The 56,617-nt window shown below is 43.8% G+C and carries 51 protein-coding genes, 2 pseudogenes and 1 riboswitch (1 of these 54 running past the window's edge); of the genes and pseudogenes, 52 read left to right on the top strand and 1 reads right to left on the bottom strand.

Going from position 1 to position 56,617, the window contains the following annotated elements; genetic code table 11:
- Positions 1–236 precede the first annotated feature (236 nt).
- The 30 genes and pseudogenes from DXA18_RS09700 to DXA18_RS09560 all read left to right on the top strand — a co-directional run bounded on the left by DXA18_RS09700 (position 237) and on the right by DXA18_RS09560 (position 29,474).
- Positions 237–632, top strand: coding sequence for a DUF6591 domain-containing protein (locus tag DXA18_RS09700; RefSeq protein ID WP_118383773.1), 396 nt, complete (start codon positions 237–239; stop codon positions 630–632).
- A 237-nt stretch (positions 633–869) separates the two neighbouring features.
- Entirely contained in the window at positions 870–2,354 is a 1,485-nt protein-coding gene (locus DXA18_RS09695; protein WP_118383772.1) for an AAA family ATPase, read from the top strand.
- Positions 2,355–2,506: 152 nt separating this feature from the next.
- The gene (locus DXA18_RS09690; RefSeq protein ID WP_118383771.1) at positions 2,507–3,274 is read left to right on the top strand and encodes a hypothetical protein; all 768 of its coding nucleotides are present in this window, start codon (positions 2,507–2,509) and stop codon (positions 3,272–3,274) included.
- Positions 3,275–3,297: 23 nt separating this feature from the next.
- On the top strand, positions 3,298–4,017 hold the full coding sequence (locus DXA18_RS09685; RefSeq protein ID WP_118383770.1) for an ABC transporter ATP-binding protein: 720 nt from the start codon (positions 3,298–3,300) through the stop codon (positions 4,015–4,017).
- A complete protein-coding gene (locus DXA18_RS09680; RefSeq protein ID WP_118383769.1) occupies positions 4,017–6,395 on the top strand; it encodes an ABC transporter permease in 2,379 nt (792 codons plus the stop codon). The genes DXA18_RS09685 and DXA18_RS09680 overlap by 1 nt, the downstream gene beginning before the upstream one ends.
- Before the next feature lie 98 nt (positions 6,396–6,493).
- Positions 6,494–6,585, top strand: a riboswitch (NiCo riboswitch).
- 107 nt (positions 6,586–6,692) lie between these two features.
- Entirely contained in the window at positions 6,693–7,571 is an 879-nt protein-coding gene (locus DXA18_RS09675) for a cation diffusion facilitator family transporter (protein ID WP_118383768.1), read from the top strand.
- A 221-nt stretch (positions 7,572–7,792) separates the two neighbouring features.
- Entirely contained in the window at positions 7,793–8,086 is a 294-nt protein-coding gene (locus DXA18_RS09670) for a hypothetical protein (protein WP_118383767.1), read from the top strand.
- A 3-nt stretch (positions 8,087–8,089) separates the two neighbouring features.
- Entirely contained in the window at positions 8,090–8,677 is a 588-nt protein-coding gene (locus tag DXA18_RS09665) for a 2'-5' RNA ligase family protein (protein WP_118383766.1), read from the top strand.
- On the top strand, positions 8,668–9,006 hold the full coding sequence (locus DXA18_RS09660) for a DUF3592 domain-containing protein (protein ID WP_243007085.1): 339 nt from the start codon (positions 8,668–8,670) through the stop codon (positions 9,004–9,006). The genes DXA18_RS09665 and DXA18_RS09660 overlap by 10 nt, the downstream gene beginning before the upstream one ends.
- A 214-nt stretch (positions 9,007–9,220) precedes the next feature.
- The gene (locus DXA18_RS17615; protein WP_243007086.1) at positions 9,221–9,388 is read left to right on the top strand and encodes a hypothetical protein; all 168 of its coding nucleotides are present in this window, start codon (positions 9,221–9,223) and stop codon (positions 9,386–9,388) included.
- A 38-nt stretch (positions 9,389–9,426) separates the two neighbouring features.
- The gene (locus DXA18_RS09650) at positions 9,427–10,074 is read left to right on the top strand and encodes a TetR/AcrR family transcriptional regulator (protein WP_118383765.1); all 648 of its coding nucleotides are present in this window, start codon (positions 9,427–9,429) and stop codon (positions 10,072–10,074) included.
- 92 nt (positions 10,075–10,166) lie between these two features.
- On the top strand, positions 10,167–10,955 hold the full coding sequence (locus DXA18_RS09645) for a class I SAM-dependent methyltransferase (protein WP_118383764.1): 789 nt from the start codon (positions 10,167–10,169) through the stop codon (positions 10,953–10,955).
- A 114-nt stretch (positions 10,956–11,069) separates the two neighbouring features.
- Positions 11,070–12,131 (top strand): helix-turn-helix domain-containing protein, encoded by a 1,062-nt coding sequence (locus DXA18_RS09640; protein ID WP_118383763.1) that lies wholly within the window; start codon positions 11,070–11,072, stop codon positions 12,129–12,131.
- Between the two features lie 82 nt (positions 12,132–12,213).
- A complete protein-coding gene (locus DXA18_RS16130; protein WP_243007084.1) occupies positions 12,214–12,753 on the top strand; it encodes an MATE family efflux transporter in 540 nt (179 codons plus the stop codon).
- Positions 12,690–13,136, top strand: coding sequence for an MATE family efflux transporter (locus DXA18_RS16125; RefSeq protein ID WP_243007083.1), 447 nt, complete (start codon positions 12,690–12,692; stop codon positions 13,134–13,136). Before DXA18_RS16130 ends, DXA18_RS16125 begins: the two co-directional genes overlap by 64 nt.
- Before the next feature lie 234 nt (positions 13,137–13,370).
- Positions 13,371–14,660, top strand: coding sequence for a phosphopyruvate hydratase (eno, locus tag DXA18_RS09630; RefSeq protein ID WP_118383778.1), 1,290 nt, complete (start codon positions 13,371–13,373; stop codon positions 14,658–14,660).
- 222 nt (positions 14,661–14,882) lie between these two features.
- Entirely contained in the window at positions 14,883–16,010 is a 1,128-nt protein-coding gene (locus DXA18_RS09625) for an aldo/keto reductase (protein WP_118383762.1), read from the top strand.
- A 3-nt stretch (positions 16,011–16,013) separates the two neighbouring features.
- A complete protein-coding gene (locus DXA18_RS09620) occupies positions 16,014–17,816 on the top strand; it encodes an ABC-F family ATP-binding cassette domain-containing protein (RefSeq protein WP_118383761.1) in 1,803 nt (600 codons plus the stop codon).
- 119 nt (positions 17,817–17,935) lie between these two features.
- Positions 17,936–18,433: an acetolactate synthase small subunit gene (ilvN, locus tag DXA18_RS09615; RefSeq protein WP_118383760.1), complete on the top strand. Its 498-nt coding sequence runs from the start codon at positions 17,936–17,938 to the stop codon at positions 18,431–18,433.
- A 95-nt stretch (positions 18,434–18,528) separates the two neighbouring features.
- The gene (gene ilvC / locus DXA18_RS09610; RefSeq protein ID WP_118383759.1) at positions 18,529–19,548 is read left to right on the top strand and encodes a ketol-acid reductoisomerase; all 1,020 of its coding nucleotides are present in this window, start codon (positions 18,529–18,531) and stop codon (positions 19,546–19,548) included.
- Positions 19,549–19,647: 99 nt separating this feature from the next.
- Positions 19,648–22,713, top strand: a pseudogene (locus tag DXA18_RS09605) (glycoside hydrolase family 2 TIM barrel-domain containing protein).
- Positions 22,714–22,726: 13 nt separating this feature from the next.
- Entirely contained in the window at positions 22,727–23,440 is a 714-nt protein-coding gene (locus DXA18_RS09600; RefSeq protein WP_118383758.1) for a response regulator transcription factor, read from the top strand.
- Positions 23,424–24,578, top strand: coding sequence for a sensor histidine kinase (locus DXA18_RS09595; RefSeq protein WP_118383757.1), 1,155 nt, complete (start codon positions 23,424–23,426; stop codon positions 24,576–24,578). The genes DXA18_RS09600 and DXA18_RS09595 overlap by 17 nt, the downstream gene beginning before the upstream one ends.
- Before the next feature lie 75 nt (positions 24,579–24,653).
- Positions 24,654–25,319, top strand: coding sequence for an ABC transporter ATP-binding protein (locus DXA18_RS09590; RefSeq protein WP_118383756.1), 666 nt, complete (start codon positions 24,654–24,656; stop codon positions 25,317–25,319).
- Positions 25,316–26,917, top strand: coding sequence for an FtsX-like permease family protein (locus tag DXA18_RS09585; RefSeq protein ID WP_118383755.1), 1,602 nt, complete (start codon positions 25,316–25,318; stop codon positions 26,915–26,917). The genes DXA18_RS09590 and DXA18_RS09585 overlap by 4 nt, the downstream gene beginning before the upstream one ends.
- Entirely contained in the window at positions 26,914–27,717 is an 804-nt protein-coding gene (locus DXA18_RS15655; protein WP_118383754.1) for a hypothetical protein, read from the top strand. The genes DXA18_RS09585 and DXA18_RS15655 overlap by 4 nt, the downstream gene beginning before the upstream one ends.
- A 9-nt stretch (positions 27,718–27,726) precedes the next feature.
- Positions 27,727–28,326, top strand: coding sequence for a hypothetical protein (locus DXA18_RS09575; RefSeq protein ID WP_147345592.1), 600 nt, complete (start codon positions 27,727–27,729; stop codon positions 28,324–28,326).
- Positions 28,323–28,523, top strand: coding sequence for a hypothetical protein (locus tag DXA18_RS09570; protein WP_118383752.1), 201 nt, complete (start codon positions 28,323–28,325; stop codon positions 28,521–28,523). Before DXA18_RS09575 ends, DXA18_RS09570 begins: the two co-directional genes overlap by 4 nt.
- Before the next feature lie 17 nt (positions 28,524–28,540).
- Entirely contained in the window at positions 28,541–28,837 is a 297-nt protein-coding gene (locus DXA18_RS09565; RefSeq protein WP_118383751.1) for a hypothetical protein, read from the top strand.
- An 88-nt stretch (positions 28,838–28,925) separates the two neighbouring features.
- Positions 28,926–29,474 carry a hypothetical protein gene (locus DXA18_RS09560; protein ID WP_118383750.1) on the top strand — a complete coding sequence of 183 codons (549 nt, stop codon included), beginning with the start codon at positions 28,926–28,928 and terminating at the stop codon, positions 29,472–29,474.
- A gap of 65 nt (positions 29,475–29,539) precedes the next feature.
- Here the strand turns inward: DXA18_RS09560 and rpsT are convergent, their stop codons facing one another.
- Positions 29,540–29,803 (bottom strand): 30S ribosomal protein S20, encoded by a 264-nt coding sequence (rpsT, locus tag DXA18_RS09555; protein ID WP_118383749.1) that lies wholly within the window; start codon positions 29,801–29,803, stop codon positions 29,540–29,542.
- A gap of 181 nt (positions 29,804–29,984) precedes the next feature.
- On the opposite strand from rpsT, the gene gpr reads away from it, so the two are divergent.
- The 22 genes and pseudogenes from gpr to DXA18_RS09440 form a co-directional block, all read left to right on the top strand.
- Positions 29,985–30,950 (top strand): GPR endopeptidase, encoded by a 966-nt coding sequence (gpr, locus tag DXA18_RS09550; protein WP_118383748.1) that lies wholly within the window; start codon positions 29,985–29,987, stop codon positions 30,948–30,950.
- Positions 30,951–31,030: 80 nt separating this feature from the next.
- A complete protein-coding gene (locus tag DXA18_RS09545; protein WP_243007082.1) occupies positions 31,031–32,209 on the top strand; it encodes a stage II sporulation protein P in 1,179 nt (392 codons plus the stop codon).
- Positions 32,210–32,312: 103 nt separating this feature from the next.
- Positions 32,313–34,235, top strand: coding sequence for a DNA gyrase/topoisomerase IV subunit B (locus DXA18_RS09540; protein WP_118383747.1), 1,923 nt, complete (start codon positions 32,313–32,315; stop codon positions 34,233–34,235).
- A 17-nt stretch (positions 34,236–34,252) separates the two neighbouring features.
- Positions 34,253–36,493: a DNA gyrase/topoisomerase IV subunit A gene (locus tag DXA18_RS09535; protein WP_118383746.1), complete on the top strand. Its 2,241-nt coding sequence runs from the start codon at positions 34,253–34,255 to the stop codon at positions 36,491–36,493.
- A gap of 239 nt (positions 36,494–36,732) precedes the next feature.
- Complete coding sequence (gene rimP / locus DXA18_RS09530; protein ID WP_118383745.1) at positions 36,733–37,200, top strand: ribosome maturation factor RimP; 468 nt, start codon at positions 36,733–36,735, stop codon at positions 37,198–37,200.
- 24 nt (positions 37,201–37,224) lie between these two features.
- The gene (gene nusA, locus DXA18_RS09525; RefSeq protein WP_118383744.1) at positions 37,225–38,433 is read left to right on the top strand and encodes a transcription termination factor NusA; all 1,209 of its coding nucleotides are present in this window, start codon (positions 37,225–37,227) and stop codon (positions 38,431–38,433) included.
- Between the two features lie 39 nt (positions 38,434–38,472).
- Positions 38,473–38,733 carry an RNase P modulator RnpM gene (gene rnpM, locus DXA18_RS09520; RefSeq protein ID WP_118383743.1) on the top strand — a complete coding sequence of 87 codons (261 nt, stop codon included), beginning with the start codon at positions 38,473–38,475 and terminating at the stop codon, positions 38,731–38,733.
- Positions 38,720–39,031: a YlxQ family RNA-binding protein gene (locus DXA18_RS09515; protein ID WP_118383742.1), complete on the top strand. Its 312-nt coding sequence runs from the start codon at positions 38,720–38,722 to the stop codon at positions 39,029–39,031. The genes rnpM and DXA18_RS09515 overlap by 14 nt, the downstream gene beginning before the upstream one ends.
- Before the next feature lie 29 nt (positions 39,032–39,060).
- Positions 39,061–41,976 (top strand): translation initiation factor IF-2, encoded by a 2,916-nt coding sequence (gene infB, locus DXA18_RS09510; RefSeq protein ID WP_118383741.1) that lies wholly within the window; start codon positions 39,061–39,063, stop codon positions 41,974–41,976.
- Entirely contained in the window at positions 41,957–42,340 is a 384-nt protein-coding gene (rbfA, locus tag DXA18_RS09505) for a 30S ribosome-binding factor RbfA (RefSeq protein ID WP_118383740.1), read from the top strand. The genes infB and rbfA overlap by 20 nt, the downstream gene beginning before the upstream one ends.
- The gene (locus DXA18_RS09500; protein ID WP_118383739.1) at positions 42,330–43,280 is read left to right on the top strand and encodes a DHH family phosphoesterase; all 951 of its coding nucleotides are present in this window, start codon (positions 42,330–42,332) and stop codon (positions 43,278–43,280) included. The genes rbfA and DXA18_RS09500 overlap by 11 nt, the downstream gene beginning before the upstream one ends.
- A 3-nt stretch (positions 43,281–43,283) precedes the next feature.
- Positions 43,284–44,183, top strand: a complete 900-nt coding sequence (truB, locus tag DXA18_RS09495) for a tRNA pseudouridine(55) synthase TruB (RefSeq protein WP_118383738.1) — start codon at positions 43,284–43,286, stop codon at positions 44,181–44,183.
- A gap of 15 nt (positions 44,184–44,198) precedes the next feature.
- Positions 44,199–45,131: a bifunctional riboflavin kinase/FAD synthetase gene (locus tag DXA18_RS09490; protein WP_118383737.1), complete on the top strand. Its 933-nt coding sequence runs from the start codon at positions 44,199–44,201 to the stop codon at positions 45,129–45,131.
- Between the two features lie 105 nt (positions 45,132–45,236).
- Entirely contained in the window at positions 45,237–46,145 is a 909-nt protein-coding gene (rbsK, locus tag DXA18_RS09485) for a ribokinase (RefSeq protein WP_118383736.1), read from the top strand.
- Complete coding sequence (locus DXA18_RS09480) at positions 46,142–47,122, top strand: LacI family DNA-binding transcriptional regulator (RefSeq protein ID WP_243007081.1); 981 nt, start codon at positions 46,142–46,144, stop codon at positions 47,120–47,122. The genes rbsK and DXA18_RS09480 overlap by 4 nt, the downstream gene beginning before the upstream one ends.
- Positions 47,123–47,286: 164 nt before the next feature.
- Positions 47,287–48,276: a Gfo/Idh/MocA family protein gene (locus tag DXA18_RS09475; RefSeq protein ID WP_158567116.1), complete on the top strand. Its 990-nt coding sequence runs from the start codon at positions 47,287–47,289 to the stop codon at positions 48,274–48,276.
- Between the two features lie 37 nt (positions 48,277–48,313).
- Positions 48,314–49,309 (top strand): VOC family protein, encoded by a 996-nt coding sequence (locus tag DXA18_RS09470; protein ID WP_118383734.1) that lies wholly within the window; start codon positions 48,314–48,316, stop codon positions 49,307–49,309.
- Between the two features lie 198 nt (positions 49,310–49,507).
- Entirely contained in the window at positions 49,508–50,512 is a 1,005-nt protein-coding gene (locus DXA18_RS09465; protein WP_118383733.1) for a LacI family DNA-binding transcriptional regulator, read from the top strand.
- A 152-nt stretch (positions 50,513–50,664) separates the two neighbouring features.
- A pseudogene (locus DXA18_RS09460) lies at positions 50,665–53,135 on the top strand (glycyl radical protein).
- 45 nt (positions 53,136–53,180) lie between these two features.
- The gene (locus tag DXA18_RS09450) at positions 53,181–54,119 is read left to right on the top strand and encodes a glycyl-radical enzyme activating protein (protein WP_158567114.1); all 939 of its coding nucleotides are present in this window, start codon (positions 53,181–53,183) and stop codon (positions 54,117–54,119) included.
- A 143-nt stretch (positions 54,120–54,262) separates the two neighbouring features.
- A complete protein-coding gene (locus DXA18_RS09445; protein ID WP_243007080.1) occupies positions 54,263–55,327 on the top strand; it encodes an autoinducer 2 ABC transporter substrate-binding protein in 1,065 nt (354 codons plus the stop codon).
- A gap of 113 nt (positions 55,328–55,440) precedes the next feature.
- Positions 55,441–56,617, top strand: the 5' portion of a protein-coding gene (locus tag DXA18_RS09440) for a sugar ABC transporter ATP-binding protein (RefSeq protein WP_118383729.1). The gene runs 317 nt beyond the window's last position; 1,177 of the gene's 1,494 nt are visible here — the first part of the coding sequence; it begins with the start codon at positions 55,441–55,443; its stop codon lies beyond the right edge, outside the window.

Genomic DNA, 56,617 nt, shown 5'->3' with positions numbered 1-56,617 from the left:
ATGAGGTGCGGTTGGGGACCTTATTTTCGTAGGACCTTTGAGGTCCAAGCCGGTAATAGTCCCTTACAGGGACAGAGCAAACCACCAGCTAAGCTGGTGGTGCTGATTGTTAAAAAATACCCAAACTGATATAAAAATGAAAATTTTTCTGTTTCCTTTGCTAATTGTTGTTGAATGTAGGATGTTATATAATGCAAACATCGATAGGAAAAGAGTTCTAATGGAGGAATGGAAATATGAAAAAGAAATTATTAGTAACATTAGCAGTGGTTTTGGTACTTGGTGGATTTGCAGTTGGACAGGGAAGAGCAGAGGAGACAAATAATCTCACGGCAGATCCCTCCGGATATACGGAAATGAGCTGGCCGGATACAGACATGGCACATTCAGTTCCAACACCGGTATCATCTACAGGAAGCATGTATGCAACTGAAAAAACAGTTGTTGCAGATGTTGCTAACACATCAGAAGATTCTTACAACGCATATGTAGAGAAATGCAAAAATGCTGGATATGATAACAATGCTGTAACAGAGGATGGAATGTATGCAGCAGATAACGGAGTATATACATTAGTGTTATCTATGGCTGATGATAATGTAATGAACATTTCAATGAATGTAGTTGAATAAACAGAGTATAGATAAATATTAGGAAAGCCTGGGTCATAACAATGATCTGGGCTTTTTTGATATCAGACTATAAGCTACAATGCAGAGATTGATAAAAAATAATATAAAAATAGAGACGAATTAGAAGTGAAATATATAGCCTGTTACGAAGGAATGATGTATAATAACTGAGAATGTTTTTTGAAATGTATGATTGAACAATGCTTTAAATAAATATATTGCATAAGGAGTAGAAGAATGCCAGTATTTGATTTTAATAATACACCGGATACAAAAGAACCGGTGAAGTGTACCTATACAACATTTGCATCAGATGCGGATCATGCATCAGCGGAGCAGCCGATTCTGATTCTGGATAACAGCAAGAAGGAATGGAAGCATCATTCCTGCGGTGTGTTTGCTAATCAGAATAAGCAGACTGCATTTGAATTTGATGAGGAAGGCGGAAAAGTAAGTGCAGATATTCTCCGCGTGGATTCACGGTTTGTGAGTTTGTTGAAATGGCTGGGTGAGAATCGGATCAATGTACGTCTGTCCGGAGTAAATAATTCAGAAGGTTACTGTGTATACCGCATTCGCGAGATTGCGTTTGGCGGCGGTACAAAGCTTTCAGCAGAAGACGGATTCCTGCAGTTTATGATTGAAAGATTATTTGCAAGTGATGCGCCGGAAGAAGAGATAGATGATGAAGATCAGGAAGAGTCTGGTGACGATATGAAACTTACCAGTATTCAGAGTATCACAGATTTCCTGAACTGTGCGGGACGGACATTACCGGATAATATCCGACTCTGGGCGAGAAGAAACCTTGCGGTAGCACGTTCGCATGAAGTGTCTCCGGAGGAACGCCGCCATGCGCAGAGAGCACTGTCTATGATGTTAAACATCCAGTGGAAAAAAGATTATTTTGAAGCAATCGATCCAGCAGAAGCAAGACGTATTCTGGATGAAGAATTATATGGCATGGAGCGTGTAAAGCAGAGAATCATTGAGACGATCATTCAGATTAACCGTACTCATACATTGCCTGCATATGGACTGTTGTTGATCGGTCCGGCAGGTACAGGTAAGTCACAGATTGCATATGCGGTGGCTCGTATTTTGAAGCTTCCTTGGAGTACGTTGGATATGAGTTCGATCAATGACCCGGAACAGCTTACCGGAAGTTCCAGAATCTATTCTAATGCAAAGCCAGGTATTATCATGGAAGCCTTTGGCATGGCAGAGTCTTCTAATCTGGTATTTATTATTAATGAGTTGGATAAAGCAGCATCAGGAAAAGGGAATGGTAACCCGGCAGATGTACTGCTGACACTCCTTGATAATCTTGGATTTACAGATAACTATATGGAATGTATGATTCCTACATCTGGTGTATATCCGATTGCAACAGCCAATGACAGAGATCAGATCAGTGCACCGTTGATGTCACGTTTTGCAGTCATTGATATTCCGGATTATACGGCTGAAGAAAAGAAAGTAATCTTTTCCAAATTTGCATTGCCTAAGATTCTGAAGAGAATCGGTCTGTCTGCGGATGAATGCATTATGACGGATGAAGCCTTGGATACAGTTATTGAACTGTATTCTAATACCAGCGGTATCCGTGATCTGGAACAGGCTGCAGAGCATCTTGCAGCACATGCGTTGTATAAGATAGAAGTAGAGCATGTAAAAGAAGTGGTATACGATGCGGAAAGCGTAAGAGAATTACTGAGTTAGAGTGTCATACAAAATGAGGATTGTTATGCCATGCATTTCTTGACACGTAAGAGATGCATGGTATAATTTTGAATATAAGTTAGCGTAAACTAACGAACGTAAGCTATGACGAATATAACGTTGGCAGCGAGGCAGTGAAAGAAGGTTTGATTATGCTTTTTAAGACGATAGGAAATAAGTCCAATCCGGCAATATTATTTTTCCATGCAATGGGTGTGACGGGTGCAAGCAGTATACCTGTGGCGGAATATCTACAGGAAACATATTATTGTATTATGCCGACATCGACGGTGTATTGTGAAGGACAGAGATACGAAAGTAAGACAGAAGAGATAAAGCAGATCAGGAAGTTTCTTGAAGGACAGCAGATTGACCGATTGGCACTCGTGGTGGCGTCTTCTATCGGGGCAGATCTTGCAATGACATTCCTGACAAAATCAGGAGTTGAAGTAGAGCATGCGTTTTTTGACGGCGGACAATTTGCACAGATTGCTAAAATGACGCGCCGGATCATGGCTCCGTTTTTATATCTGGCGATTAAGAGTCTGTACTGGTCAAACGGAAAAACGCTGAAAAAGATTCTGTGGTGCGATGATGAAGCGATTAAACCTTATTTTATCGCGGCGGGAAAAGCACTGACCTATGGTAATATACGGAGACAGCTTGCAGACAGTCTGGAAGATAAACCATTTCCGGCACTGTCAGAGGAGTTACAGAGGCAGACTGTGTTTGAATTTGGAAGTATAGAAGATCATTTGAAATACCGTGAAGCGGTCATGCGGGTGTATCCGTATGGTCAGTATCCGGTATTTGAAGGATGTAATCATATGCAATATCAGATCCGTGATCCGAAAGGATTTGCTAAGATGTTGGATACGTTGATAGAAAAAGGTGTGCCTGTACAGATAAAAGAGAGATAAAACAGACACCGGGAGGACGGTATATGAGCAGTAAAGAGGGACAGACAGTCATTGAATTTCGGGATGTAGTACGTACTTATGGTGAGGAGGAAGCCTTACAGTATGCGGTCAACCATATTAATTTTACGATTGATAAGGGTGAATTTGTGGTAATCCTTGGACAGTCGGGCGCGGGCAAGTCTACTGTGCTGAATATGCTTGGCGGCATGGATCAGCCTACGGAAGGCGAAGTGATCATTGATGGGGCGACGATATCCAATATGAAGGATAAACAGTTATCCGATTACCGGGCAGAGAAGATTGGATTTATTTTTCAGTTTTATAACCTGATCCCGACACTGACGGCATATGAAAATGTGGCATTGACGAAGAGTATTGTCAAGAATGCGGCGAGTGCGGATGAGATGCTGGCAGCAGTAGGTCTTGCGGATCACAAGGATAAATTTCCATCGCAGTTATCGGGAGGTGAACAGCAGAGAGTGTCTATCGCCAGAGCATTAGCCAAGAAACCGCAGATCATCCTTGGTGATGAGCCAACCGGCGCACTGGATTCCGAGACGGGTGTGATTGTGCTCGAGCTTCTTCAGAAGCTTGGAAAAGAGCATGGTAATACGGTAGTCATTGTTACCCATAATGCGGATATTGCCAAGTGTGCGGATAAGGTGATTCGTATGAAAAATGGTAAGATATCCGAGATCGTTATCAATGAGAATCCGCTTCCGGTAAGGGAGGTGGAGTGGTAATGCTGTTTCGCAAAATGCTGCGTGATTTTAGGAAGAATTTTGGAGCATTTATCTCAGTATTTCTGTTATCGGCACTGGCAATGACATTATTTTGCACATTTGAAGGACATGTATTATCGCAGAATGTTGCCAGAGAGGCATATCATAAGGAGTGCAATCTGTCCGATGTATGGGTATATGGAGAAGGATTTTCAGAAGAACAGTTAGAGAAAGTACGGGATCTTGATTTCGTCCAGTCGGTTCAGCTTCGGACTGCTATTACAGGCACGGCTCCAGACTGCGGTGGGGCACAGGTGGATATCTTCCTGGAAAATGAAAATACGGTCAATACACCATATTATATTTCAGGTGAGAAGTTTGATCCTTCGGATAAAGATGGTGTCTGGATTGCCAATGCATTTGCCGAGAGGCGGAATCTTCATGTGGGTGATCGATTTACCATGGAGTATGACGGAGTAACATTTACTAAGACGATAAAAGGACTGACTGAGAGCGCGGAATACGAATATCGTCAGGCAGACGGAGATGCAGATACTTATCTGGAAAATATCGCAATCGTGTATATGTCTATGGATGGATTTCCGGCAGAGGAGTATGTACAGCATCTCTTTACACAGGGAAAGATTAGTATTGTGGATGTGATCGCAGGACTGGCATCTTCGGATCAGTCTGATTCCATGCCGTATACGCAGATGATCATCCGTACCAAAGATAATGGAGCACTGGAGCATGAGGATGAAATCGCTGAGGCATTGGATCATGATTATTCGGCAATGATCGATCGTAAATCGGTGCCTGGACTTGCAAGACTTGACAGTGAGCTTGACCAGCATCAGTCATTTTCTTATGTGTTTGTTGTGATATTTGTGGGTATTGCGGTGTTGGTAATTGCAACTACAATGAACCGTATGGTGGCAAAACAGCGGACACAGATCGGTACATTGAATGCGCTGGGTATGAAGAAATGGAAGGTACTGCTTCATTATGTAAGCTTCAGCCTTGTAGTATCGGTGCTTGGTGTGAGCGCTGGCCTGTTGCTTGGGATTTTATGGGGATGCCCGACAATCATGAGTATGTTTGGAACGTGGTACATTGTACCGGATCTGCATTCCGTTTTCCATCCGATGTATCTGGTGATTTCTCTGGTAGTCGTGTTGGTATGTGTATTATCAGCATATCTGAGCTGCAGAAAGATTCTGCGGATACGCCCGGCGGAAGCACTTCGCCCGGCGCCGCCGAGACAGGGCAAAAGGTGTTTGTTTGAAAAGTTGCCATTCTGGAAGAAACTGTCATTTAACAGCCAGTATAATCTGCGCGACATATCGCGGGCGAAGTTAAGAGCATTTATGTGTATTGTCGGAACGGCAGTCGGAATGCTTATGATGATGTACGGAACCGGATGCGGCTCATTAGTTAGCACGATGGTGGATCTGAATTTTGAGCGGACAGCAGTAGCAAAATATCAGACAAAACTATCGTCAGATGCTAAACTATCAGATGTGGATGCACTGGCAGACAGTGTGGACGGAGAACTGGTGATGCAGGATGCAGTGGAAATCTCAAAGGTGAAAAATGCATCCTCAAAAGAGAAGAAGAAAGAGACCATTACGGTTCTGGAAGGAGAACATCTCTATAATATTCTGGATCTGAATAATAAAGTAACAGATCTTGTGCCGGGTACGGTTGGCTTAAGCCGGAAACTGGCAGAAGATATGGATATTAAGGTTGGAGATACTATATACTGGCATTTGTATTCAAAGAATACCTGGTATAAAGCAAAAGTCGGCATGATCTATCGGTGTTCGGATACACAGGGAATTGCGATGCTCAGAGAAGATTATGAAGAGACAGGCGCAGAATATACACCGACCCTGCTGATGAGTAATCAGAAACCAGAGAATACGAAAGATAAAGACTATATTATCAGCGTATCCAGTAAACCGGATATGGAAAAGGCATATGAGAACAGTATGTCAATGGTTAATCTTATGGTATATATGATGATCGGATTTTCTTCCATTATGATCATCGTTGTATTATACAATTCTGGTTCGTTGTCGTTTAATGAACGAATCAAGGAACTGGCAACACTGAAGGTTATGGGCTTCCGTTCCGGTAGGATCCGCCAGCTTCTCAGCGTGCAGAATCTGTGGTTGTCACTGGTCGGAATTGTGATCGGTATCCCGCTTGGCAATGTGTCATTGAATGCGATGATGAACAGTAATGGCGAGAATTTTGACTATATGCTGAAATTACCGATGATCGACTACGTGCTGTCCGGAATACTCGTTATGGCGGTATCTATGCTGGTAAGTTTCATGTTCTCCAAACGTATCCGTAAACTGGATATGGTGGAGGTACTGAAAGGGTGCGAATAAGTGAAAATTCAGATAATTGAAAAAATCGAAAAATGTCTTGCATTTTTCATGACTTCTGTGTATTATATTATAAACTCTTTGCACTGCATATATTAACTACAGTACAAACTGAACAGGCCGGGGAAACCTGGGGCCGGGTCACAGAAGTGACAGTGGAGAATAAGACGATATGTACATCCACGGGACAGTAGATTTACTGAAACGTGGGTGTATTTTTATGCCCATGTACATAACAGCAGACAGAATGTCTGATTATGAAAGAGCAGGAGTGCTTGTCAATGAATGGAGGTTATGGACATGGAAAATGAATTTGAAAAGACAGCAATTAGAGTCTCGTTAGTGAGTGTAGTATGGAATCTGATCTTATCAGTATTTAAGCTGATTGCAGGTTTTGTAGCACATTCAGGAGCAATGATCAGTGATGCGGTACATTCTGCATCAGATGTATTCAGCAGTATCATCGTGATGATCGGCGTGCGGATTTCCGGAAAGGCATCAGATAAGGATCATCCGTATGGACACGAGAGAATGGAATGTGTGGCAGCCATTGTACTGGCTACGGTACTTGCAGGGACAGGTGTTGGTATTGGCTATGCCGCAGTCAAGACATTACTTGACGGTGAATATGCATCTGAGATACCGGGAATGCTGGCACTGATCGCAGCAGTCGTATCAATCTTGGTAAAAGAAGCAATGTTCTGGTATACCAGATATTATGCAAAGAAGATTGATTCCAGTGCAGTGATGGCAGATGCATGGCACCATCGTTCTGATGCATTATCATCGGTAGGCGCACTGATCGGTATCGGTGGCGCGAGACTTGGCTTCCCAATCATGGAGCCAATCGCAAGTATAGTGATCTGTGTATTTATTGAGAAAGCAGCATTTGATATTTTCAAAGATGCTATTGATAAGATGGTAGATAAGGCATGTGATGAGCAGACCGAGAAAGCTTTGAGAAACTGCGCATTGAATACCAAAGGCGTAGAGCAGGTGGATCTTTTGAAGACCCGTATTTTTGGCAACAAGGTTTATGTGGAGATGGAAATCGGGGCAGACGAGAATCTGTCGTTAAAAGACAGCCATGCGATCGCAGAGAACGTACATGATGCGATCGAACAGGGCTGGCCGAAGATCAAACATATCCTGATTCATGTGAATCCGGTAAGAATGTAATGATGCCAGGGTCCCAACATCATGTAATTAGATAGAGAAATGTTATAGAAAAGTATTCAGGCGTTCCGTATGACGGAGCGCCTTTTAGGTTATTCTTCCTTCAAGATAATTAATACACTCCATTGATTATTTAAATGCTATTATAGCATTGAATCACAGAGCTGGTTATACTAAAATAGTAATGAAATTTTAAATGAATGAATTACAGGAGGACAGAATAGATGGAAAATGTACATAGCATTGACGTAGAGGATGATCAGTTTGCATATCGTTATGACACGCAGTTATTAATCGACCGCAGGGACGATGATCTGGATGAGGATGAGATTTCCGATTACATCTCAGAGCATCTTGAAGGAAACTGTCTGATCGCAGTAGGTGACGAAGACCTGATCAAGATTCATTTTCATACCAATGAGCCGTGGAAAGTGCTCGAATACTGCAACAGTATCGGCGAGATATATGATATCGTAGTGGAAGATATGATCCGTCAGTCAGCAGGTTTGAAAGGCTAACCTATGTATTTGATATCTTTATACTTTGATGATGTGATAAATGAAAGAATCCAGTCGTATATGAATCAGATCGCAAAACGCACGGGGAATGAAGTGATGCTTGCAGATAAGGTTCCGCCACATATTACGTTGTCAGCATTTGAGACAACGCAGGAGTCAGAAGCAGTGGCAGTGTTTGAAGATCTGGCAAAGGAATTTATCTGCGGTGAGATCATGTGGTGTTCGGTAGGGATATTTTTTCCACACACGATCTATCTGCTGCCGGTTATGAATCACTATCTGTTTCAAATGTCAGAACAGGCATATCAGTATATAAGCCAGATTCGTCAGGTGAAGATTCATCAGCGGTATCAGCCATTTTCCTGGATACCGCACAGTACGATTGGAAAGCAGCTGTCGCAGACAGAATTAAAAGAGGCATTTGTAGTGATGCAGGAGCAGTTTGGCATGTTCCGTGGAACTGCGGTCGGCATCGGTCTTGCAAAGACGAATCCGTATATGGATATCTGTCGGGTGTGGTATGACCCTATGACAGGAAAATGCATACAAAACGATAAGAAGGCAATGCAGGAGAGTAAGCAATGGAAATAGGATTAGTATTGACATTATGCGGCCTTGGAATTGCATTTTGGATTCCAGCCTTTATACTGGGCATGATTTCAGGTAATAAAATGCGCAAATGCACAGCTGATGCAACAGCCACAGTAGTACGCATCAATGTGAGGAATTCCGGTGATAATGGTTTGTCGTATCATCCGATATATGAATATTATGCTGGAGGGAGTTATTATACATCAGAAGGCGTTTATATAAGAAGACGTGTGCCGCCAGTTGGTGCAAAAATCCAGATTAAGTATAATCCGGACAAACCAAAGCAGTCTTATATACCGGGATATGAGAATAATTATATAAGATATTGACGATTGCATTTGGAATTGTCGGAGCGATACCGATACTTGTATGCATCGGAATCTTATTATTTGTGTAGACAAGAATTTTAATAGTTATTGATAGTGACAGGAGAAAATAGCATAATCAGACATATATTATTTTGGAATTATACGGAAAAGGTAAAGGCAGAGCATAAAGAAGACGAGATGCTTCCGTTTCTTCAACAGTCTGTAGATACGATGAATGGTAAGATCAATGGACTTCACCAGAGCTGCGATATTTAAGGATGGAAAAATTCTGCTCGTACATGAGAATAACGGTACCTGGGCATTACCGGGAGGCTGGTTGAATATCGATTACTGGGAACAGGTACTTGGAACATACAAAGTGATTTTTGAGAGACACGTATAAAGGCAGAACGAATTCATAACATGGTATAGGAAGCTGGATTGACAAGTGAGTTAGTCTATGCTAACATAACAAGTATGATGGAAGATGAGCGCAGAAAACAAACGGAACAAAAATTAATAGAGTCTGGCAAAGCAGAATTTCTAAAAAAAGGCTATGCGAAAGCTAATCTACGGGATCTTTGTAAAACAGCCGGGGTCACGACCGGAGCATTTTATTTCTCATTTGCGAATAAAGAAGCATTGCTGGCTGCAATCCTTGATCCCGTGATCGCGGATTATGAGCGGATGTGCAGTATGTTTGCACAGAGAGAAGAGGAAGATCCGGGGACGGCGGATGATAATGAACGGCAGATGATGGAATATCTGTCGGCACATCGAACCGAGGCAGTCATCCTCATGGATCAGTGTGCCGGAAGCCGGTATGAGATGTTCAGAGCACAGATTAAATTACAGATGCAGGCAGCATTTACCAGTTATTTTACGAAATTTATGGGTAGAAAGCCTGACGCAGAGCTTATCAGAATCTTAGTGTCTATGAGACTTCAGGGATATATGGAGTTGATAAAAGGAGATTACACGGTGGATGAAAGAGTACGGATGTCGCGGGAAATCGGCATTCATGCCGATGCCGGGACAGCGGCATTAATTAAATATCTGAATCAGGAACATGAAGCCTGTCGCAAATAATGCGGCGGGCTTTTCTATTGCCAAACATAACATTTTGCGGATTTGTTATGTGCTCGAAATGAGTAAAAATATATTTCTAAGGAGGAACTAACATGAGAGAAAAGACAAATTACGGGAACTGGGTGCCGGAGAAAGCATTGTATATGCTGTTTGGTGGCGCAGCGATCTTACTTGTAGCGGCAATTGTATCAGGAGTAATGGGAGTGGTGCCGGTTATTACATGGATAGCAGGCGTGGTCGGTGTGCTGATGCTTGTGATGGCTGTGTATATGCTGATCTGCCATGAGGAATTTGCATTTGGAAAAGGAAATATGATGGCTGGCGTACATCAGCATCTGGTTGACCATCTTGACTGGGACGGCAAAGGCGAGCTGCTTGATATCGGATGCGGAGCGGCAGCACTGACAGTCCGCTGTGCGAAGGCTTTTCTGGAGGCAGAGATTACCGCGATGGACTACTGGGGAGCCGAGTGGAATTATGCCAAAGAGCAGTGTGAGAACAATGCGCGTCTGGAAGGTGTTGCGAACAGGATAACATTTCAGAAGGGTGATGCTGCAAAGATGGAATTTGAGACGGAAACATTTGATGCAGCGGTCAGCAATTTTGTATTTCATGAAGTGCGCACTGCAAAGGATAAGAGGGATGTGGTAAAAGAAGCACTTCGGGTGGTAAAGAAAGGTGGCGTATTTTCTTTTCAGGATATGTTCTCTCAGAAGGCATTATATGGAGATATGGATGAATTTGTCAGAGAACTGAAAGCAGATGGTATTTCAGAGGTTCACTATATCGGTAATCTGGAAAAGAAGCTGGATTTTATTCCTGGATATGTGAAGACTCCGTGGATGATAAGCGGTATGGGCATTCTGTATGGCAGGAAATAGGAGGTAAATGATTCGTAGATTGACAAAACAGCCTGTCTGCTTTTATGCTAAAGCTGTAAAAACGTTTCGCAGATAGAAAAGCGGAGCGGGAACAGCAGGAGGAAATGACAAGACGTGGAGGCGAAACAGTTCGGGCAGTTTATTGCCGGGATACGAAAAGAGAAAAAGATGACGCAGGCAGAACTTGCAGAAAAAATCAACGTGACAGATAAGGCGGTCAGCCGGTGGGAGCGGGGGCTTGGGTTTCCGGATATTCAGACACTGGAGCCACTGGCGCAGGCACTTGGAATCTCTGTGCTGGAATTGATGCGTTCTAAAAAGAAGGAATCCACAGGAGATGTGGATATAACGGAAACCCAATATACCCGGCAGGAGGTGGCTGAGATGCTTCAAAATGCAGATGATATTTCGAAACAACAGAAAAAACAGGATAAGAATGCCAATATCATTGCCGGAATCCTGGTGATCGGTGTGGCGGCAGCGGCGTGGGCTGCGAAGATTGCCAATGTCGGAGGCGGACTTGTGCTTGGCGGACTGGCAGCAACTGTGTTTGTATCTTTGTGGTATTTTTTCCAGAATATAGATGATGAAGAAAGCCGCAGGATATATGGCGTGGCATCAGCATTATCTATTGGAATTGTAGCAGCGCTGGTCAATTATGTCTGGGGAGACCGGATTGCAGAATGGATTCCGGGCGGTGTGGAACGAAAGGAACAGATTTTCTGGACACTCTGGTATCTGTTTGTGATTGCAATGCTTATGCTTGGGACGATCAGAGGTGTCCGTCAGCAGAGACAGAAAAAAGTAAAGAAGTATAAAACGCTTCTCTTTACAGGAATTATGGCAGTATTTATGTTTGTCACGCTCTGGCAGTATCAGAATACGATGCAGAGACAGAGACGGAATATAGGAATCTGGAGTGGAGCACAACAGTATGCCGAGACATTGCTCAAAAAAGACAAACATCTTGAAAATGACTGGTTAATTGGTGATGAGTCATGGCAGGACGGAAAAAATACTTATCAGATCCGTCTTACCTACTATGCTGATGCCGATGCCGAAAAAGAAGGAAAAGAGAGTGAATATCAGTACACGATTCATTTTGATGAAACAGAGGGATATCTGATTAAATCGGAGGGTGTACCGGAGAAAGAAAAGGATCTCACAGGGGAATAATCTATTTGACACAGAGCCCTCTTTCGTGTATAAAAGTGTGTGGATTATTATGACAACATGCGTTACACGAAGGAGGTTTTTTATGGCTGGAAGAAAAGAGATGGATCTGACAACAGGCAGACCGTTTGGTTCATTGCTCAGATTTGCGGTCCCTGTAATACTTGGCAATTTGTTTCAGCTTTTTTATACAATGGCGGATTCTGTAATCGTAGGGAAGACACTAGGAGCAGATTCTCTTGCGGCGGTAGGGTCAACCAGCATTATTATTTATTTTGTGCTCTGTTTTATCAATGGATTTACCGGTGGATTTGGTATCTGTCTGGGACAGCGCTGCGGTGCAAGAGACGAGCGCGGAATGCGAAAGAGTATCGCAGTTTCAATGATTCTCGGTGTTATATTTGCGGTAGTGTTGACCACATTGTGCTGTGTGCTTTCCCATCAGATCATTCGCTGGATGAAGATTCCGGCGGATATTGCAGTGGAGGCATATGCATATATGTATGTCGTGCTTCTCGGTACAGGTGCGACCGGTATTTTACAATATGATCTTCTAATTATGTGGCACAGAACTTTGGTGCAGGCAAGAGGGAACGGATTTGTCAGGGTGTTCGTGCCAGCCTGATCCAGACAGAGACGTTCAATGTGTTGATGTGTGCGGGCATTATATTACTGAGGCATCCGATTGTAGAACTTTTCATGTCCAATCCGACAAAGGAGATCTATCATTATTCGGATGCATATCTGACGATCGTGGCACCGTTTTATGTGATACTGGGACTGCTTGCTGTGTATCGTACTACTATTCAGAGTATGCAGAATGGCTGGGCACCATTTGCAGCGTGTATGATTGAGCTGGTAATGAGGATATCAGCAACAGTTGGACTTGTTGGAATGCTTGGCTATACATCAGTATGCATTGCAAGTCCTATGGCGTGGTTTGGAGCATGTGCATTACTGATTCCATGCTATTACCGGATGATGAAAGCATGGAAAAAAGATAAATAGAATATGCTAAATTGAGAAAAACAGTCCATTATACTGCGAAAATGATAGTCGTTTTCACTTGAAAAAATCAAAATGATGCGATACACTATATGAGAAGTTAGAGAAAACTAACTCGCGTGAATAAATCATTTTGAAACTCCCTTTTCAATGTATGACTGGAGTGCTTACAGCCAGAAACTGCGGTCTGATGTGCTGACAGACCGCGGTAAATGGGAGCGGGAAGGAGCTAATAATATGGACTATTTACAGATTGAAAAAGTAATTGGAAGAGAAATTCTGGATTCAAGAGGTAATCCGACCGTAGAGGCAGAAGTGTATCTGATAGATGGAACAGTCGGCAGAGGTACTGCACCAAGCGGCGCATCTACCGGAGAGTTTGAAGCGCTGGAGCTTCGTGACGGAGATAAGGACAGATATCTTGGAAAAGGTGTGCAGAAAGCTGTGGAGAATATTAACACTGTAATCAATGACACGCTGATTGATATGGATGCATCCGACATTTATGCAATTGATAAAGCAATGATTGATGCAGATGGAACAAAGGATAAATCCAAACTTGGAGCAAATGCAATTCTTGCAGTATCTATCGCGTGTTGCAGAGCGGCAGCGACTGCATTAGATATTCCGCTTTACCGTTTCCTTGGAGGCGTATCCGGTAACCGTCTTCCGGTACCGATGATGAACATCCTGAACGGCGGCGCACACGCTGCAAATACCGTAGATGTACAGGAATTTATGATCATGCCGGTAGGAGCAGTGTCATTTAAAGAAGCGCTCCGCTGGTGTGCAGAAGTATTCCATGCACTTGCAAAACTGCTGAAGAGCAAAGGGCTTGCTACATCCGTAGGTGATGAAGGTGGATTTGCACCGGATCTCGCAAGTGACGAAGAAGCAATCCAGTACATTCTGGATGCAGTAAAACAGGCTGGATACGAGCCGGGCAAAGACTTTATGATTGCTATGGACGCAGCTTCCAGTGAGTGGAAAGGCGAGAAGAAGGGCGAATATGTACTTCCGAAGGCAGGAACTAAGTATACATCTGCAGAACTGATCGAGCACTGGAAAGGTCTCGTAGAGAAATATCCGATCATTTCTATCGAGGATGCATTGGATGAAGAAGACTGGGAAGGGTGGCAGTTGCTTACCAAAGAACTTGGCGATAAGGTACAGTTAGTAGGTGACGATCTCTTTGTAACGAATACAGAACGTCTTGCTAAGGGTATCAGCCTTGGATGCGGTAACTCTGTACTGATCAAGCTGAATCAGATCGGATCTGTATCTGAGACTCTGGAAGCAATTAAGATGGCACATAAAGCAGGTTATACAGCAGTTACCTCCCATCGTTCCGGTGAGACGGAGGATACAACCATCGCTGACCTCGCAGTAGCATTGAACACCTGCCAGATCAAGACAGGAGCACCTTCAAGATCTGAGCGTGTGGCTAAATACAATCAGCTTCTCCGTATCGAAGAAGAACTGGGAAGTGCCGCAGTATATCCGGGAAGAAAAGCATTTAACGTATAAATGCAACATACATTACATGAATCAGTCCTTAAGTATCTTTTAACTTCATAAACAAGATGAGAATCCGCCGGGGGCAGACGCACTTAGGCGGATTCCGTCTTTTGCGCGGTAATCCGTTATGTAGAAATTGTACTTGCACGAATTTCTGATGGTTCATACAGTTGTATCAGAATCCAACATCTGGTAAGATAAATAGCAGTAAGGTTGAGAGGAGGAAGTACAATGTTTGAAGGAAAGAAGCTTGGATTCGGACTGATGCGTCTGCCGCTTACAGATGCAAATGACAAGGGAAGCATTGATATAGAAGCGTTAAAAGAGATGGTGGATGCATTTATTGAACAGGGATTCACTTATTTTGACACGGCGTGGATGTATTGTGCATTTAAGAGTGAAAATGCGGTAAAAGAAGCACTGACGGACCGCTATCCGAGAGACCGGTATACGCTGACCACAAAGCTGCATGCATCTTATCTGAAGAAAAAAGAGGATAGGGACCGCATTTTTGAAGAACAGAGACAGAAGACGGGTGTGGATTATTTTGATTATTATCTGATTCATGCAATTGATCAGGAATTATATTCGATCTACAACGAGATGGACTGCTTTAACTGGCTGATTGAAAAGAAGAAGCAGGGATTTGTAAAACATATTGGATTTTCATACCACGACAGTGCAGAATTTCTGGATCAGGTGCTGACAGAACATCCGGAGATGGAATTTGTTCAGCTTCAGATGAATTATCTGGATTGGGAAAGTGCAGAAGTGCAGTCGCGTAAATGTTATGAAGTGGCGTCAAAACATGGCAAACCGGTCATTGTTATGGAACCTGTAAAAGGAGGAACCCTTGCTGATGTACCTGCGGAGGTACGTGAGAGTTTTACTGCATATCATCCTGATCTTTCTGTGCCATCATGGGCAATCCGGTTTGTGGCAAGTCTGGATAATGTAGCGATGGTACTGAGCGGCATGAGCAATATGGAGCAGCTTATGGATAACATATCCTATATGAAAGAATTTGTGCCAATGAATGCCGAAGAAACCGAACTGGTACATAAGGCTGCTGAAATGATCAAAGACAGTATAGCGATTCCGTGTACAGGATGTTCTTATTGTACAGAAGGCTGTCCGATGCAGATTGCAATTCCAGATCTGTTTCGTGTCTATAACAAGAGTAAACGTGGCGAAATTACTGACGTTGAAGCTAACGAGGAGTATCGGCAACTGACAGAGTCTGGAGGAAAAGCCAGGGAATGTCTGGCGTGTGGACAATGCCAGGTGGCCTGTCCGCAACATCTTGAGATCATTAATTATCTCAAGGATGTGGCAAAATGTATGGAAAAGCAGGATTAGAACATGAACATAGTTAATATCGAGAACATTAGTAAAATATACGGAGAGAAGGTTATCTTTGACGAGACTTCTTTTGGTATCCAGCAGGGAGATAAGATCGGTATCGTTGGAATCAACGGAACCGGTAAGACTACACTCCTTCGGATGGTCAGCGGAGAGGAAGTTCCTGACAGCGGACAGATCGTCAGACAGAACGGATTAAAGATTGCGTTTGTAGTGCAGAATCCGCCGTATGATCCAGAGGAGACGGTTGATGCCTATGCATTATCGGGAAATTCGGATACGGACTGGAAGGTACAGAGTTATCTGAACCAGCTTGGGATTGCGGATGGCACACAGAAGATGAAAGAGCTGTCCGGAGGACAGAGAAGACGCGCAGCTATGGCGAAAGTACTTGCAGGAGACTTTGATCTGCTGCTTCTGGATGAGCCGACGAACCATCTGGACGAGGAAATGATCAGCTGGCTGGAAGATTATCTGCGAAGCTTTCGTGGAACGATCCTGATGGTTACTCATGACCGGTATTTTCTGGATCGCGTGACGAATCGTATTCTGGAGATCAGTCATGGGAAACTCTATGGTTATCAGACTGCATATTCGGGATTCCTGGAACTGAAAGCGGAACGGGAAGAGATGGAGCTTGCATCCGAGCGCAAGAGGCAGAGCATCCTGCGCATTGAACTGGAGTGGGCGAAGCGCGGATGCCGTGCGAGAACCACCAAGCAGAAAGCGCGTCTGGAACGTCTGGAAGGTCTGAAAAATGGATCTGCTCCGGTATCAGACCAGACGGTGGAACTGGATAGCATTGAGACTCGCATGGGCAAGAAGACGATCGAACTGCATCATATTGCCAAGGCATTTGGCGATCGGGTGATTCTGAGAGATTTTGACTATATCTTTTTGAAGAACCAGAATGTTGGTATTGTGGGTCCGAATGGCTGCGGTAAGTCTACCCTGCTTCGGATGATCGCAGGAGAAACAGAACCGGATCAGGGAAGCGTCGAAGTGGGCGAGACCATCCGCATTGGTTATTTTGCGCAGGAAGAACAGGAGATGGACGACCGTCAGAGAGTCATCGATTACGTAAAGGACATTGCGGAATATATCAACACCAGAGAGGGACGCATCAGTGCATCTGCCATGCTGGAGCGGTTCCTATTTACCCCGGATATGCAGTATGCGCCGATCGGCAAGCTGTCCGGCGGTGAGAAGCGGAGACTGTATCTGCTTGGCGTGCTCTGCCAGGAGGCAAATGTGCTGATCCTTGATGAGCCGGGCAATAATCTTGATATACCGACATTGACAATTCTCGAAGATTTTCTTAATTCTTTTGTAGGAATTGTGATCACCGTATCCCATGACCGATATTTTCTGGATAATGTGGCAGACCGCATTTTCGCATTTGACGGACATGGCGGACTTACCCAGTATGAGGGCGGTTATACCGATTATCTCGAAGCATCCGGCGGCGGACATATGGCGAATGCCGTGACCGCACCGCAGATCAGTAAAGCAGATCCGGCACAGAAAGAAGATGCGAAGAAGAGCTGGAAGCAGAACCGTCCGCAGAAGCTCAAATTCAGTTACAAAGAGCAGAAAGAATTCGAGACGATCGATGAAGATATTGCGAAGCTGGAAGCGAAGACCGAGCAGTTGGATGAAGAGATGGCGCGCAATGCAACTAATTCTGTAAAACTGTCGGAGCTGATTGCGGAGAAGGAAAAAACGGAAGCAGAGCTGGAGGAAAAGATGGATCGCTGGGTATATCTGAATGACCTGAAAGAGCGCATTCAGAACGGAGAATAAAATAGATCAATAATTAATTCAAAAAGATGATTAGGATACTTGACAAACAGTAGGTATATTGCTATTATAAAAAAACAGAACGCACTCTGTTTTTAAAAAGTAAGATCAGGAGGTGCACAATGAAAAGAGTATTATCATTATTAGTAGATGATAATCCTGGAGTTCTGAGCAGAATATCAGGATTATTCAGCAGAAGATGTTATAACGTAGACAGTATCACAGCAGGTGTGACTGCCGATCCAAGATTTACAAGAATTACAATTGTAACGAGCGGAGATGAGCTGATTCTGTCACAGATTGAGAAGCAGGTCAGAAAGTTGGAAGACGTTGTTGAGATTAAGGTGCTTGCTCCGGAAGAGTCCGTATTTCGTGAACTGATCATGGTGAAGATTCGTGCCAATGCAGCACAGAGATCAGAAGTCAGCGCGATCGCAGATATTTTCCGTGCCAAGGTTGTAGACGCAGGCAAGGAGTCGCTGATCATCGAACTTACAGGCAATCAGTCCAAGCTTGGCGCATTCTTAAATCTTCTGGACGGCTATGAGATACTGGAACTTGCAAGAACCGGTATTACAGGGCTTTCAAGAGGAAGCGATAATGTAACGATTATCGAATAGTTATACCAGCAGAGATAACGATGGTCTCTAAATGCGGTGTGAAGAGCATCAGCATTTGACAATATATTTTATTATTCATTAGGAGGATGATACATATGTCAGCAAGAATTTTTTACCAGGAAGATTGTAATTTAGCTGAATTGGAGGGAAAGAAGATCGCTATTATCGGTTATGGCAGCCAGGGACATGCACATGCCCTGAACCTGAAGGAATCAGGATGCGATGTAATCGTAGGTCTTTACGAAGGAAGTAAGTCATGGGCAAAAGCAGAAGCTCAGGGACTGAAGGTTTATACAGCAGCAGAGGCTGCTAAGCAGGCAGACATCATCATGATTTTGATCAACGATGAGAAACAGGCTGCACTTTACAAGAATGATATCGAGCCAAACCTTGAAGAAGGTAACATGCTGATGTTCGCTCATGGTTTCAACATTCACTTCAATCAGATTGTACCGCCGAAGTATGTTGATGTTACTATGATCGCACCTAAGGCACCAGGACACACAGTAAGAAGCGAGTATCAGGCTGGTAAGGGAACACCTTGTCTGGTAGCTGTAGAGCAGGATTACACAGGAAAGGCTCTTGACAGAGCACTTGCTTATGGTCTTGGAATCGGTGGAGCTAGAGCTGGTATCCTTGAGACAACATTCAGAACAGAGACAGAGACTGACCTCTTCGGCGAGCAGGCTGTACTTTGCGGTGGTGTTTGTGCTCTTATGCAGTGTGGATTTGAGACACTGGTTGAAGCTGGATATGATCCGAGAAATGCTTACTTCGAGTGTATCCACGAGATGAAGCTGATTGTTGACCTGATCTACGAATCAGGATTCGCAGGAATGAGATACTCTATCTCTAACACAGCTGAGTACGGTGATTACATCACAGGACCTAAGGTAGTAACAGCTGAGACAAAGAAAGCAATGAAGCAGATCCTGAAAGACATCCAGGATGGTTCATTCGCAAAAGAATTCCTGTTAGATATGTCAGCAGCAGGTGGACAGGCTCACTTCAAAGCAATGAGAAAGCTTGCTTCTGAGCATCCGTCAGAGAAGGTTGGCGAGGAGATCAGAAAACTGTACAGCTGGAGTGATTCTAACAAGCTGATCAACAACTAATCTAAATATTGAATAACAGAGATTACCGAGACCGTTGCGTATGCAGCGGTCTCTTTGCTATACTGAAAATAAGAATCGGAGACACAAGGAGAAAGACCTATGATCATACCACATTACTACGAAGACCCTCATATGCTGCACGAGAATACCATGCCGAATCGGGCATACTATGTTCCGGCATCAAAGCGGATGGACAATCTGATCGAACACAGAGAACAGTCAGATCGTCTGCAATCGTTAAATGGTAACTGGAAGTTCCGTTATTATAAGAGCATCTATGATCTGCAGGATGAATTTTACAAGACAGATTATCCAGTAGAAGAATATGATACGGTTCCGGTACCGGGCGTATGGCAGAATTACGGTTATGAGTCTCATCAGTATATCGAATCCGATTATCCATTTCCGGTGGACCCTCCTTATGTGCCGTTAGATAACCCGTGCGGGGCATACATTCATAAGTTTCAGTACAAAACGAATGCAGATGCGCCAAAAGTGTATCTGGAATTTGAAGGCGTGGATTCCTGCTTTTATGTGTGGCTGAACGGAACATACGTGGGTTATGGTCAGGTGTCGCATTCTTTGAATGAATTTGATATCACAGATCAGATCGCAGAAGGAGAAAATACGCTGGCTGTTCTGGTGTTGAAATGGTGTGACGGAAGTTATCTAGAAGATCAGGACAAGTTCCGTATGTCGGGAATCTTTCGGGATGTGTATTTATTAGAACGCCCGAAGCAGTGCATTTACGATTACACGATCCGTGCAGTGCCGGAAGCAGATAATCGAAAAGGGAAGATACAGATTCAGACCAGCTATCTGGATCAGGTGCTTCCTGTAATGGCAAGAGTATACACGGCAGATAACTGTCTGATTCACGAAATAACATTTGAAAATGAGACGGAGCTGGTAATCGATGATCCTGTGTTGTGGAACAGTGAACAGCCGTATCTCTACACGCTGGTTCTGGAGACGGAACACGAGGTGATCACAGAATATATCGGAATCCGGGAGATCCATGTCGAGAACAGCATCGTCTATATCAATGGGGCACCTGTGAAGTTCCGCGGTGTGAACCGCCATGATTCCAATCCGGTAACAGGATTTGCCATCAGCGTGGATCAGATGAAGAAGGATCTGGAGCTGATGAAGCAGCATAATATCAATGCAATCCGCACCAGCCACTATCCGAATGCACCGATGTTTTATCAGATGTGTGATAAATACGGATTTTTCGTGATCGATGAAGCAGATTATGAGAGTCATGGAACGATGAATCTGTATTATAAAAATGACACCCGTGAGGAGCGGACGAGCAGATGGAATGAGCTGATTACGGATAATCCGGAATATGAAGAAGCAGTGTTGGACAGAGTGAAGAAAATGATAGAGCGTGATAAAAACAGATCATGCGTAGTTATCTGGTCAATGGGTAATGAGAGTGGTTATGGCTGTACGACCGAGAAAGCGCTTGCATGGACGAAAGCGTATGATCCAGGCCGACTTACACATTATGAAGGTGCTTTGCACAAAGGGAAAAAGCGCAGATATGATTATTCCAATCTGGATCTCTACAGCAGAATGTATCCGCTCTATGAGCAGGTGGAAGAATACTGTGAATTTGAACCTGATAAGCCGATGATCCTGTGCGAATACTGCCACTCTATGGGAAACGGAGCCGGAGATTACGAAGATTATTTTGAAATGATTGAGACATACGACTGTCTCTGTGGCGGATTTATCTGGGAATGGTGCGATCATGCTATTTACAAAGGAACGGCAGAGAATGGAAAGGAGATTTACTACTACGGCGGTGATCATGGTGAATATCCGAATGACGGTAATTTCTGTATGGACGGAATGGTATATCCTGACCGTACACCACACACGGGACTGCTGGAATATAAGAACGTGCACAGACCTGTTCGGGTAGTGAGTTATAACCAGACGGAAGGGATAGTGCTCCTGAAAAATGAGATGAATTATCTGAGCCTTCAGGAGTATGTGGATGTTACTTATGAGGTGACTTGTGACGGAGCACTCGTGGAATCCGGACAACTGGATCTGACAGATGTTCCGGCAATCCGTCCGCATCAGACAGGAAACGTACAGTTACCTGTCAATGTGCCGGAGAAGGGCAGGGTTTATTTAAAATTGACCTATCAATTGAAACATGCAGATGCATTCCGCAGTCAGGGGTATGAACTCGGATTTGACGAGATATTACTGGAAAATGTAGATGGAAACAATCGAAGAGTTACAGACTGGCTTAACAGTAATATAGAAAATGCCGAAGCGATAGAAGTGGAAGAAACAGAGTGGTAGCTGATCGTGAAAGGTGCGCGTTTCTGTTATACCTACGATAAGCTTCACGGAATCTTTGAGCAACTGGAGGCGGATGGCAAAGTATTACTGGATCGACCAATGGAAGTGAATGTATGGCGGGCACCGACGGACAACGATCGGATTATCCGCGTAGAATGGCAGAAAGCAAGGTATCATCAGACAACAACGAGAGCCTACACCACGGAGTATGCAGTGACCGATGCCGGAGTAGAAATCCACAGTAAGATGGCACTGCTTGCAATCACAGTACAGAGACTCATGGATATCGATACAGTCTGGAAAATCGATGTGGATGGAAGAATATCGGTAAAAATGGATGTCGTGAAGAATCCGGAGCTGCCGGAACTTCCGAGATTTGGTCTGCGTCTGTTCCTGAAAAAGGATATGGATCAGTTGGAATATTACGGCGTAGGACCAGAGGAAAGTTATATCGATAAATGCAAAGCAGGCAGTCATGGAATTTATACGGGCAGCATAACGGATCAGCATGAGGATTATATCCGTCCACAGGAAAACGGAAGCCATGCAGACTGCGATTACGTGATCGTGAAAGGAAGCGTACTTGGAATTGTTGCATATGGTGCACAGTCATTCGCATTTAACGTATCTGAGTATACGCAGGAAGAACTGACGGAAAAAGCGCATAATTATGAGCTTGTACCATGCGGAAGTACCGTGTTGTGTCTGGACTATAAACAGAATGGAATCGGATCGCAGAGCTGTGGACCGAGACTGAAAGAGAAGTATCGGTTCGATGAAGAGAGATTTACATTTGAAATGAATCTGAATCCATTGTATGGTACAATGATAGAAAAGTAGTGGAGGACGACTGATGCGGGATACTATTCTGATCGTAGAAGATGATGAAATGATCTGTCAGGGAATTGTGGATGCACTGCAGCTACGTAACTGGAAAACGGATGTGGCAGCGACCTGTGAAGAGGCAGAGAAGAAGATAAAAGAGTATACGTATATGTTGTATATTCTGGATATGAAGCTGCCGGATGGCAACGGGATTTCTCTTTGCCGGAAAATCAGAACCGCTACGGAGAATCCGGTTTTGTTTCTATCAGCGTATGACAATGAAAGCTATATTGTCGAAGGACTTGAAGCAGGCGGTGATGACTATGTGGTGAAGCCGTTTCGGACATTGGAGCTGCTTGCACGCATCAAATCCCTGCTGAAGCATTCGAATCAAACTCAGCAGATGAGACCAGAAGGTATCCGGAGTGGACATATTTTTCTGGATTTGAACAGCCACACCGTGTATGTGAATGACCGCGCGGCAGACCTGACGCTGACGGAATACCGCATTTTATATAGTTTGATAAATAATGCTCCTGGTCTGGTCACACGGGGGAAACTTTTGGATCTGATTTGGGAGAACAATGATCATGACGTGGATGATAATGCATTGTCAGTGTATATGAACCGGATTCGCAGCAAGTTGACAGTCGATTCAGAGCCTGTGCCGATAGAGACCAGACGAGGACTTGGATATCGGTGGACAGACAGAACCGAGGTTGTGTATGGATCATTTTTCTAAAAAAGACATGTTAAAAATCACAGGAAAATGGCTCGTTATCTTTGGAACGATAATGATTATTTTCTGTGCATATCAGTATCGTCTGGGAAGTATGTATACTTCCCGGATGATATCGCTTGTTGGCAGCCTGGAACATCAGACAGATGTTGAGACTGCCATTTTTGGTGAATTTCAGGAGGAAGATTATCAGAGCGGATTGCAGAGCATACGGGATGCAGGACTTGAAAAGACAGGTGAGGATAACCTTTACCAGACGATTATATCTTATGGTAGAAATTGGTATGTTGTGATGACAGTAATGCTCTGTCTGACAGGAATGGCATATGATTGTTACCGGTGCAGGAAAAATGCTGTGAGAGCCGAAAAATATGCAGAACAGATACGGGAAGAAGAGCGGACCAGATTACAGGAAGAAAAAGGTTACGTGATAAAAGAACGTGAGAAGATGGGAGCCTATATGGAGAATATTGCTCATCAGTTGAAAACTCCGACGGCAGGAATGATGCTTGGACTAGAGTATCTGCAGGATACGGAAGCAGATGAGCAGAGACAGAGAAGACTGTGGCAATGCATTAACCAGCTGGAGCGTATGTCAGACATGACGGCATCACTGCTCCGGCTTGCGCAGATTGATTCCGGAAAGATATGGATGAAAAAGAAGAAAGAGAATCTGTCGGAACTTCTTAATGAGTCAGTAGATGCAGTAGAGCCACTGAGGGCGGCGAAAAGTATCGATTTTCAACAGGAAATCCCTGAAGAAACTATGTTATCATGTGATGCATTCTGGATCAGGGAGGCATTTAAAAACTTATTGAAAAATGCCACAGAGCATACACCGGAAAACGGGCAGATACGTATGACGCTGGACGTTTCAAACGGGCAATATGATATTCGTATCTATAACAGCGGAGCAGAGATAACGATGGATCAGCGTGAAGAGATATTTGACCGTTTTTATCAGACCGATGGAGATAAAAAAGACAGTTTTGGCATTGGACTGCATCTGGCAAGGGAAATCTTTCGTATGCATCAGGGAACCGTACGCGTATTAGAATCGGATGAGACAGGAACGACATTTCAGATTCTGCTGCCTATATTGACAGCGAAAGACGCCGGCAGCAATCTTACAGAATTGTAAGATAAGATTAAGAGAACAGTAAGATACGTGCTTTATAATCTGAGTCAGAAGGACAGATCAGGGAGGTGTGGATATATGGATACAATAATTCGAATGGAACATGTAAGCAAGAGTTATCAGCTTGGACTAAAGAGCATTCAGGCATTGAAAGATCTTGATTTTACTGCGGAGCGTGGAGAGTTTGTGGCAATCATGGGACGAAGCGGATCGGGTAAATCCACCTTTCTGAAAATTGCAGGAACACTGGAAGATGCAGATGAAGGAAAAGTGTGGATCGGAGAGAAGGAGATCCAGACACTTTCCATGCAGGAGCGGTGTAAGATGCGCCAGGGTTCTATCGGCTTTGTATTTCAGAAATATCAGCTTCTTCCGGAATATACGATCTGGGATAATGTCTGCATGCCACTGTATATCGCACATCAAAATCCGGACAGGGATTATATTCAGCAGATTCTGGAGCGGGCAGGACTGTGGGAGAGACGCATGGATTATCCGGAAGAACTGTCTGGCGGTGAACAGCAGCGAGTGGCAATTGCGAGAGCAATGGCGGCAAAACCAGAGATTATCCTTGCAGATGAGCCGACAGGGAACTTAGATTATCGCACCGGACAGGAAATTATGCGGATGCTCCGGGCATCCAGAGAAATGTATCTGCAGACGATTGTGATGGTGACGCACGATATGGAAAGCGCCAATTACGCAGACCGTATCGTGATACTGGAGGATGGGAAGCTGCGATGAAAGAAAATCACGGGATAAGGCATATTGAATGGAATATCAGTTTACAATGGATGAAACGCCAGAAAAAGTATTGCCTGATGGTGGTGTGGGTTGCCATTCTTGCGTGTATGCTGATGCAGACAGGCTTTCTCATTACAGATGGGATAAGCAGTGCAGTGATGAACCAGCGTAAGAACATCTATGGCGAATGGGAATATGGACTGGTAAACATGGATGCAGATTCACAGACTTTAATAGAAGATCATCCATTTATCGAATCCAAAGGGAAGATTCAGATATATGGCGTGCTGGCTGGCTCTTATATGGACAATAAGCAAGCGAATATTGGAACGATGGATCAGACTGCGTGGAATATCGGACATTTGCAGATGTTAAAAGGGCATCTTCCGGAAAATGAACAGGAGATTGCTATGGAATCCGGCATGCTTACCGCGCTTGGTTACCAGGGAGAGCCGGGGGAGAAGATTACGTTAAATATCGTTACTACGACTGCGTATCAGAATGATATGGTCGGAAAGGCTTATACCTATACATTGTGTGGTGTCATCAAGGACTATCAGGTCAACTGGGACATATGTAACCGGAATCGGTTTCCGACAGGAATTGTGACAAAAGCAGGAGCAGAGCGGATTGGTAGTCCATTGGAGTCTCATATGCTGATTCGGGCAGACAAGGGAGACTCGGTTTATGAAGATTTGAAGAAAAGCGATAAGCTGACCTGCGGTATGGAAGAAAATGCAAAATGGAATCAGGATGTGGTGAAGCAAATGCCATATATCGGATTTCTTCAGGCAATCCGTGTGGTAATCGCAGTAGCGGCAGCCTGTGTGTTGTATCTGATGGTGTCGCACTCTGTTCAGAAACGTCAGGAGATGTGGAAGATTCTGGATGCACTTGGAATGGAGAAGAAGCAGATGTACCAGATACTGATCTTTGAAGCCTGTGCGTGTTATCTGATTGCGTCTATAACCGGAATGGGTCTCGGTACATTGACGTACCTGGCAGCTATGAAAGGATGGGAGAAGATACTTGGCTATCCGTTAGTTGCAAAAGTGACCGGAAAAGCATATGCAGGAACACTATTATACAGCTTTTTCGTATTTTCATTTAGTTATTTCTTTTCATGCATGAAATTAAATAAATTCAGGAAAGGAGGTACAGACCGCCAGAAAATTAAATTATCAAAAAGAAAAAATCAGATTACTAGACTGACACCTCTTTCTATGGTGCTGTGTGACTGGAATTACAGAAAACTGCGTAAAGGCATACAGATTCTGCTGATAGCAAGCGTATTAGTGATGTGCGGTACGGGGTATATGGAGATACGGTCGGACTGGGAAGAACTTGCAAGAGACCGTCAGTATACAGGCAATGGATATATGTTAAATGTGCAGCCGGATTCAAACACACAAGGGATTAGTAAACTTACAGTTCAGACATTGTCTCAGATTGAGGTGTGGAATCGGCAGAAGCATATTATTCTACAGATAGTGACGAACGTAATGAAACAGAATATACCATTGATTTGTCGGAGTATAAACAAAGCCCATATATTGAAAAAATACTGGAGACAGAGCAGCTTTTTAAGGAAAATGTGAATGCTCATAACATTTCTTTTCATGCACTGGGAGTCACGCGCTGGGAAGATCTGCAGAGATTCCTGGCAGATGTTCAGGAAGGAACCGTTATACGAGAAGAATTTGAAAGCGGCAACTTCTGCATCCTTGTATTAAGTCCACTTCGAGAGCAGGACGGTATGTATCTGCCATGGAATACGAAAGAAATGGTGAAAGACAGCGATATTCAGGAATCACAGATCAAAGCAGGTGATCAGTTATCGGTTACCTGCCATGGAGAAAAAGAAGCACAGACGAAACAGATACAGGTTGATGCAATCCTGCGCACATCTTCCGAAAAAAATATACACCCACCTTATCCGGGCGGCACCGGCATCTGTGCGGTCACAGGAAAGAATTTCTGGAAACAATATGGCATAAATACCGTGGATGATTATTGTGAGAAGGTACGGATATTGTTAGATGATACAGCGGATGCTTACGATGCAGAGACGCATATACTAAGCTGTGTGAAAAAGGCTGGTAATATCGATCTGATTAATTACCATGAAGAGTATGCAGGCAGACAGCAGACCTGTTATTCCGTTACAGGCACATTCATTATCTTTGGAATATTCTATCTTATCATGGTGATTATTGTGGTAAGTCAGCTGCTGGAAGCAGAACGTCAGGACAAAGCGAGAAATCATCAGACATTATATGCACTCGGAATGGAAGATGTATTTTTTAAGAAAATGAGATACATTGAAGTGATTCTGGAAAGCGGGATTGCGCTGGTAATAGGTGTGGTTGGGGTGATGATATTTTACGTAATTAAATAAGGCGGGGTGATGATGGGGAATGATGTAAATAAAAGAATAATAATTCTGGCATTAAGCGTAATCACCGTTCTTGGTGTATGTGGGTATCATAATAAAACGGATTCTGAATTGGGGAGAGTGAATCCAACATTACAGTTGCAATTAAAAGAAGTTGTAACTATTTTGGAAACTTCATCTGGAGACATTATTGGTTGTGAAGTCCTGATTCTGTATGATTGGCTTGTTACACCGGGAGCATGTGGGGAAGACTTGATTAGCTTGAATTGGGATTATGGATATTTTACACTTACTGATTTTCATTCGTATGCTACAGTGAAAAATATATCTACAGGAAAAACGGAATACTTTGATTTTATCACAACACCTCATACTGCACTGAATGGTGAGATTGGCTGGTATACAAAGCTGCGTAGCCCAGATATAAGTCCTAAAATTCAAAGCAATCCTGCCGGATACGCAATTGCATATTTTGAACCATCTCGTCCGCTAAGACATAATGATAACCTTGTAAAGGATTTTAATGTGATATATGTTCATGATAAATGTCCAGGCAAAACATTGATTGATGTTTCAGATATTATATATCAGATGGAAGATGATCAGCTATGAAAAAGGAAAATTATAAATACATAATCAAAGTGTTTGTTATTTTAATATTGACGATTGTGGCATGTGTTTTTATAATAAATCAATATATTTTTATGGTAGCAGATATACGTGAATTAGTACCGTTCCAGCTTGGAGAAAATGATGTTGTTGAAAGCGAGACTAAAAATACAATTGTTATTATTAAAAAAATCCTGTAAAACCTGATACGGCAACAGTGAAAATAATACAGAAGACTGTTTTTCGTCCGTATAACGAGGAAAATATAATAACAATAAATGCTAAGGATTATTATATTGAGTATTTTAATACAAACGTATATGATATTAAATTTGGAAAAAAGGGTGAAGGAATTAATATGGGAGGTTCCAAGTGTGTGGGGGAAAATTATTTCACATGGCTCAATAATTATGGATTCTTCCCTAAAGTGACGGAAATAGAGATAGAGTATGTTTTTGATAATGTTAAAAGTGTAGAGAATCTGGAAGTTCAAGTTGGAGTGGTAAGAAGATGACGAATGATGCCTAAACTCGTTGCAATGATGGGTTTGGGCATGTTATACATTCTTAAGTGGAAGGGGGAAATGGTATATGAGGCATAATATGCAAAAAATTGTAATTGGAGTTTTAATGATTTATATGTTGATTGGCTGTTCTAAACAGAATGAAGTTCCTGATTCTACTACAAAATTATTACATGCTATCGTGGAATCTCCGAATGAAGAACTATATCATGTTCAGCCGACTGAAATGGGAATAGGAACAGATACACCAGATGAAAAGGAAATAGATGCAACACAGAAAGCAGTGGAAGAAGAGAAGAATGCCTGGGATGAGGCAGTTGGAGACTGCTTTGCAGAAGGAATGTTTGATACATTTTGGAACAGTCAGGAAAGGATTTGCTTTCTGGGAGCTTCTGATGTGAATGACTGTCAGACATCTGTAAAAGAGATCGGGCTTGTTGAGGAGAATGATAATATACAGCACATAAAAGTGACAGTGCAGGCAGAGACAAGTGATTATAAGGAGGCTGAGACGAAAGACTTCGAGACGGAGTGGAGAGTTATCTATGATAAGGATGATCCGGAACTGATACAGACGATAGAACTGACAGATGATGACGGGTTCTGGGAGTGGAATGTAAAAAATTAAACAAAAAAGACATCCATCATGACGGTAATGGATGTCTTTTGTTTCGTTTACTTTATTCAAATAAATTAAGCGATTTCGTTTACAGCTTTTGATAAACGTGCAATCTTTCTTGAGCAAGTGTTCTTGTGGTAAACTCCCTTAGAACCAGCTTTGTTGATCTCAGAAATAGCAACCTTCAGTGCGTCCTGAGCAGCAGCAGCGTCTTTCTTTGCTACAGCAGTCTCAACTTTCTTTACGCAAGTCTTAACCTTAGATTTGATCGCTTTATTTCTTGCAGCCTTTGTCTCGTTTACTAAAATTCTTTTCTTTGCAGATTTGATGTTAGCCAATTTGTCCACCTCCGATATCATGGATTAATTATAATTTCATTCATGTTTATCAGAACAGACACGGACGCTCTGATAAAACGTACTTAATTATATTAGAATAATTAGGTGTGCTTGTCAATACATATTTTGACAAAAGCTGTAAAAACTAATGGAAAATGAGTATGAAGGAGAGAGACTAGGTATGATCGACAAGTTCAATGTGCGTACGGATCTTGCATTGGAAGAAAAGGAACGGTTTGAATCGGATGATGTAGAGATATCAGGCGTGGTGTTGGAGGAACATTATGATGAGCAGAAGGAGATCCGCATCACGATGGTGAAGATTGAGACAGAGAAGGGGGCAAGAACCATGGGGAAGCCTGTAGGGAATTACCTGACGCTGGAGGCACCGGGGATGGCGGATGATAACGAAGAGATCCACCGGGATATTTCGGATGAACTGGAGAAGCTGCTCAGACGCATTTTGAAAGATCATAAGGGAAAGCAGGAGTCGGTGCTGGTAGTGGGACTTGGCAACCGGATGGTGACACCGGATGCACTGGGACCGTACGTGGCAGATCATCTGAATATCACCCGTCATGTGATCCGTGAGTATGGCAGGTATGCATTACATGACCAGCGGATGCGTCTGGTCAGCGCGATTGTGCCGGGAGTGATGGGACAGACCGGCATGGAGACGGTAGAAATCGTGAAGGGAATTGTGAAAGAGACGAAGCCGGATCTTGTAATCGCGATTGATGCGTTGGCTGCGCGGAATACGAAGCGACTGAACCGCACGATCCAGGTGGCAGATACGGGAATCCAGCCGGGATCCGGCGTTGGGAATCACCGCAGTGCGATCTGTCAGGAGACATTGGGGATTCCTGTAATCGCAATCGGTGTGCCAACAGTGGTAGATGCAGCGACAATCGTTAATGATTCCATGGAGAATCTGATTCAGGCACTGGAGACTTCGGAGGCGTTGCGTGGTGTCGGACTGGTATTACAGGGATATAATGCCGCGGAAAAATATGAATTGGTGAAAGAACTCATTTCCCCACATTTGAATGGAATGTTCGTGACGCCAAAGGATATCGATGATACAGTGAGGCGGATCAGTCGGATTGTCTGTGATGCGATCAATCAATTGTGTGTATGTGTGGAATAAATGCAGATGTATTGGCATATTTTGCACCGGGACGGCATAGGATAACAGCAGTACGGCAGACTGCCGGAGGTGAGTGAACGATGCGGAGTGGACATGTAAAGATCAATCGTTGCCTGATTCTGATGCTGTCAGTGATCTTGGGGGCATATATATTGTGGAATACAGGTGTATTTTCCTGGAATATGATCTGGGAGGAGATTACCGATATGCTGGTCAGGCAGTCGGCGGAATGTTATCTGCCCGGAATGGTATATGTGGCAGAGGATAAAAATGGTGACTGGAAGGAATGGCTGGAAGGAAAGGCAGCCGAGCTGATACCGTTAGGTACGTATTTGGATGAAAAATCAGAATGGGAGACCGAAGTGGAGGATGCAGAGACAATTGCAAAGATTCTGGCGGAACAGGCGTCAGATGAGAATGCGGTGGATGCGAATGGGGCGTTAATCGGTGAGGATGATTCAGCTAAGACGGAAGGGGTGGGCACAGGCATTGATGTATCTCCGGAGAAAATGGGAGATTTTAACTATCTACTGAGCCATTTCTATACGGTAGACAGTTCCACGATGATCCGCAGTGATGAACTGAATGGGACAGAGCTTATGAGCAAGGATCTTCATATTAATCAAGAGACAGGAGGACCGAAGATTCTGATCTATCATACCCATTCCCAGGAAATGTTTGCGGATTCGGTACCTGGAGATCCGTCTACATCGATTGTGGGAATCGGAGATTATCTGACGGACCTGTTGAATCAGACCTATCATATAGAAACAATGCATCATATAGGTGTCTATGATCTGATCAATGGAGAATTGGATCGAAGCAAAGCATATGATCTGGCGAAACCGGAGATCGCAGAGATTCTGAAAAATAACCCATCCATTGAGGTGGTGATTGACTTGCACAGGGATGGCGTGGGTGAGGGAACCCATTTGGTGACGGAGATCAATGGAAAGCCAACAGCCCAGATTATGTTCTTTAACGGACTAAGTAAGACCAGGTCAAACGGTGAGATTGATTATCTTGCCAATCCTTACATACAGGATAATCTTGCATTTTCTCTGCAGATGCAGGTGGCGGCAAGTGAGAAGTATCCGGATTTTGCCAGACGGATCTATCTGCGAGGATACCGTTATAATATGCATCTGATGCCGAAGAGTCTGCTGATTGAGGCGGGTGCGCAGACGAATACCGTACAGGAAATGAAAAATGCGATGGATATCTTAGCGGAGCTGCTGGATCAGGTGCTGGTAAAGTGATTGGTAACGATCACTAAAATAAATTCTTTGCGAAAAAGAAACATTTGTGATATTCTAATACAACATGGGTAAGTATGCGAAATAGTAGAAAGGACTAATTAACATGGCGAATAAAGCTACATATGATGCGGACAGTATCTCGGTGCTGGAGGGGCTGGAGGCAGTCCGTAAGAGACCGGGTATGTATATCGGAAGTACCTCAACGAAAGGTCTGAATCATCTGATCTATGAGATCGTGGATAATGCAGTGGATGAGCATCTGGCGGGATTCTGTTCCGAGATTCATGTGACATTGGAAAAAGACGGATCGGCAACCGTGGTGGATAACGGACGAGGCGTGCCTGTCGGCATGCATGCAAAGGGCATGTCTGCTGCCAGACTGGTGTACACGACACTGCATGCGGGCGGTAAATTCGATGACTCGGCCTATAAGACCAGCGGTGGTCTGCACGGTGTGGGTTCTTCTGTAGTCAATGCGCTGTCTGCATGGATGGACGTGGAGATCAGCAGAGACGGATATGTGCATCATGACCGCTATGAGCGTGGTGTTCCGGTAATTGAATTGGAAGATGGATTGCTGCCGAAGATCGGTAAGACGAGAAAGACAGGAACGAAGGTCAGCTTTCTGCCGGATGATACGATCTTTGAGAAGACAAAATTCCGCGGGGAAGAGATCAAGAGCCGCATGCATGAGACGGCTTATCTGAATCCGAACTTAACAATTATATATGAAGATAAACGTGGAGAAGAGACCGAACATATCGAATATCACGAGCCGGACGGTATCATTGGCTTTATCCGCGATCTGAATGCCAAGAAAGAAGTCATCCATGAACCGGTGTATTATAGGGGAACAGCAGAAGGCGTTGAGGTCGAGGTCGCGTTCCAGTATGTCAATGAGTTCCATGAAAATGTACTTGGCTTCTGTAATAATATCTATAACGCAGAGGGCGGAACCCATCTGACCGGATTTAAGACAACATTTACCACAGTGATGAATCAGTATGCCAGAGAACTGGGTATCCTGAAGGATAAGGATGCGAACTTTACCGGAGCGGATATCCGTAATGGTATGACAGCCATCGTATCGATTAAACATTCGGATCCTAGATTCGAGGGACAGACAAAGACAAAGCTGGATAACCCGGATGCTGCCAAAGCGACAGGAAAGGTAACCGGTGAGGAAGTTGTACGCTATTTTGACCGCAATCTGGATACCTTAAAGAAGGTGCTTTCCTGCGCAGAAAAGGCAGCCAAGATCCGTAAGACAGAGGAACGCGCAAAGACGAATCTGCTGACCAAGCAGAAGTATTCTTTTGACAGTAACGGCAAGCTTGCTAACTGTGAGAGCAGGGATGCGTCCAAATGCGAGATCTTTATCGTGGAGGGAGATTCTGCGGGAGGTTCTGCCAAGACAGCCAGAGATCGTATGTATCAGGCAATCCTGCCGATCCGCGGTAAAATCCTGAATGTAGAAAAAGCAAGTATCGACAAGATTCTTGCCAATGCGGAGATCAAGACAATGATTAATGCATTCGGATGCGGTTTCTCCGAAGGATACGGCAATGACTTTGACATTACCAAACTGCGGTATGACAAGATTATTATCATGGCAGATGCAGATGTGGATGGAGCACATATTTCCACCCTGCTGTTAACTTTATTTTATCGTTTCATGCCGGAACTGATTTATGAAGGACATGTATATATCGCGATGCCTCCACTCTATAAGGCAATGCCGAAGAAGGGTGAGGAAGAATATCTCTATGATGACAAGGCATTAGAACGTTATCGTAAGACCCACGAGGGACCATTTACCTTACAGAGATACAAAGGTCTGGGCGAGATGGACGCAGAGCAGCTCTGGGAGACGACGTTGAACCCGGAGACTCGTGTAATGAAATTAGTAGAGATCGAGGATGCCAGAATGGCATCCAGTGTGACGGAGATGCTGATGGGGACAGAAGTGCCGCCGCGCCGTGCATTTATCTACGACAATGCGACAGAGGCAGAGCTTGATATCTAGGGAGGAGCAGATAAAATATGAGTGAAGCACAGATTATTCGTACCGAATATTCGGACGTGATGAAGAAATCATATATTGATTATGCCATGAGTGTTATTGTGGCAAGAGCCCTTCCGGATGTGAGGGATGGGCTGAAACCGGTACAGCGGCGTACACTGTATGATATGCATGAGCTTGGCATCCGGTGGGACAAACCTTATCGTAAATGCGCCCGTATTGTGGGTGACACTATGGGTAAATACCATCCGCATGGTGACAGTTCTATCTATGAAGCACTGGTTGTGATGGCACAGGACTTTAAGAAAGGGAAGATTCTGGTGGACGGACATGGTAACTTCGGCTCTATTGAAGGAGACGGAGCAGCAGCCATGCGATACACGGAAGCGAGACTTGCAAAGTTTACCCAGGATATCTTTCTTGCGGATCTGGACAAAGATATTGTGAATTTTGTTCCAAACTTTGATGAGACAGAAAAAGAGCCGGAGGTGCTGCCGGTACGTGTGCCGAATCTGTTGGTCAATGGTGCAGAAGGCATTGCAGTTGGTATGGCGACCAGCATTCCTACCCATAATCTGGGTGAGGTGATCGATGCAGTCATCGCGTATATGAAAGATAATACACTGACCACAAAGCAGTTGATGAAATATATCAAAGGACCGGATTTCCCGACCGGCGGTATTGTGGTCAATCAGGACGACCTGCTGTCAATCTACGAGAGTGGAACCGGTAAGATCAAGATCCGCGGTAAAGTAGAGACAGAAGATATGAAGGGCGGTAAAAAACGTCTTGTTATTACCGAGATTCCTTATACGATGATCGGAGCAGGCATTGGCAAATTCTTAAATGATGTCTGCAATTTGGTGGAGACCAAGAAAACATTGGATATCGTAGACATTTCCAACCAGTCCTCTAAGGAAGGTATCCGCATTGTGATCGAATTGAAGAAGGGCGCGGATGTAGAGAATCTTACGAATATGCTCTATAAGAAGACACGTCTGGAAGACACCTTTGGCGTAAATATGCTGGCGGTAGCAGACGGCAGGCCGGAGACCATGGGCTTAAAAAAGATTATTGAACACCATGTGGATTTCCAGTTTGAGCTGGCGACCAGAAAGTATCGTACACTGCTTGCAAAAGAACAGGACAAGAAAGAGATTCAGGAAGGACTGATCAAAGCCTGTGATGTGATTGATTTGATCATTGAAATTCTCAGAGGCAGTAAGAACATCAAAGATGCGAAAGCATGTCTGACGAATGGTGTGACTGAGAATATTAAATTCAAGAGTAAGATTTCACAGAAGATGGCGGCGATGTTACGCTTTACGGAGCGCCAGGCTACAGCAATCCTGGAAATGCGTCTGTATAAGCTGATCGGCCTGGAAATTGAGGCATTACAGAAAGAGCACGAGGAGACGTTGAAGAAGATTGCACGCTACGAGGATATCCTGAATCATTATGAGTCAATGTCCAGTGTGATCATCGAAGAGCTGGAACAGTTCCGTAAGGAATTTGCAGGAGCCCGTCGTACCGTGATCATGAATGCAGAAGAGGCGGTATTTGAAGAAAAGAAGATTGAGGAGCAGGAAGTGGTGTTCCTGATGGACCGCTTTGGTTACGCACGGACCGTAGATCCGTCAGTATATGAGAGAAATAAAGAGGCGGCAGACAGTGAGAACAAATACATTGTCTCCTGCATGAATACCGGCAAATTGTGTCTGTTTACCAATACCGGCAAGATGCATCAGATCAAGCTACAGGATCTTCCGTATGGAAAGTTCCGTGATAAAGGCATTCCGATAGATAATGTGAGTAATTTTGACAGCACCGGTGAACAGATCGTTTACCTGTGTGATGGCGAGCAGATGCGTTATGCATGGCTGATGTTTGCGACGAAGCAGGGCATGATCAAGAAGGTAGAGGGTGCTGAATTCCAGGTGATCAAACGTACCATCGTGGCGGCGAAGCTGCAGGACGAGGATGAACTGATCAGCGTTCAATTGATCCATCCAAATCAGCAGGTGGTATTACAGACCAAAGAAGGATATTTTCTGAAGTTCGCTGCAGATGAAGTGGCAGAGAAAAAGAAGGCAGCAGTCGGTGTCCGGGGAATCAAGCTTAAGAAGAATGACGAACTGGAACAGGTATATCTGATCGGAGAAGGTCAGGAGAGTACGATACGTTACGGTGAAAGGGATCTGTATCTGAACCGATTAAAACTGGCTAAGCGTGGTGGAATGGGTACCAAAGCACGGAGTTAGCAATTTGTATCAAAAATAGAAAAAACCTTTGCAAAATATGGGAAATCCCTTGATTTTACAAAAAACAGGTGCTATACTGTATATAGTTACATAGTAGATTGAGGCAAGAGTGAACGAAAGTTCACTCTTCTTTGTTGTAAAAAAGCATATATGATGCCAGTGGGAGTGCAAAGCACGAAACAATCCGTAGGCATCATAATTGGGGCTTGAAAAATTTAAGAAAGAAGGGAATAACTGCATTGTCTAAGAGAGAAAGTTATGAACAGAGAACAGAAGCAATTCTGCTCCCAATCCTTGAGAAGCATGGATTCTCACTGTGGGATGTGGAATATGTGAAGGAAGGCGGTAACTGGTATCTGCGTGCTTACATTGATAAGCCGGATGGAATCGGAGTGAATGACTGTGAGGTTGTAAGCCGTGAATTGTCAGATATCCTGGATGAGGAAGATTATATTGAAGGATCTTATATTCTGGAGGTCAGTTCACCGGGACTTGGAAGACCGCTGAAGAAGGACAGAGATTTTGAGAGAAGTATGGGAGAAGAGGTGGAGATCCGTACTTATCGGATGATCGACCGTACCAAAGAATTCCGTGGAATTCTGAAAGCATACGACAAAGACAGTGTGACCATTGAGATGGAAGATTCCCGGGAAAAGACATTTGAAAAAAGTGAAATAGCATTGGTTCGGCTTGCTTTTGATTTTTAGATTTATCAGTAGGAGGAAAAGAAAATGAATACAGAATTATTAGAAGCGTTGACAATATTAGAGAAAGAAAAAGACATCAGCAAAGAGACACTCTTAGATGCCATTGAGAATTCTCTGATCAATGCATGTAAGAACCATTTTGGAAAAGCGGATAATATCAAAGTTATCATGGATCGTGAGACCTGCGATTATCAGTTGATCCAGGAGAAGACAGTAGTAGATGAAGTGATGGATGATGTAGAAGAGATCAGCCTGGAAGATGCTAAGAACATCGATAAGAAATATGAAATTGGTGACATCGTACAGATTCCGGTAGAGTCTAAATCATTCGGACGTATCGCAACACAGAATGCAAAGAATCTGATCCTTCAGAAGATTCGTGAAGAAGAGCGTAAAGTGATTTACGATCAGTATTTTGAAAAAGAAAAAGATATCGTAACTGGTATCGTACAGCGTTATGTTGGACGTAATATCAGCGTAAACCTTGGTAAGGTGGATGCTATGCTGACAGAAAATGAGCAGGTAAAGGGTGAGGTGTTCCAGCCGACAGAGCGTATTAAGCTGTACGTTGTAGAAGTTAAGAATACAACCAAGGGACCTAAGATTCTGGTATCCAGAACCCATCCGGAACTGGTAAAACGTCTGTTTGAAGCAGAGGTTACTGAAGTAAGAGACGGCGTCGTAGAGATCCGCAGTATTGCAAGAGAAGCAGGAAGCAGAACGAAGATCGCTGTATGGTCTAATGATCCTGATGTAGATCCGGTAGGAGCATGTGTAGGTATGAACGGTGCACGTGTCAACACGATTGTTAATGAGTTGCGCGGCGAGAAGATCGATATCATCAACTGGAGTGATAATCCGGGTATTCTGATTGAGAATGCACTGAGCCCGGCAAAGGTTATTTCTGTAATGGCTGATCCGGATGAGAAGACTGCAAGCGTTATTGTGCCGGATTACCAGCTTTCACTGGCTATCGGTAAAGAGGGACAGAATGCAAGACTGGCAGCGAGACTGACCGGATACAAGATAGATATTAAGAGCGAGAGCCAGGCAATTGAGTCAGGAGAGCTTCCGGAGAACTATATGGAACTGATGGAAGGTGTATACGAAGAAGAGATGTACGAGGACGGCTACGATGAAGAGGTGGCAGATGAAGCTTACGAGACATCTGAAGAAGCATCTGAGGAGACAGCACCGGAAGACGAGATTCAGTTCGAAGAAGTAGAAGAATAAGAGTAGAAATCAGGTGATTGTTTGAGTGGAAATAAAAAGATGCCTGTGCGTATGTGCGTAGGCTGTCAGGAAATGAAGAATAAAAAAGAGATGATCCGGGTGATCAAGACACCGGAAGGTACATTTATGTTGGATGCGACCGGCAAGAAGAATGGCAGAGGGGCATATGTATGTCCAAGTGAAGAATGTTTGCAGCTTGCCCGTAAGAACAAGGGAATGGAAAGGTCATTCAAACAGGCTATCCCGGCAGAAGTCTATGAATCGCTGGAAAAGGAGATGGAAGCACTTGAAACCAGATAAAGCATTGTCAATGCTCGGCCTTGCGGCAAGAGCGGGAAGAATCGTCAGCGGAGAATTTACCGTCGAGAAGGAAGTGAAGAGCGGCAGAGCATATCTGGTGTTGATCGCAGAAGATGCATCTGAGAATACCAGAAAAAAATTTCAGAATATGTGTGAATTCTATGAAGTACCAATGCGCCTGTGTTATGACAGAGAGAGGCTTGGACATTTTATCGGCAAAGACTTTCGCGCATCCGTTGCAATATTGGATGAGGGATTCGCAGATAACATTCTGAAACATTTAAACAGTCAGATATAGATACAATTGCATAGAGGAGGTTAGTTTGTATGTCAAAAGTAAAAGTATATGAACTTGCAAAGGAACTTGGCAAGGACAGCAAAGACGTTGTGAAGTTCCTGGAAGGAAAGAATATAGAAGTAAAGAATCATATGAGCACGATTTCAGAGGATGAAGCCGCTATGGTGAAGAAAGCACTTGGCGGAAGCAAAGCCCCTGCATCAGGGGATGAGGCTAAGGCAGCACCGAAGAAGAAAAATATCGTGCATGTATTCCGCCCGCAGAATACCAGAGACGGTTCCAGAAATGGCAGACGTCAGGCCGGGCGTCCTGCCGGTGGAGCAAAGGCACCGCAGAATGCAAAGCCGATGCAAGTACAGAACGGAAGACCGGCACCGGGAAGCAAGCCGGCAGTAAAACCTGTCACTAAGCCAGCAGTTAAGCCTGTAGCAGAGAAGCCGGCAGAAGCAGTAAAGCCTGCAGAGGTGAAACCAGAAGTAAATGCAGAGACAGTACAGTCTAAGAAGCCGGAAAGTACTCCGGTACAGCCGCAGAGTGTGGCGAAGCAGACAGAAAAAGTTCAGGAGAAGAATACGTCAGTGGAAAAACCAGTTAAGAACAGAGAAGAACAGAATAGAAATTCTCAACCCCAGGAAGGACGCAGAGAGCGTTCACAGGGGGGATATAACAGAGACCGACAGGGAAGAAATGACAGAAATAATGACCGCGGTGACAGAAACGGTCGCCCACAGGGAGACAGAAGAGATAATAACCGCGGAAGAAACGACAGAAATAACGATAGAAATGATCGCCCGCAGGGAGACAGAAGAGATAATAACCGCGGAAGAAATGATAGAAATGATCGTCAGGGCGGATTCAACAACAGAGACCGACAGGGAAGAAACGGAAATGACCGTTTCCAGAACAACGATCACCGCAAGAAGAATAATAATCCTGCAATTCCTGCACCGGCTTTGGAAGGACAGAAGCCACAGCAGAGAAAGAATAAGGGCAAGGAAGACTTCAAGAAGAAAGATTACCGCAAGGATGACGAAGACAGAATGCCTAAGGGAAGAAAGCAGAAGAATGATCAGAAGCAGCAGATGCAGAAGCCACAGCAGAAGGAACAGAAGGTAGAAGAGACAATCAAGTCAATCGTAATTCCAGAGGTCCTTACAATCAAAGAACTGGCAGATAAGATGAAGATCGTACCATCTGTTATTGTTAAGAAGCTCTTTATGCAGGGCAAGATCGTAACTGTTAATCAGGAGATTGATTATGATACAGCAGAAGAGATTGCGCTTGAGTTTGATGTACTCTGCGAGAAGGAAGAAGTTGTAGATGTAATTGAAGAACTCCTGAAAGAGGAAGAAGAAGACGAAAAGAAGATGAAGAAACGTCCGCCGGTTGTATGTGTTATGGGACACGTTGACCATGGTAAGACTTCTCTTCTGGACGCAATCCGCCATACAAATGTGATCGACCGTGAGGCCGGTGGTATTACACAGCACATTGGTGCTTCTGTTGTTACAGTAAATGGTGAGAAGATTACATTCCTGGATACACCGGGACATGAGGCTTTTACTGCAATGCGTATGCGTGGTGCGAACTCTACTGATATTGCGATTCTTGTAGTTGCCGCTGATGATGGTGTAATGCCGCAGACTGTTGAGGCGATCAACCATGCGAAAGCTGCAGGTATTGAAATTGTAGTTGCGATTAACAAGATTGATAAGCCAAGTGCAAATATCGATCGTGTAAAACAGGAACTGTCTGAGTACGAACTGATTCCGGAAGACTGGGGCGGAAGCACAATCTTCGTACCGGTATCTGCTAAGACCGGAGAAGGTATTCAGGATCTGATGGAAATGCTGCTTCTGACAGCAGAAGTATCTGAACTTAAGGCTAATCCGAACAGAAGAGCAAGAGGTCTTGTAATCGAGGCTCAGCTTGACAAAGGTAAGGGACCGGTTGCTACTGTTCTGGTACAGAAGGGTACACTGCGTATCGGAGATGCGATAGCTGCAGGTTCTGCTTACGGTAAAGTAAGAGCGATGATGGATGATAAGGGACGCCGTGTAAAAGAGGCCGGTCCGTCTACTCCGGTAGAGATTCTTGGTCTGAATGACGTGCCGAATGCCGGTGAAGTATTTGTCGGATGCAAGAATGACAAAGATGCAAGAAGTTTTGCTGAGACATTTATCTCGCAGAACAAAGCTAAACTTCTGGAAGATACTAAGGGTAAACTTTCTCTGGATGATCTGTTTACACAGATCAAGGAAGGTAATCTGAAGGAACTGAATATTGTAGTTAAAGCAGACGTACAGGGATCTGTAGAGGCAATCAAGCAGAGTCTCCTGAAGCTGTCTAACGAAGAAGTTGTAGTTAAGATCATTCATGGCGGTGTTGGTGCGATCAATGAATCTGACGTCAGCCTGGCATCTGCATCCAATGCGATCATCATCGGATTTAACGTTCGTCCGGATGCGACCGCAAAAGAGACAGCAGAGCGTGAAGGTGTAGATGTGCGTCTGTATCGTGTTATTTACAACGCTATCGAAGATGTACAGGCAGCGATGAAGGGTATGCTGGATCCGGTATTTGAGGAGAAAGTGCTTGGTCATGCCGAAGTACGTCAGACATTCAAGGCTTCCGGAGTGGGTACAATTGCCGGATCTTATGTGCTGGATGGTACATTCGAAAGAGATTGTCAGGCAAGGATCGTACGTGACGGTATCGTTATTTATGATGGCAAGCTTGCTTCTCTGAGAAGATTTAAGGATGATGTAAAAGAAGTACGTGCCGGATATGAATGTGGTTTCGTATTTGAAAATTATAATGATGTAAAAGAAGGCGACCAGGTAGAGGCGTTCAAGATGGTTGAGATCCTAGATAATAGCGGGGATCTGACGCCCCACCCGGGGAGTCTTGGTAAGGAGAATAGAATTGAGAAAAAACAGTATTAAGAATACCAGGGTGAATACAGAAGTTCAGAGAGAACTGAGTAATATTATCCGTGCAGGGATCAAAGATCCGAGGGTAGCACCATGGACATCTGTTGTTGCAGTACAGGTAGCTCCTGATCTGAAGACCTGCAAGGCTTATATCAGTGTGCTTGGCGATGAGAAAGCACAGGCAGACACAGTAGTCGGACTTAAGAGTGCGGAAGGATATATCAGAAGACAGCTTGCACATAATCTGAATATGCGCAACACTCCAGAGATTACATTTGTGCTGGATCAGTCAATTGAGTATGGTGTAACTATGTCTAAGAAGATTGATGATGTAACCAAGGATTTGGATACGGACGGTGAAGAAGATGCTGAATAAAATGCTTCAGAAAGCACAGACGGTTGCCATTGGCGGACATGAGCGTCCGGATGGCGACTGCATTGGTTCCTGCATGGGAATGTATCGATATATTAAGAATAATTACCCGGAGATCCAGGTGGATCTCTATCTGGAACCGATTGCGGATAAATTTCGCTTTATCCGTGGAACAGAGGATATTTTAAGTGAGATTGACGAAGAGAAATGCTATGATCTTTTTATCAGTCTGGACTGCGGAGACCGGGCGCGTCTCGGATTCTCTGAGCCGCTGTTCTGCAGTGCGGCACACACATTGTGTATTGATCATCATGTGAGTAATGGTTCTTTTGCAGAAGAGAATTATATATTCCCGGATGCAAGTTCTGCGTCAGAGCTAGTATACGAACTACTGGATAAGGACAAGATTACAAAGGAGATTGCGGAGTCCCTGTATATGGGAATTGCACACGATACGGGAATCTTCCGTTACTCCTGCGCATCGCCGAAGACATATCGCGTGGCGGCAGATCTGCTGGAATATGGATTTGATGCTCCGGCACTTCTGGATTCTACATTCAGCGAAAAGACATATGCACAGAATCAGGTGATGGGACGAGCATTGTTAGAGAGTATTCTGTTCATGGATGGTAAATGCATAGCATCGTCCTTTAAAAAGGAGCAGATGGACTATTATGGCGTGACACCAAAGGATTTAGATGGCATTGTGTCACAGCTTCGCCTGACGAAGGGTGTGGAGGTCGCGATATTTGCCTATGAATTGACGGCAGATGTGTACAAAGTCAGCCTGCGGTCCAAGAGTTATGTGGATGTGAATAAAGTAGCCAGCTATTTTGGCGGAGGCGGTCACGTGAGAGCGGCCGGCTGTACTATGCCTGGTACGATCTATGATGTGCTGAACAATCTGTCCGGACGGATTGAGATGCAGATGGAGCAGGAATAAATCATGATTCATGGAATTATCAATGTATATAAGGAGAAGGGATATACTTCTCATGATGTAGTAGCAAAGCTCAGAGGTATTGCAGGCCAGAAGAAGATTGGCCACACAGGAACCCTGGATCCGGATGCGGAAGGGGTTCTTCCTGTATGTCTGGGAAAGGCAACGAAGGTATGTGAACTTCTGACAGACAAGGATAAAACATATCGAGCAGTGCTTTTCCTGGGGCAGACAACAGATACCCAGGATGCTTCAGGTACAGTGCTTGAGACTTCAGATATTTCGAATCTGAATGAAGCACAGGTGACAGAAGCTGTCCAGAGCTTTGTGGGAGAATATGCACAGATACCGCCAATGTATTCAGCTCTCAAGGTGGGTGGTAAGAAACTTTATGAACTTGCGCGTGAAGGAAAAACAGTAGAACGCAAAGCAAGAAATGTGATGATTCACAGTATTAAGATTCTTTGTGTAGATCTTCCGAGAGTAGAAATGGAAGTTTCCTGCTCAAAAGGAACTTATATCCGTACGTTATGCCATGATATCGGTGAAAAGCTCGGTGTCGGTGGATGTATGGAGTCGCTGCTCCGGGTGCAGGTAGGACGCTTTGTGCTGGCAGACAGCCTACGCCTTAGTGAGATACAGAAGGCGAAAGAGGATGGGAATCTGGAAAAGATTCTTCAACCGATCGACAGTGTGTTTGAACAATACAGAGCAGTTCAGATTCGTCCGGATCAGGAAAAGAGACTGCAGAATGGTAATTCGTTCCGTAAGCCTGACAGATCACAGAACTATGATGATCAGGAAATGGTAAGAGTTTATGATTCGAATGGACATTTTGCTGCAGTTTATCGGTATGTAGAAAAGGATCATGAATTCCGAATTGTGAAAATGTTTCTGCAGCCGTAGAACAAGAGGAGAAACATGCAATATATTAAAGGCTTGAAAGATTACCACGATGACAGTCAGACTGCTGTTACGCTCGGAAAGTTTGATGGTGTACATCGTGGCCATGAAAAACTTGTTGAAAAAGTAATAGAATATGCAGATACTGCGGGTGTAAAAAGTGTTGTGTGTGCATTCGATATGCTGGCATTTTCGAAAAAGCATGTGGATGAACGCTGTATTTTGATGACCAAAGAGGAAAGGGAAGACAGACTTCACGACCGGGTGGATTATCTGGTCGACTGTCCATTTACCAGAGAGTTCAGTCAGGTGAAGGCTGAAGATTTTATCCGGGATGTGCTGGTGGAGACATTCCATGCATCTTATGTGGTGGTTGGAACGGATTTTACGTTTGGCTATAAGAAACGCGGCGATATTCACATGTTGAAAGAGTATGAAAAGGTATATGGATATCATTTAGTTGTGATCGAGAAAGAACGGTACCATGACCGGGAAATCAGCAGTACTTATATACGTGAAGTGCTGAACGCAGGGGATATTCCGCTGGCTAATACATTACTTGGATATCCGTATCGGATTATAGGGTGTGTGGAGCACGGAAAACGACTTGGCAGAACACTGGGATTTCCAACTTTGAATGTGGCTCCAAATCCAAATAAGCTGATGCCGCCAAATGGTGTATATGCAGTGCAGGTAAAGATGGACGGGAAGGTCTACGGAGGTATTGCCAATGTAGGCGTGAAGCCGACAGTGACGAATGAAAATCGGATGCTGGTGGAAGCGTTTTTGTATAATTACTCTGGTAATGCATATGGTAAAGAAGTAGAGATTGAGTTTTGTGAATATCATAGACCGGAACAGAAGTTTCATGGTGTTGATGAGCTGAAAGCGTGTGTGGAGACAGATATTTTATACGGAAAAGAGTATTTTAAACAAAAGTCTAGGAGATAATCCAAAAATGTTGTATAATATGTACAAAGGTGTTGGGGGTGTAGAATGTTCTGCGCAGCGATGATCCTTTGACATCAAAATACATGTATTATGGAGGATTCTAGTATGAAAAAGATATTGGTAGTCGGAAGTCTGAATATGGATACTGTTATTGAGACTCCAAGAATTCCGGTTCCGGGCGAAACGATTATGGGGAATGGTATTAAGCATGTGCCAGGCGGTAAAGGTGCTAATCAGGTTTATACGATTGGTAAGCTTGGTGGAGATGTAAGCATGATTGGTGCAGTTGGTGATGACAGTTTTGGTGATGCAATGTTAGACAATCTCAAAAGTGTTAATGTCAATGTAGAGGGTATTGAGCGAATTCCGGGGGGAACAACCGGGCAGGCATTTATACCGGTTGATGCTAATGGCGAGAATTCAATTATCGTAGTTGGTGGAACAAATAGTCTGGTAGATGAGGACCTTTTGAAAAAATATGAGTATCTGATGGATGAGGCCGATATTGTGGTAATGCAGCAGGAGATTCCACTTGATACCGTTATGAAGGCAAAAGAGATGGCACTTGCCAAAGGTAAGACGATCATTGTAGATCCGGCTCCTGCGGCAGCTATGCCAGAAGAATTTTGGAAAGATATTGACTATATTAAGCCGAATGAGACGGAACTTGGTATTCTGATCGGCAGAGAATTACATAGCAAAGAGGAGTATAAAGAAGCAGCACACGAGATGCTGAAAAAAGGCGTCAAACATCTGCTTGTTACTCTGGGAAGCAAAGGATGTCTCCTGATGTCAGAAGAAGGAGAGGAATTTCTTCCGGCTAATAAGGTGAAAGCAGTAGATACTACAGCTGCGGGAGATTGCTTTACAGGAGCGTTTGCAGTGGCAATCAGTCAGGGGAAATCAGAAAAAGATGCGATTGCATTTGCACAGAAAGCGTCTGCAATTGCAGTTACAAGATCAGGTGCACAGTCTTCCGTGCCATCATTGGAAGAGGTGCTTGAAAGTTTATGATGCCAACCATTAAAGATGTGGCAGAGAAAGCCGGTGTCGGCATTGCGACGGTGTCCAGAGCAATGAATGGCACCGGCTATGTTTCTGCCTGTTCCAGGGAGAAAATTGAAAAAGCAATCCGGGAACTTCATTATATTCCCAATGAACGTGCACGTAATCTGTCCAGAAAGCAGACTGGAATTATCGGTGTGCTGATTCCGGATTTTCAGACGCCGTTTTACGCATCGTTTTTGCGACAGGTTGAAATGGAATTATATAATTATGGCTATCGTACGATGGTGTGTAATACGGTAAAACACAGTGACAGAGAAGCGGCATATGTGGAAATGCTAGATCGTAATATGTTGGATGGTTTGATTACCTGCGCATGGTCTGCTGAGGCAGAAGTGTATCGGCATATGGACAAACCAATAGTCAGCATGGATCATAATCTGGGAGAAGGTATTCCACTCATTCATTCCGATCATAAGACCGGAGGAAGAATTGCAGCAGAACATCTATTGGAAAAGGGATGCAAAAGAGTGTTGCAGCTTGGAGACTATTTTCCGGTATATACGCCATCGAATGACAGGTACCGGGAATTTCATCGGATTATGGATGAAGCAGGCGTGGAGGTACGTCAGCTTGATCTGGAGTGGAATCGCCTGGATTATGAATATTATGAAAAATATCTATCAGAACATCTGAGGGATGTGAAGTGGTCGGATGCAGTGTTTGCTTCTGATATGGGGGCAATTGCCTGTTATCGTTTTGTGACAGAGAGGGGGATTCAGGTTCCGGATCATATGAAGATTATGGCGTATGATGGAACAGATTTTACCCGGATGATGATGCCTGTTATGACAGCAGTGCGCCAGGACATTACAAAGCTTGCATCAAGCTGTGCCGATACTGTAGTCCGGCTGGTACAGCGCAAAGAGCCTGTGCGTATGCATCGGATTATTGATGTGGAATTTCAAAAAGGTGGAACAACATAACGTTTCTGTATGTGCAATGTGCATATATGGAAACGTTTTTATAATGTATAAATGTACTGAACATACAAAAATGACGGGTTCTTTTCTTGACTTTCTAGATAACGCTGATGATAATGATAGATAGAAAGACAGCTGTGAATGTAGAGTGGAAAGGAAGGAACCGTATGAAAGAGACAAGATGGGCAATTGTGGGAACCGGATATATTGCTAATGAATTTGCAAAGGGCATGCAGGAGGCGGCTGCAGCAGAACTTGTTGCGGTGGTTTCCAGAAGCGAGGAAAATGGAAAGACATTTGCGCAGAGATATGGTTGTAATGCGGTCTATACAGAGTTGGCAGAAATGCTTCGGAATGCGAGACCAGACATTGTATATATTGCAATTCCAAATGACTGCCATTTCAGTTATATTATGACAGTGCTGGAGGCAGGCATTCCTGTTCTTTCGGAAAAGCCGATGGTTGATAATCGAAGACAACTTGATGCAGTGCTTGCAAAAGCAAGAGAAAAAGATGTTTTTCTTATGGAAGGTATGTGGACCAGATGTTTTCCGGCGGTGAGACAGGCAAGAAGCTGGATCGCAGAAGGTAAGATCGGAAAGCCACTTACAGTGAAGTCTGGATTTGACATTAAACCGGATGTCAGTGACTGGCAGCCGTGGAAAGGCGGTATTAGTCATGCGGGTGGTGCACTTCGTGATGTGGGAATTTATGCACTAGCCATGGCACAGATGGTATTTCCGGAGTCTCCGAAAGAGGCACATGCTACGATGAAGTCCAACGGTGAAGTGGATGAAAGTTTTCATATGCTGGCAACTTATACAGATGGAAGAGCGGCATTCTTAAGTGGTGCATTTAATCAGGTCAGTACACCTGTGACAGAGATTGTAGGCGAGCTTGGACGAATTCTGATTGGACCGGAATTCTGGCATCCTATTACTGCAGAGCTTGTGATGAATGATGGGACCAGACAGACCTTTGAAAAAGCATATCCGGCAAGTGGTTTTCAATATGAGATAGAAGCGATACAGGAATGCCTGGAAAAAGGAGAAAAGGAGTGTCCATATTTTACGTTAACAGACACAGAGATTATCGCAGACTGGATTGAAACCACCAGAAAAGAATGGGGTATTGTATACAAAGCGGATAGTGAATAAACAGTTAAGCATTTGTGAATAAAGGGAGGATGAGACGATGAAAGGTAAAATTAAGCAGATTTGTGTGTTGGTAGATGATGTGCAGAAAGCGATGAAAGAATATTGGGAGAAATTCGGTATTGGGCCATGGGATATCCGACATTTTACACCGGACACGGTGCATGATTTGTATGTGCGTGGCGAAGCAGTGACTGAAGGATTTGACTTTATCTGTGCTGTCTGCTGGGCAGGTGATATGGAATTTGAATTAATTCAACCGATCAAAGGTCCAAATATTTACTGGGAATTTTTAGAAAAATACGGCAGCGGACTTCACCATTTTAAAATTGTAATTCCTGATGATGAAGAATTGAGGGCGTATGTAGACGAATTACAGGCGAAGGGCCTTAAAGTAATACAGACAGGCTGGATTGATAATGATGTACATTATTATCTGGATTCGTATGAGCAGCTTGGACTGACATTGGAACTTGGAAATGGCGGTAAGATTGGACCAGCACCAGAGGTTTATCCGGTGGAAGGTGCGATTCGGTCAATAAACCACATTCCGAATATCAGACAGCTTGCAATTGTCGTTGACGATGCGGAAAAATACATGAAGAATTATGCATATTATCTCGGAATCGATGGATGGGATGTGCGCCATTTTACGCCGGATAAGGTAAAGAGCCTGAAAGTAGGCGGTCATGAAGTGAAAGAGGAATTTGATTTTATCTGTGCAGTGAAATGGGCGGGAGATATGGAGATTGAAATCATTCAGCCGGTCAAAGGACCGAATATTTACTGGGAATTTTTGGAGAAACAGGGACCGGGATTTCATCATATTAAAGATGTATTTTCAGACGAAGAGATTGCAGAAGAATGTGATCGCCTGAAAGCGTATGATGTGGAGATTATGCAGACCGGATGGATTGATGGAGACAGTCACTACTATATGAGTACGCAAAAATTTCTTGATATGATCATAGAGTTTGGAAATGGTGGTAAGATCGGACCACCGGATTATGTGTTTGCAGATGGAAAACGGAAGTAACCTGCAATATATATCAGCTGGGAGTCAATCCCCCAGCTGATATGCCTCCGGCAGGATTGCAGAGGCATTCTTGAACTTTTATCTCCAACATTGTATCTATATTGAACAATCAGTATTGACAATTATATGTTGTGCAATATATAATAGAAAAAGGGGCTTAAAACGATTAAAAGTAGCAAAATACACAGGAGATAAGAAGTGCGCGCAACAATTAAAGATGTGGCGAAGCTTGCTGGTGTATCGACGGCGACGGTATCTAATGTGCTGACTGGACGTAAGAATGTCAGTGAATCATTACGCCGCCGGGTGAATGAAGCAAGTGCCGAATTGGACTATAAACCAAATAGTATAGCGAGAAGCCTGAAGACGAATCAGAGTCACACGATTGGTGTGATCGTACCGGATATCCTGAATCCTTTCTTCGCGGAAGTGCTGAAACATATTGGCTATGAGGCATCCAGAAAGGATTATCAGGTCGTGATGTATGAATCAGGTGAAAGCGTCAGACAGGAGAAAAAGCTGCTTCAGCAATTAATGGAAAGTGGAGTTGATGGAATTATTGATATTACATCGCGCCTGGATCGTGAAGAGTTAAAAGCAGGTTTTTCAGTGCCGCTTGTGCTTGGAGATCGTGTAGCATTTGACAGTGTGGGCAATGTGGCATTTGCACATACAGATAATCATGCCAGCGGACGAATTGCTGCAGATCACCTGATTGAGCGTGGGTATCGGAAGTTTGCATGTATTGCCGGACCTGTAGATGCAACTTCTGCTGCAAGAAGACGACTGGAAGGATTCCGGGAAGGACTGCAGGAACACGGCTTTACAGAACAGGATTTACTTGTTTTTTTGTGTAAATTTTCGTTTGATGACGGATATCGAATGATGAACCATTTTCTGGATATTTATAATCAAGAAGAAAATTGTGCCGTATTTGCCAGTAGTGATATTATGGCTTGGGGGGCAGTGGAAGCATGCAAGAGTAGAGGCATCCGTATTCCGGAACAGATCGCAATAATTGGAAATGATAATATCTGGTGTAGTAAATATATTGAACAAGGACTTACGACCGTGGAGTATCCAGCGAAAGAGCTGGGCATCAGAACCATGGGAATGCTTCTGGAAGCACTGAATCATGGTGGGGTATTCCAGGAACGGGAAGTCATCTTACAACCTAGTCTATGTTTAAGGAATACAACATAGAGAATCCTGATTTATATGAGATTCTTCGGAATCTCATATAAATTACAACAAAAGTTAATCGTTTAACTGCACGACAAAAGACATACTTGAAGATGTTTTGGAAAAGGACAGAGTGGAACGATTACTAATACACTATAAAAGGAGAGTGTGTGATGAAGTATTGTTATGAAGAAGGACAGAAAAGAACCGGACATGTGTTTATGGGCGAAGAGATTACGCGAAGTGCCCGCATTGAGACGCTGCGAGATACACTTCTGGAGGCAGTGCCACAGATATTAGCAGATAGAGCGATGATCGTGACGGAAGCTTATCAGAGGTATAACAGTGAAACTATCTATATTAAGCGTGCAAAAACACTTGCAGAGCTTCTGGAAAAACTGCCAATTACGATTCTTGACGGTGAATTGATCGTAGGAAGTGTCAGCGACAAACTTCGCTGCGCACATATTTTTCCGGAATTCGGTCTGGACTGGCTGATTGAAGAACTGGATGGGAATCCAGTCAGACCAGAGAAACGCCCGGGTGATCGTTATGAGATTGCGGAAGCGGATGAGAATAAACTCCGCGAGATCACGGACTATTGGCGTAATAATAATCATGAGTATCGATGTAAGGCAGTACTGCCGGAAGAGACACATTTGATTCGTGAGATGGGTGTGACGGATTCTTACTGGTTGATGATCGGGGGTGAAGGACACCTGACAGTGAATCTGAAACGTGTTGTCAAAGAGGGACTTAGTAACTATATGAAAAGGGCAAAGGAACGGCTGGAGAACCTGGATCTGTCGGAACCATCTGAGGCGGAGCAGAAGCCATTCCTGGAGTCAGTGCTGATTACCTGTGATGCAGTGATAAAATATGCAGGAAGATATGCGGCGCTTGCTGAAAAACAGGCGGAAGAGACGGAAAATCCAGTGCGGCGGAAGGAACTTCAACATATAGCGGATATCTGCAGACGTGTTCCGGCAGAACCTGCGAGAGATTTCCATGAGGCCTTGCAGTCAATATGGTTTATTAATCTCTGTATCCAGCTGGAAAACAATGGCCATTCCATATCGCTGGGACGTCTGGATCAGAATCTTTTTCCTTATTATAAAGAAGATATTAATTCCGGTGTAATGCGTGATGAAGATGCATTGGAATTGTTGGAATGCCTGTATCTTAAGCTGTTTCAGCTTCACAAAATTACAAGCTGGGGTAATACGAAATCGTTCAGTGGTTATCAATTATTCCAAAATATTACGATCGGCGGGCAGGATATGAATGGAAAAGATGCAACGAATGAGCTTTCATATTTAATTCTGGGTGCTCAGGCGGCGATAAAATTACATACACCATCCATTTCACTGCGCTATCATGACCGTATTTCAGAGAAGATGATGTATGCGGCTATGGATGTTGTGCGTCTTGGCGGTGGGCAGCCTGCAATCTACAGCGATGAAGTCTATATTCCGGCACTGGTTAACAGGGGGATCAGATGGGATGATGCAGTGGAATATTCCATTGTAGGATGTGTAGAAGCAATTGTGGAAGGCAAACAGACCGGAAGACCTAATGGAGCGGGATTCATTAACCTGCAGAAGATCATGGAACTTGCATTATATGGTGGGAAAGATCCGAATACCGATATCTGCCTGCATCCGGGAAAGGGCAGTCTCGCAGATTTTGCCTCATATGAAGAACTTTATGAAGCATTCAAAGAACAGATTCGTTATTATTTCAAGTATCAGGTAATTACGGATAATATGATCGATATGGTAACCGAAAAAGGAATTGCAGATCCATTTGTGTCTTGTCTTGTGGATGATTGCATTGACAGAGGTAAGACCATGAAAGAGGGTGGTGCGGTCTATGACTACTGTGGACCATTATATGTAGGAATGGCGAATGTGGGCAACACTCTGGCTGCATTAAAGAAATTGGTTTATGATGAGCGTATTCTTACAGGTGTACAGGTGATGCATGCGATACAGACAAATTATGAAGATCTTACTACTGTACCATCTGGACCGGATATCCGTAAAATGCTTCTGGATGCGCCAAAATATGGTAATGACGATGACTATGTGGATGATATTATGGTAGATTATTTCCGGTTTATCTGTGAAGAAACAGCAAAGTATAAGACTACACGGAGCGGGCGTGGACCGATCGGATGTATCTGGCAGCCGTCTACCAGTTCTGTGTCATCAAATGTGCCTTGCGGTGAATGTGTAGGAGCGACTCCGGATGGAAGAAAAGCGGGAGAGGCATTGGCTGATACAGCATCTCCGACACATGGTACAGATACAAAAGGTATTACTGCCTCTCTTAAATCTGTAGGTAAACTTCCGACGGTTCTGGTATCCGGCGGACAACTGGTTAATGTTAAAGTGATGCCTGCAATGCTAGACGGTATGATGACAAGAAAAATGGTACAGGTACTGCGTACATATCTGGGTAATTATAAAGGAATGCATGTTCAGATTAATTGTGTATCTGCAGATACACTGAAGCAGCACAGGTGCATCCGGAAGAATATAAGGATCTGATGGTACGCGTTGCAGGTTATAGTGCATTATTTACTCCTTTAGATAAAGCACTGCAGGATGATATCATTGCAAGGACAGAGCACAGCGCATAAGAGAATGCATAGCATGGCGTATCATAACGAAGGTAGGTGAATAGTGTGTTTGGTTCCGATTATAGGGAGATAGAAGAGACTACAAATGGAATCGTATTCAACATAGAACATTTCCATGTACATGATGGAGAAGGAATCCGAACCAATGTATTTCTGAAGGGATGTAATCTGCATTGCCCGTGGTGCTGCAATCCTGAGTCCATCAGTCCGGATCCACAGATTGCATTTTATAAAAAATTCTGCACCGGATGTGGGAAGTGCCAGAATATTTGCCCGCAGCACTGTATAGAAATAACTGGAGATGGGAAAAGCAGAACAGATCGTTCGAGGTGTATTGCATGTGGGGCGTGTGAAAAGGTGTGTCCGCATGGTGCCAGAGAGCTGTTTGGTCATCGAATGAATGTGGCGGAAGTGATGGAGGATGTGGAGAAAGACAGCTTTTATTTTATGAATTCAGATGGCGGAATGACATTGTCAGGAGGTGAAACCTGTCTTCAACCGGAATTTGCGAGAGCACTTATTGAAGCAGCACACCGCAGATATATTCCCGTAGCGTTGGAAACCGCCGGAGCTGTCAGATGGGAAAGCCTTTGGAAAGTTGCTGAATTGGCGGATGAGATACTATTTGATTTGAAAACAACAAAAACTGAGCATTTTGCACAAGTGGGAAATATTTTTTTAAAAAAAGTGTTAAACAACTTGCACAATTTAACTGTGAATGGTAAAATAATAACTGTGAGATGTCCCATAATACCAAATTTTAATGACACGGCAGAACATCTGGAGAATGTTGCGAAGATTGCGACAGATTTTGGAATAAAGAAGATTGATCTGTTACCGTTTCATCAGTTTGGAAGACACAAGTATGAAGCAATCGAACGTGCTTATTGTTTGAAAGAATATCCGGAGATGGAACGCAGTAAGGTAGAAGAGATGGCGGATTGTCTGAGAAAAAGGGGATTTCAAGTGTCAGTCGGTGGTTGATAACTGACAAATGATCAGATATCAATATTCCATTTTGGTGGTTGATGAGATGGAATGTGGATATATACTTTTGCAATATGCGAAAGTTATAATGGCATGAAGCAGCCAGAATGCTTCCAAATTATACAAGGAGGATGTGTAACATGAAAAAGAGGATTTTAAGTGCAGTACTGGGCATCGCTATGGTAGCGACACTGCTCGTTGGATGTGGCTCTGGCTCATCTGATGACAGCTCAAAGGAAGACACCAAGACAGAGGACACCGCGAAGGATGATTCCGGTGAAAAGACAGCAGCTGATTACAAGATTGCTGTAGTTCCTAAGATGACAAACCTTGCATGGTTTGAGCGTATGGAACAGGGTGTTGATGACTATAACGAAGCTAACGGAACAAGCGTTGAGTACTGCGGATCTCCGGAAGGTGACGGACAGGCAGCATTCGTTGAGGGACTGATCTCTCAGGGATACGATGCAATCTGTGTAGTTCCGTTCGATGTAGAAGCTCTTGACCCTGTTCTTGCAAAAGCTAAAGAGGCAGGCATCGTAGTTATCTGCCACGAGGCATCTACAGTAGAGAACATGGACTATGACGTTGAAGCATTTGATACATTAGAGTATGGTGCTCACCTGATGGAAAAGATTAACGAACTCTCTGGCGGAAAAGGACGTGTAATCCAGACAGTTGGTGCTCTGACATCTCAGTCTCACGTTGAGGAAGCTCAGGGTGGTAAAGAATGGGCTGAGAAGAATGCTCCAGATCTTAAAGTAGATGATCAGCCAATCGTTTCTGATGACAATCAGGACACAGCATACAGCAAAGTTAAAGAAGCACTTACAGCTGATACAAAACACGAGATCGTTGGTATCCAGTGTGCAGCTATGTCAGAGACTCCGGGTGCAGCTCAGGCAGTTGAGGAACTTGGACTTCAGGGCAAAGTACATATCGCAGGTACATCTCTTATGTCAGTTTGTGGCGAGTACGTTGAAGACGGAACAGTTGAGCTTATGAGCTTCTGGGATCCGGCACTTGCAGGTCAGGCAATGATCGAACTTGCTGTTGCAACTCTGAATGGAACAGTTGGCGAAGATACACTTTCACTTCCAGTAGAAGGATATGAGAACCTGACACTTGAAGGCAAAGTATACACAGGTAGTGCTTGGATCGATGTTGATAAAGATAACTGCAACGACGAAGCATACGATTTCTAAATACATTTTGACATCTAAAATGTTTTAACTGAATGAGCCTTAAGCCTCATAGGGAATTGCAATAAGGGCATTCTCTATGAGGCTTTATTTGATGAAGAAACGAGGGATTCTATATGGGAGAAGTATTTCTTAAATTAGAGAATATTAAGAAATCGTTTGGTGGTGTGCAGGCTTTAAAAGGCGTTGATCTCGAAATTAGAAAAGGAGAAATCCTGGCACTTGCCGGACAGAATGGATGTGGTAAATCCACATTGATCAAAGTGATTTCCGGAGTTCATGAACAGACATCCGGTGATTATTATCTTGAAGGTAAAAAAGTCGAAAAACTGACACCTATCGATGCGATTCGAGCAGGTGTACAGGTTATATATCAGGATTTTGCAGTATTTCCTAACTTAACAGTTGCAGAGAATATTGCAATGAACAATTCACTCATGACAGGTACTAAGGTCATGAACTGGAAGAAAGCAAGAGAACTTGCTATCGAAGCTATGGAGCAGGTAGGTGCTCACATGGATCCGGATATTCTTGTAGAAAGGCTGACTGTTGCTAATAAGCAAATGGTTGCTATATGCCGGGCCATTATTAATGATGCAAAATTTCTGATTCTCGACGAACCTACTACTGCGCTGACTAAAAAAGAAGTTGAGAATCTGTTTAAGATCATCCGTCGCTTAAAAGAAAAAGGTATTGCGATTATGATCGTTAACCATAAGCTGGATGAGATATATGAAATTGCTGACAGACTTACGATTATCCGAAATGGAGAATATATCTCCAGCGGAGATATCAAAGAGTATGACAGAGCGAGATTTATCCATGATATCACCGGTCGTGATATTGTTGAATCTGTATATGTTCCAGAGAAAAGTGATGGAACAGAGATTTTGAAAGTTGAAAATATTTCCAGAGAAGGTGCATTTGAAAACGTATCGTTCTCACTTGAAAAAGGCGATGTGCTGGGGATTACAGGACTTCTTGGCTCAGGACGTGGAGAACTTGGTGATGCATTATTCGGGCTTGCACCGGCTACGAGTGGAAAAATCACTTTGAATGGAAAAGAGATTGAGATCCACAACATTGAAGATGCAATCAAGAATAAGATCGCATATGTTCCGGAAGACCGACTGACACAGGGATTGTTCCTTGACAGAAGTATTCAGGATAATATGGTGGCTGCGTCTATTGGCAAGTATTTCCATGGTGGCAAACTGGATCATAAAAAGATCGCAGAAGATACTACAGAATGGATTGGTAATCTCTCTGTAAAAATCGGTAAACAGACAGATG

The organism is Dorea sp. AM58-8 (assembly GCF_003464045.1).
Lineage (GTDB): Bacteria > Bacillota > Clostridia > Lachnospirales > Lachnospiraceae > Claveliimonas > Claveliimonas ammoniilytica.
This window is presented reverse-complemented; position numbering and strand designations above follow the sequence as displayed.

Coding starts and splice junctions, on each gene's coding strand:
- eno (WP_118383778.1), top strand. CDS start 13,371: ATGGACTATTTACAGATTGAAAAAGTAATTGGAAGAGAAATTCTGGAT.
- DXA18_RS09570 (WP_118383752.1), top strand. CDS start 28,323: ATGAAAAAGGAAAATTATAAATACATAATCAAAGTGTTTGTTATTTTA.
- DXA18_RS09535 (WP_118383746.1), top strand. CDS start 34,253: ATGAGTGAAGCACAGATTATTCGTACCGAATATTCGGACGTGATGAAG.
- ilvC (WP_118383759.1), top strand. CDS start 18,529: ATGTCAGCAAGAATTTTTTACCAGGAAGATTGTAATTTAGCTGAATTG.
- DXA18_RS09670 (WP_118383767.1), top strand. CDS start 7,793: ATGGAAAATGTACATAGCATTGACGTAGAGGATGATCAGTTTGCATAT.
- DXA18_RS09545 (WP_243007082.1), top strand. CDS start 31,031: ATGCGGAGTGGACATGTAAAGATCAATCGTTGCCTGATTCTGATGCTG.
- DXA18_RS09690 (WP_118383771.1), top strand. CDS start 2,507: ATGCTTTTTAAGACGATAGGAAATAAGTCCAATCCGGCAATATTATTT.
- truB (WP_118383738.1), top strand. CDS start 43,284: ATGATTCATGGAATTATCAATGTATATAAGGAGAAGGGATATACTTCT.
- DXA18_RS09475 (WP_158567116.1), top strand. CDS start 47,287: ATGAAAGAGACAAGATGGGCAATTGTGGGAACCGGATATATTGCTAAT.
- ilvN (WP_118383760.1), top strand. CDS start 17,936: ATGAAAAGAGTATTATCATTATTAGTAGATGATAATCCTGGAGTTCTG.
- DXA18_RS09560 (WP_118383750.1), top strand. CDS start 28,926: ATGCAAAAAATTGTAATTGGAGTTTTAATGATTTATATGTTGATTGGC.
- DXA18_RS09540 (WP_118383747.1), top strand. CDS start 32,313: ATGGCGAATAAAGCTACATATGATGCGGACAGTATCTCGGTGCTGGAG.
- DXA18_RS09480 (WP_243007081.1), top strand. CDS start 46,142: ATGATGCCAACCATTAAAGATGTGGCAGAGAAAGCCGGTGTCGGCATT.
- DXA18_RS09685 (WP_118383770.1), top strand. CDS start 3,298: ATGAGCAGTAAAGAGGGACAGACAGTCATTGAATTTCGGGATGTAGTA.
- DXA18_RS09600 (WP_118383758.1), top strand. CDS start 22,727: ATGCGGGATACTATTCTGATCGTAGAAGATGATGAAATGATCTGTCAG.
- DXA18_RS09490 (WP_118383737.1), top strand. CDS start 44,199: ATGCAATATATTAAAGGCTTGAAAGATTACCACGATGACAGTCAGACT.
- DXA18_RS09590 (WP_118383756.1), top strand. CDS start 24,654: ATGGATACAATAATTCGAATGGAACATGTAAGCAAGAGTTATCAGCTT.
- DXA18_RS09595 (WP_118383757.1), top strand. CDS start 23,424: ATGGATCATTTTTCTAAAAAAGACATGTTAAAAATCACAGGAAAATGG.
- DXA18_RS16130 (WP_243007084.1), top strand. CDS start 12,214: ATGGCTGGAAGAAAAGAGATGGATCTGACAACAGGCAGACCGTTTGGT.
- gpr (WP_118383748.1), top strand. CDS start 29,985: ATGATCGACAAGTTCAATGTGCGTACGGATCTTGCATTGGAAGAAAAG.
- DXA18_RS09500 (WP_118383739.1), top strand. CDS start 42,330: ATGCTGAATAAAATGCTTCAGAAAGCACAGACGGTTGCCATTGGCGGA.
- rbsK (WP_118383736.1), top strand. CDS start 45,237: ATGAAAAAGATATTGGTAGTCGGAAGTCTGAATATGGATACTGTTATT.
- DXA18_RS09675 (WP_118383768.1), top strand. CDS start 6,693: ATGGAAAATGAATTTGAAAAGACAGCAATTAGAGTCTCGTTAGTGAGT.
- DXA18_RS17615 (WP_243007086.1), top strand. CDS start 9,221: ATGGTAAGATCAATGGACTTCACCAGAGCTGCGATATTTAAGGATGGA.
- DXA18_RS09620 (WP_118383761.1), top strand. CDS start 16,014: ATGAACATAGTTAATATCGAGAACATTAGTAAAATATACGGAGAGAAG.
- DXA18_RS09625 (WP_118383762.1), top strand. CDS start 14,883: ATGTTTGAAGGAAAGAAGCTTGGATTCGGACTGATGCGTCTGCCGCTT.
- DXA18_RS09585 (WP_118383755.1), top strand. CDS start 25,316: ATGAAAGAAAATCACGGGATAAGGCATATTGAATGGAATATCAGTTTA.
- DXA18_RS09695 (WP_118383772.1), top strand. CDS start 870: ATGCCAGTATTTGATTTTAATAATACACCGGATACAAAAGAACCGGTG.
- DXA18_RS09645 (WP_118383764.1), top strand. CDS start 10,167: ATGAGAGAAAAGACAAATTACGGGAACTGGGTGCCGGAGAAAGCATTG.
- DXA18_RS09445 (WP_243007080.1), top strand. CDS start 54,263: ATGAAAAAGAGGATTTTAAGTGCAGTACTGGGCATCGCTATGGTAGCG.
- rnpM (WP_118383743.1), top strand. CDS start 38,473: ATGCCTGTGCGTATGTGCGTAGGCTGTCAGGAAATGAAGAATAAAAAA.
- DXA18_RS09470 (WP_118383734.1), top strand. CDS start 48,314: ATGAAAGGTAAAATTAAGCAGATTTGTGTGTTGGTAGATGATGTGCAG.
- DXA18_RS09660 (WP_243007085.1), top strand. CDS start 8,668: ATGGAAATAGGATTAGTATTGACATTATGCGGCCTTGGAATTGCATTT.
- DXA18_RS09680 (WP_118383769.1), top strand. CDS start 4,017: ATGCTGTTTCGCAAAATGCTGCGTGATTTTAGGAAGAATTTTGGAGCA.
- infB (WP_118383741.1), top strand. CDS start 39,061: ATGTCAAAAGTAAAAGTATATGAACTTGCAAAGGAACTTGGCAAGGAC.
- DXA18_RS09665 (WP_118383766.1), top strand. CDS start 8,090: ATGTATTTGATATCTTTATACTTTGATGATGTGATAAATGAAAGAATC.
- nusA (WP_118383744.1), top strand. CDS start 37,225: ATGAATACAGAATTATTAGAAGCGTTGACAATATTAGAGAAAGAAAAA.
- DXA18_RS09575 (WP_147345592.1), top strand. CDS start 27,727: ATGATGGGGAATGATGTAAATAAAAGAATAATAATTCTGGCATTAAGC.
- DXA18_RS09700 (WP_118383773.1), top strand. CDS start 237: ATGAAAAAGAAATTATTAGTAACATTAGCAGTGGTTTTGGTACTTGGT.